This is a genomic window from Lacinutrix sp. YIN62 (assembly GCF_057219185.1).
On sequence record NZ_JBXVVH010000015.1, the window covers coordinates 1 to 57,671 of the forward strand.

Sequence of the window (57,671 nt, forward strand, 5' to 3'; positions counted from 1 at the left end):
AGGAAATAATTGACGCGTGCGACTAATGGTAGAATGCCAAGGCAAAGCTTCATCAATATCATAGCCCAGAAAATACAGTATATCTAAGCGCATACTGCAATGTTGGATCAATTTACGGTCGCTTATTAAATTCTCCAAATACCCCACCAAACACAGTTTAAAGAACACAACAGGATCAATACTTTTCTGACCACTCTCGCCATAAAAAGGCTGGGTTGATGCATATAAAAAGTCTAAATGTAATACCGCTATTAACTTGCGGTAAAAGTTGTGTTTCGGAATGCGTTCGCTCAATTGAAAATGAGAAACCAATTTTTATTGCTAGTCTTTTTTGTCTTGCACAACTAAAGTTAACAAATAACTAAGCCGCTTTTAGATTCCTTTACTATCTTTAGCAACAAACTGGTGCAACAGGCACAAGGTGTATAAAAAATAGCGGTTTAATCGCTTAAACGAAAATGAATTTTATAAATATAAGGTCATTGTTAATCTGAAAAGTTAGTGCTTAAAAATCCGCTACTTTTAAACGTTAGCAAATATTTAAAAAAACAGTCAACATGATTAAGTTAAGTAATATAGATAAATACACAGAGATCCCTATTCAAATCATTGAGCCTGAAGAAGTATTAGAAAATGACGTAGAAAGAGACTTTGGCAAATCATTGTTTCTTGATAATACGCTCATCACACGTCATGCCAATAGATTTAAGATTTGGGACTTGACTGATATAGCCGCAATCAAACTAATTTCAACAACTCAGTTAGGCTGGGGTTCAGGTCAAATTGAAAAAGAAGGGAATCTCCTCTATTTAGCCTATGGAGAAAGCTTTGGTCTTGATCAAATTTTAGTATATGACATTTCGGATATGAGTACCCCATCAAAGTAAGAACAATCGCAGTACCAGAGTTTATCAAGTTTATTATTGAATCAGGAATTGTTTACCTGATTTCAAGTGTAGAGAAAGCAGTACTTAAAGTGGATATGAATGATGAAATAAATAAGATTATTGATTTATCAAATGAAAATCAAACCATGTTCTTTGATACAGAAACAAATATTATTAAAAGCGGGAAGAACGTATTCATTGCATCTAGACATGAAGGTTTTCATGTTTATTCGGAATTAGAGAATAATAACTATGAATTTCTAAGCAAACATAAGACTGCAAATGGTTACTTACCTACTGACATACAATGGCTCATACCTGATCAACAAATACTATTGATAGGGAATGATAATGCTGTACAATATGATGTAACAAATCTCAAAAAAATTAAAAGATATAAAGCTGCAAAAATTAAAACTAAGGAAATCTATGGAGCTTATACGAAAAGGAATCAAGAACTCTTAGTGGTTGGCAACAATGGAGCAAACGATAAGTTTGTTGTGGCCGTATTGGCTCAAAACGAAGAGGGTGGAATTACATTAACTCATAAACCTAAAGTAGAATGCAAAATAAAGAAACCGTCTTGTGGAAAAGTAGTAAAGGGAGATCCTGTTGTAGGGTTCATACCTAAAAATGATTTTTTGCTAATCATTGGAAGAAACAACGGTTTTTCCCTCTTTAAAGCTACTGAATAACATTTGCTAACAATTTGTATAATGCATAGGCACCCTGTGGGATGCAGACGCACCATACAAGAAACGTTAGCTAACATTTAAGAAATGAACAAACTATCAATTTTTTTACTTCTAATTTTTATGATTGACTTCATGGGCTACTGGGAAGAGTAAATCCTATGGGAAAATGGAATAAAGAAAAACACCTTATTTTAATAAAAAAAAAGTAGCCTAATTAATAATCGAAATTTAAAAGATTACTCTTGTTTTACAGGGGGCAAAACAAAAGGCACACATTGTTTTCCTTCATCTACAGAATGACAATTTTTTCGTAAATTGCATTTCTAAAATTTCTATTAAAAAACGTGATTCTAAAAGAAAAAATATCGATTGAAAATTTTGAAGAAAAAAAATTCAAAATAACACTTATAGAATCTGAAAAAGATACTGAAGCTTCGTTTACGCATTATTTACAAAATCATAAAAACGGGGTATCACAATTTTACAAACCTGATGCAATAGAACACGTTAAAAATTTATTTGAATATAAATTTCCTGAGGAAAAAACATCACATTTAGCTGCAGAAGAAGCTTTACAATATTTGGTTTTCCAACAAGAAATTGTTCCTTTTCCTGCTTCCAAAAATCCTGATTTTAAATTCATTGATTTGTTTGCTGGAATTGGAGGCTTTAGACTTGCTCTTCAAAATCTAAATGGTAAATGTATTTTTACAAGCGAATGGGACAAATATTCAAAACAAACTTATCAAGCTAATTTTGGAGAAGTTCCATTTGGCGATATTACAAAAGAATCGACTAAGAATTATATACCTGACGGTTTTGATGTTTTATGTGCTGGTTTTCCTTGTCAAGCATTTTCTATAGCAGGAAAAAGAGGCGGATTTGAAGATACAAGAGGAACTTTATTTTTCGATGTAGCCGAAATCATAAAAAAGAAAAAACCGAAAGCAATTTTTTTAGAAAATGTAAAAGGTTTAAGAAGTCACGATAAAGGAAAAACATTAGCTACAATTTTAAATGTATTACGTGAAGATTTAGGTTATTTTGTTCCTGAACCACAAGTAATAAATGCTAAAGAATTTGGTGTTCCACAAAATAGAGAACGAATCTTTATCGTAGGGTTTAGAAAAGATTTAAATATTTCTGAATTTGAATATCCAAAACCAATAAAGAAGAAAATAACCATTGAAGATATTTTGGAAACTGAAACAGTTTCAGTAAAATACTACCTGTCTGAAACTTATGTAAATACTTTACGGAATCATAAAGCTCGACACGCAAGTAAAGGAAACGGATTTGGTTACGAAATAATTCCAAATAACGGAATTGCAAACGCAGTTGTTTGTGGAGGAATGGGAAGAGAAAGGAATTTACTTTATGATTTTAGATTAAAAGATTTTACACCTGTAACTAATATTAGAGGAAACGTAAATCGAGAGGGAATTCGAAAAATGACACCAAGAGAATGGGCAAGATTACAAGGTTTTCCAGATAATTATAAAATTGTGGTTTCAGATGCGCAAGCATATAAACAATTTGGTAATTCTGTTGCAGTTCCTGCTATACAAGCAACAGCTTCAAAAATTATAGAAAAACTTAACGCATTATGATTACAGGAAATAAAGGAGAATGGAGTGAAATTTATACTCTTTTCAAATTACTTGGAGACAAACAGTTATTTCTTGGAAATAAAGATATTGAAAAATTAGAGGGAATTGTTTATCCTATTTTACGTGTTCTAAGAACAGAAAATAATAGTAATTTTGAATATTCTATTCAAGACGAAATAATACTTATTTCTGGAGGAGAAGAAGTTCTTAAAATTGAAATCTCAGAATTTAAACAAAAAGCTCAATTCCTACTTAAAAAAATAAAGGAGAATAAAGAAAGAACATTTTCGGTTCCCGAAATTGAAGAGTTTATGCAATCTATTAACTGTCTTTCTTTAAAAGCAGGCTCAAGCACAAAAACAGACATTACCATTGTTGTTCACGATCAAAGAACAAATCAACAACCTACTTTAGGTTTTAGTATAAAATCACAATTAGGAAGCCCTTCTACTCTCCTAAATGCAGGAAAGACTACCAATTTTATTTTTAAAATAAATAAAGATATTGACAATATAGAAATTGAGGAAATTAATTCAATGATTGTCAAAAGAGGGAAAAAAGAATCTGCTGATTTGAAAGGGAGAGTGAAATCTATATATTCAAATGGTAACGAACTTGTTTTCTTTAAAGCCGAAAAGCAAATATTTTCAAACAATTTAATTCTTATCGACAGTAAATTACCGGAAATACTATCACAAATTGTATATGAGTTTTATTCGAGCGATAAATCAAAAATTGTCGATTTAGTAGAAAGAACAGCTGTTAAAAATCCTTTAGAGTTCGATACTTCAAATCAACATCAATTCTATGAATATAAAATTAAACGATTTTTAACTGATATAGCTTTAGGAATGATGCCTTCGAAAGTTTGGACTGGACAATATGAGGCTACTGGTGGGTATTTAATCGTAAAAGAAAATGGAGATGTTTTATGCTATCATATTTATGACAAAAATGAATTTGAAGATTATTTATTTAATAATACAAAATTAGAAACTGCAAGTAGTACTCGACATAAATTTGGTGAGGTTTATAAAGAAAATGACCAACTATATTTTAAGTTAAACCTACAAATAAGGTTTCTATGATTGACCAAATAAAAACACTTAAAAATTAAGAGATAAAAACATTCATAAACAATATATAGAACATATTAGATTTCCGTTTTTTAGAAATTTAGAAAGTAATACTATAATAACATTTGATTTTCCAATTACATTTCTGGTAGGAAAAAACGGAGGTGGTAAAAGCTCAACTTTACAATCTCTTTATGGTTGTCCCAAGGGCTATAGTCTGGGGGATTACTGGTTCACAACAGAGTTAGATCCTATAAAAGAATTTGAAAAAAATAGAAATTGTTTTATATATGGCTTTAAAGAAGGTAAAGATATTAATGAAGTTCTTAAACATCGCATTAACCACAAGAAATATAATAACCCTGATTATTGGGAAACAGCTAAGCCAAATTCAGGTTATGGAATGTCAACTAAAAAGAGATTTTCTCCTATTGACAAAAATGTTATATACCTCGATTTTAGATCAGAATTAAGTGCATTTGATAAATTCTTTCATTTTCTAAATTTTTCATCTAACACACACAAGACTAAACAAGATTTTTTACGTTTCTATTCTAATAAGCTTAAAAAAGCTTTTGATGATGATACTATCATTTCTTATTACGGTCCTAATAGAAATAAAGCTAAAATAACCTTAACGCCTCCTGAAACTAAAATAGTTTCCGAAATTCTGAGAAAAGAATTTGAAACTATTGAGATAATTGAACACAATCTTTTTAAAGATTGGGGTGTATCAATTAGATTAAAACAAAAAAACATTAATTATTCAGAAGCCTTTGCTGGAAGTGGTGAAACAGCCATTGTTATTTTAGTCCATAAAATATTTAACGCTCCAAAAGAAAGCTTAATATTATTAGACGAACCAGAAACATCGCTACACAGTGGTGCTCAAAAACGATTAATGTCTTTTTTATTAGAACAATGCATTAAGAAAAAACATCAAGTTGTAATTTCTACGCATTCTCCATTTCTTCTTGAAAAGATGCCTGATGAGTCTATTAAAGTTTTTTCTACATTAAGCACTAACGGAAAATTCATTATCAACAATAATAGAAGTTATAAAGAAGCATTTCACGAATTAGAAATAGAAAATACAGACAAAAAAATAATTTTGGTTGAGGATAAAACTGCTAAAATATTAATTGATAAAATACTTGAAAAATTAGGTGAAGCGATACAAGAAATTTTTGACATTAAATATCTTCCTGGTGGTGCTGATGATATTAACCAAAGAATAACGACAATTATGGAAATTTCCGATGATACATACGTATTATTTGATGGAGATCAAAAGAAAGCCGTATCGCCTATTGATTTAAGTAGTACTCCTCCAAATGAACAAGACACAAGCACTAAACTGAAAGAATTAATAAAAAAACAAACAGGTTGTGATATTAAATTCTATCTTGATGGAGGTAATCAATCAAAAAAAATAAAAGAAGAACAAAATTTAAAACTTTCTAAGAAATATTTAAATTTTTATAAAGAAAAAGTATTCTATTTACCTTTAGAAATTCCTGAAGACATAATATGGGATGAAGAATTTGCAAAACACCTTTTAGAAGTGTTACAACCAAAAAAAGACATTTCATCTATCATTAAAGGGGCAAGTAATTCTAAAGATTTGATTTTCAATTTTTGTATAGAATGTTATGGAGATAGTAGTCAATATCATTCTACACTACTAAATTTTGTCACTAATTGGTTACGCAAGGAAGATGAAAATTATATTATTATTAGAGACTTAATTAATAAACTTAAAACATAAATGGATTTATAATTAGAGATAAGTAAAAAAGTCAACGCAAGATTCAAGCACATTTAAAGTTTGTTCGTACCTCTCAAATTTAAAAGAGCTTTCGCGCCAACGCTATCAAGTTTTCGGGAAGAAAATCCAGCACCCAACAATGGTTCCCATGAAAAGCACTAGCCTAATTCTTTAGAGGTAATATTTATTTTTTAATGATATCATAATGATGATTATGGAGTGTTGAATTGTTAATAATTCCGATGGGATTATCAATACTTCAATACAATATAACTTGCTCGGCATCCTATTTGTATTCTGTTTAGGGGCTAAACTATTCCCTTTTCATAGTTTTATTCAACTTGTTTTACGTATTCACAGATAAGTTTAGAATCGCTCTTATCTGTTTTAATTTATTGCTAGTTCTAGCTCACTCACGAAAACCCTCGCAGATTTAAAAACACCGCTTCATTTACACAAAGAGGTGTTTTATTTAAACTATGAATGTCTATTTTATTTTAGAGTTCTTTTTTAAGAGTTTCAATAGTTTTAGCCATTACAACACCAGGTAATTTTACTGGAGCAGCAACTTCTGCTAAAAATGTTCCTTTAACTTCACCTGTTTTGTAAGTCGTAAAACCAATACGGTATAAACCTGCAGTTAAAGCTTTTGTAGGGCTCCCTAACTCACTCTTATATCTTAATAAAGAATTGTATTTCCTTCCACTAGGTTGCTTTGGCATTTCACTACTATCATCATTACTATCAAGGGTAGTCCAAGTTGCGTTTTTAGCAGCCTCTACTGTAATGTCTTCTTTTTTTAAAATAGAAGAACGTTCTAAAGTTATGTAAGTATCAAAATAATCGCTAGAAGATTTATTTGCTGTATAATCTGCAGAGCTTATAGCTTTTTTTACTTTTGTTTTAGCTACAGGAGAAAGCATTCTTACACCGAGTTCTGGAGCAACAGCAGGAATCCATAGGTATATATAATAGAATTTTTTACCATCTACTATTTCATCTTCATTTCCTGCAGAAGCATAACCTAAATACGATATAACATCTGTATAAGGTACTTTAATTGTTTTTGGACCAATCTTTTTCTCGACAGAACTTCCAAACTTTTTTAATTTTTGAGCTTCTGCATTAAAAAGACAACAGAAAGTGAATACTGATAATACTACTAATTTAATTTTCATGTTTTGTTATTTATTATATTAATTTATAGACATTCATTATTGTAATTCAAAAGAGACAGTTACTACATGACTTTGCAGTCTATTAGTCCCATAATTTTGTGTGTGCTGTACGCTTGTGTTTCGATCTACAACACCAACAATTTTACCAACAGTTTTATTCAATTTTTTAGCTAAAGCCTCTGCTTTATCTCTTGCATTATCTATTGCTTTTTTTGCAAGACTTACTAATTCGTTGTTTGTTAATTTCTTGGATTCTATCTCTGTATTAATAATAGAAGTTCCTGCTAATTTTAGATTTAAAATGTTTCGAACATCTTCTTTATTCGTTGTTTTTAGGTAATAATATTCCGATGCTCTGTTTTGTGAATAAGACGCAGTAAACTCATAATATGTACTTCTACGAAACCGGCTAAAATCGATCCCTAAATCGCCTAATTTATTGATGTAATTGTTTTTAACATCAGTTACAGAAGCAACTTCTACTTCTCCTTGCCCTTCATAAACAAGTATTTGTTGTAATGAGATTAAAACAGTGTAATTATTGTCCTCTACGCTTATTTCGGTTTCACCAACTACGGTAATTGTATTTCTGTGTGCTTGTGCTATTGATGAAACAGTGAATAACACTGCTATTAAAAAAATTATTTTGCTCATAATAATTTCAGTTTTCTATTTTTTTAGAAGAATAAAATAGAAGCAATAATCATCCAGGCACCAACAAAGAGCCCTACAATTCCTAATTTGCCTTGTTTTGGAGCTAATTTCTCTCTAAGCACTATTGCTTTTGCTTTAGCAGCCTCGTTTTTAGATAAAACAAATTTATTAATAAGACTAAATCCTAACATAAACCCTAGAACAGCTTCTACAATACTTCCTGCTAATAATGATGCCCACCAAATTGGGAATGTTGTAAGCCAGCCTAAATTTAAAATGGAAAAAATAATACCCCAAACACCATAAAAACAAAAGATAAGTCCAATCCAACCTTGATAAGGCTCTATTTTTTCTAACAGTTCTTTTGCGTTAGGTTTTTTTGATAATAATAAAGATGGTACTGCAATAATGCTTAATAAAATAAGTGTAATTCCGAAAGTCATAATTTTGTTTTTAATAATTAAAAATTGTTTGTTTTTTAGAATAAAAAACACCTGTTATTTTTATGCTATTAACTTGTGGTATTTCCTATTCTCTGGGACAAATTTATGCTAGATATCTCCTTTATTTAACCCTGTTTTTAGTGAAAATGAATACCCTGCAAACAGGGTGTTTAATTGTTTGTGGCTAACATTCAGTTAGTTGGTGCATTGTTTTTGTGTTGTTTTTACTGAAAATAATACCGAATATGAAACCAGATAAAGTATGGTTTTTATTAAACAGCTGAAACACTTCGTTTTAAGAGACAAGCAATAAAAAAGGGGCGCTATTATAAAATAGCGCCCCTTAAAATATAGTTATTGATAATATATGCATACTATTAAGATACATAGCCTTTTTTAATGGCGTATTTGGTAAGTCCTGCAAGGTTTCTAACATTTAGTTTCGTAATCAAGTTTTTACGGTAACTTTCAATAGTATGCTTACTCAAAAACAATTGATCCGCAATTTCTTGAGTGGTAAACTCTTCCGCTATAAACGAAATCACTTCTACTTCCCTTTTTGTTAGTTTAATTTCCTTTTCTTTATTCTTTTCAAATTTGTTTTTTAGGTAGATTTCTTTAATTTCTTTCGAGAAATATTTTTCACCTCCTAAAATAGTTTCTATCGCTTTTAAAAACTCTTTCTTTTGTGCGTTTTTTTGAAGATAACCATCCACGCTACTTTCGATAAGATCGTCAATAATTTTTGGCGAATTGTGCATACTAACCACCAACGTTTTTATATTTCTGTTCGTTTTCTTTATCCACTTATTTAAAACAATACCACATACTTTAGGCATAGTAACATCGGTAATTACAAGATCTATTTTTTCGTCTGTATTTATCGAAATATATTTTTGAACATCCCCACCATGATTTGCTGTAAATAGAATGTTGTAATTACTTTCGGTTTTTAGAATACTTAATAAGCCATCTAAAAACATTTTATGATCGTCGGCTATAATAAGGTTATGCTTCATTTGTCTTTGCTTTTAATGGAATTTCTATGTGGATGTTGGTGCCTCTGTTCGCTTTAGAGTCGATATGTAATACGCCTTTATAGTTTTCAATTCTATTCTTAACATTCGTTAAACCGATACCTAATGTAGTCTTCGATACATCGAATCCCATACCATCATCTTCATACATAAAAAACAGACATTCGTTTAAAAAATCTAATTGTATATCTATGGTATTCGCTTTAGCATACTTAAGCGTGTTGGTTGTTAACTCCTGAAAAATGGAAAACAATTCGTTTTGTAAAATCTTATTTATGCTATTGATTTTTTCTTCGTCGTAAAATGAAACATTAAATTTTATCTCACTGGCATCTTCTACGGTATGAGTGTACTCTTTGATCAAAAAAACAAAATCATTTTCTCTAATTTTTTTGGGCAACAAATTATGTGATATGTTCCTGACTTGTTCATAAGTATCGTCTAACTGACTGTAAATTAATTGCAACTGATCTGGATGATTAGAAAGCTGACTAAATTGTAATTTTATGGCTGCTAAATTACCGCCAACACTATCATGCATTTCTTGAGCAATCTTTTTGCGCTCTTGGTCTTGACCTCTAATCGATGCTTTAATTAACTTTATTTCTTGATCTTTTTTTAATGAAATTACTTGCTGCTCATTAATCTCTTTCTCTTTTTTATTAAGTAAACCTTGTGCTTGTAATTTTTGATAATAGATAATTAAAAGGCCCGCAATAGGAACTAATAAAATGAAAAAAGCCACAAGAACAATATGTTTAATGGTCTTTTCTCTATCTAGTTCTAAAGCTTTTAACGTTTCTTTTTCTTTAAGTAATGCTATTTCATTTTTACGTTTTTCAGCACCATTTTGCAATTGTAATACCTGATTTTCATTTTGTTTTGCAATAATAGCTTCTTGAAGCTTATATTTTTCTATTTCTATATCCTTGTTTTTAATATGTAAACTCTTATTTAGGTTTTCTATTTGTAATAACTTTATCGTTTTTTCTTTTTCTAGCGTTTTAAATTTAACTTCTAAGCGGTTAATCTCTTTTTCCTTTTGCGAATTCTCTATAGAATCTTTTATCTGGTAATAGTGCTTCCCGTAGCTATAAGCACTACGGTGGTCGCCTTTTCTAATCGAGAGCTTTTCTAACATAAGATAGCTATTCATCTCTATATCTAAATTACCCAAATTCATAGCTTTAGTTAAAGCATTAGAAAAAATTAAAAAGGCTTCACTATCTCGTTTATCATTGAATAATACCGTGCCTATTTTACTTAAAATAATAAGCTCTAATTTATAGTATCTATTGTCACTGCTAATTTTTTTTGCTTCGTAGAAAGCAGAAAGTGCTTTGTCTGTTTCTCCCTTACCTAAATAATTATCTCCTATAATAATAATGATATTTACTAAAGCTTGTTTTCTATAGCTATCTGTCTCGCAAATGGCTTTTGCTTTCTGTAAATAAGCATTGGACTTTTCATATTTAGAAAACGACGAATAGATAGAACCTAAATTGATGTAACTTCCTAAAATAAGTTCTTCATCTTTACAAAACTGAATACATTTATCGAAAAGCGCTAAAGCCTCTTGCGTTTTACCAAGTGTAACATAAGTACTTGCCAATCCGTGTAAATGCGTATAGTACAAGTTTGTTTCCTTATGTTTTTCACTAAGTTCAGCTCCTTTTATATGCCACTTTTTACTTTCATGATACAAACCTTTATTTCTGTTATTTAGCGCAAGCAATTGATAAGACAATATGGTTAATCGAACCCCTAAAGAATCTTTAATTTTTTTTTTACTTTTAAGTGCTTGATGGGTATAATAAATAGAAGAATCTATAGCTACATATTTATTGTGGTAGTATGCCAATAATAAATTAGTATTCGTTTGTGCTTTATTTGATTTAAAGGTGCTTAGTAAATGATGCGCTTGATCATATGCTTTTTTTTCTTCACCATTATTGAAATAATAAAAAAGTTCCGATACTTTTTTTTCTTCACTTTCAATAATAGAGGCTGCTGTTTGTGCCATACCAATAGAAGTATAACAGACAAAGAGGAAGGAAAAAAAGTATCGGAACTTTAAAAACATGCACAAATGTAGGAATAGAAAACCTTATATTCATCCCCGAAAACAGGGAATTATAAGTTTTCTTTAAAAAATTTAAATACGTAGTTCTACGTGTTTTTTGTTAGCTATTAACCTTAGTTTGCTGCCAAAAATATAAACGTCCCTTAAACGCACCTCCCTTTTTTAATTAGAGAATCTGAGTTATTTCCATTTTATCAAATTTTTATTAACCCCTTCCAAAGAAAGAAACCAATTCACATTTAAACATTCAGCTCTAAACGAGTCGTTAAAACGGTCTATGCACTCTTAAGTTTACAATAGGCTAAATAAGGTTGTATAATTATATTCGGTTTAATATTCTAAACAGTATAGTTATTTTAGTACAGGTCATGCAGATGCTTAGTTAATGTTTACTTCATAGATACTCCCTATTAAAGCCCTATTAAAGCCCTATATAGTTGCGGTTAATTGCGGTTAGTTAACCTTTTTAGCTAAAACCCCATGTTACACACATTTCACTTCACTTCTACGCCACTTCGTAAAAGAGTGTGCCATTACAAGACATAAAAAACTTTTAAGAGATTATTTTAAGTAAATAAACGCCATTATTTTTTGTTTCTCGTTTAAATAGAGTATTCTAATAGTTCAACATTTTTTTTAATGCGCAATTGTAAAAAGCTGGTATTTAGGGTGTTAGGTTGTGGGTATAATTAGTCGTTATGTGAAAAAGTCACAGCAAGTACCCAATTGTTTTATAACGCAAAAGCATTAGCATTCATGAACGCCATAGTATAGAATAGAAATATCACGAGTAATTATTTTGCGCTTGCCAACGCCAAAATAAAAAACCAATTGCAGCCTAAGAATAATTGTAGTAAAAAAATAAGTAAAATACATTTAAATTTTACTAAAGTGCTTCTATAGTCTTGATCATAAATAACCCCCAGATTTAATAATAGCTTATTACAGACTATTATTAGTACTACTCTTAATTTTTTATTTATCCACTATTCGCTCATAAATAGCTTTGCATTACCCTCTTTTCAATAAACTGGACAATTTAAAACACATATGTTTAATCAGAAACTAACAACTTAGTTTCACAACTATAAAATCCAACTTTTTGTTGCACGTTCAACATATGAAAGATAATTTTTATCAAACGATTTCTTATAGTAGATTTACAGAATCAATAGGTGAAAACGTAAAAACTATAATTTTTGTAAGATGATTTCAGTATTAACGACTGTAGTCTTATGCAAAAAATAGTTTATTTAATATTGGTTTTTTTAACACTTGTATTAGTACAATCTTGCTCAGAAAAACCTATAGCCGTTTCCGAGTTCAACGAAAATGATATTTCTAGATATGTTGGAACTTGGCGTTTTACAGTAAATAATGATCCTAATAGTTTATTTTTAGGCCAAATTCATCGCTTTAATGATAATATTTTAAATGTGCATTATCAACCCCAAGATCTAATGGTTGCTGGAGACCGTTACTTCAAGCAATTAACGCTCCCTAATCCTACAGAAGGACTATTTTCTTCTCAAACGATTCCACATGGTAATACAGGCGGATGGACAAAAAGAGAGGGAACAATTACAATAAACGCTTTCGAATATATAGAAACAAGCCGATACGTTAATTATGTGACGGGAGAAGAAAGTTTTGGGGAAAAGATAATTACAGGAACTAAGATTGAATAATTAATGTTATAAGAATCATTAGTTTTCAAATTGAAAGGAAGAAATCTTAACAATAGAATAATACATTGTAATTTATCGTTAGCAATGCTTTTTAATCGCGTCTCATATTCTTCAAATTATTGAATATATATTGTATAGAAACCAACAATGTGAAAGCATAAAAAACATCTTCAAAAGGTATTGTGAATAGTCTTAGTCCTGTATGCTCTGCATTGTTGTACCAAACGACAGGCTGTTCTAAGCAACATCCCGTTAAAACGCCATTAACGATTAAAAAAGGGAATAATATAATAAAAAAACTAGGGTAGTAACACTGTAAGGTTTTTAACTGGAATGTTATGCTATAAATCATAAGTACAATAAAGAGACCAAAATTTACAGTAGTATACCATTTACCAAAATTAAAAATAAGTAATACGCAAGCCAAAGTAATAAGCAGGCTACTTAAAGCGATTGTTGTTGTCGCTGTTAATTTAAACTTTGGAAAATAATATTTTAATACTTCATGTGTGAATAAACAGGCATACGGGATACATAAAAAAAATAACCATTCTTCCAGCGGTATTTTTAAAATTTGAAGGCCTATAAGATAATCTGAATTAAAGCCCCAAATGCCATTAATTGTAAATAAAATATCCCAAATTAAAAATGGAATAGCAACTATAACAATGCTTATTATTGCAGGTTTTAAATGTTGAATAAAATGAAATTTCTTTTCAAAAATACTAAACAATAACGGAATACTTAGACTGCTTAAATTTAGTATGAGGTACAAATAATGACTCACTTTTTATATGCTTTAAAGTATTTAAATGGCACAAATAACATTCCGAAGCATTCACCATCCGCTTTTCCTAAATGTTTATGGTGTATTTTGTGTGCTTTCCGTAAGCCTCTTAAATACCAATTGTTGGTTTTGTCAAACCATTTAAATCGGCGATGGATTAATACATCATGAATAAGGAAATAAGCAATACCATACAGTAAAATCCCTAACCCAATCGAGAATAACGCGTTTAACTGAGGGTGAACTCCAAAATAGAATAATAAAATGCTAGGAATGGCAAAAACTATAAAAAAGGCATCGTTTTTTTCAAAAATATGAGGATATCCAGGCTGATGATGATCTTCGTGTAAATACCAACCAAAGCCATGCATAATGTATTTATGAGTGAGCCAAGTTATGCCTTCCATTGTTAAAAAGGTAATTGCTATAATTAAAATGTATAATAAAATCATATCGGAGCGTTTTATAGAGGCTTCTAAAAGTCCTTTTTTATTGTTATACTTTGTTTAGTATCCTCTCTTTTTTCATCTTAGTATATGCATTCCTTGTATTCGCTAATTTAAAATGGTTTATGTCCTTATTAAAGACTACTACCGTATTCCATAAAAGGGCATTTATTACAAAAGATTGAGTTTATATTTGACATAACTCCTTGCTAATAAATTTATTTTTGTTGGGTTCGATATTCTAATCCTGCGGTCCATAATTTTAGAGGACGGCGTTGCTTTTAATTTTTTTAGCAATTTTTTATAATATCTATAAGCAATAAATACACCAAATTTAGCTTCTACAGGGAGTTTTAAAATACCATTTTTATAAGCAAAATCAAAATCATCTTCAATTTCTTTAATAATTAAGCTTTTTGTCAACTCATCTAATTGTCCAAAATTCACATTTGGAAAATAAGAGCGATTCAATTCTTGATAATCTTCTTTTAAATCGCGTAAGAAGTTTACTTTTTGAAAAGCTGAGCCTAATCGCATAGCAGGTGCTTTTAAATCTTGAAACCGGTTTTCATTACCATTTACAAAAACCTTTAAACACATTAAGCCAACCATATCTGCCGAGCCATAAATGTATTTTTTATAGTCTTCTTTGCTCTTATATTCGGTTTTATATAAATCAGTTTTCATACTTTCTAAAAAGGCACTAACCATATGGTCTTCAATATTAAACCTGTTAATTGTGAGTATAAAAGAATTTAATATTGGGTTTAAACTAATGCCTCTTTTTTTAGCTATAAAATACTGTTGTTCAAAGTCTAAGAGTAGGGTTTCTTTATCAAAAGCATGAAAACTATCGACTATTTCATCAGCAAATCTAACAAACCCATAAATATTATAAATAGCCCACCTAATTTTTGGCGAAAGCATTTTGGTTGCTAAAGAAAAAGAAGTACTGTACTTTTGTGTTACAAGCTTACTACTTGTAAATGAGATCTCGTCAAATAATTGCTTTTTTTTCATTGTAGTCATTGTAGGGATTTAAAGATTAAATCTGAAGCTATTTTTCCTGAAATAATGGATGGCGGAACACCTGGGCCAGGAACAGTAAGCTGACCTGTAAAAAATAAGTTTTTTACTTTTTTACTTTTAATTTTAGGGCGAAGAAAAGCCGTTTGAGTTAATATGTTTGCGAGGCCATATGCATTGCCTTTATACGAATTGTATTGTTCTATAAAATCATTTACACAAAAACTTTCTTTAAATAAAATATGAGATTTAACAGATTGATTCGTGAGTTTCTCTAACCTGCGAATAATAATATTAAAATAGTGATCTCTAATTTTTGGGGTATCTTCTATTCCTGGTGCAAGCGGAATTAAAAAAGTAGCAGCTTCTTTGTTTTCTGGAGCAAAACTATTATCTGTTATCGATGGAAAACTAGCATAAAACAAAGGGGATTCAGGCCAACTTGGTCTGTCATAAATTGTTTTTGCATGGCTGTCAAAATCAGTGTCAAAAAACAATGTATGATGGTTTACATTACTTAATTTTTTGTCAAAACCAACATAAAATAGTAAAGCAGAAGGAGCAAATGTTTTTTTATCCCAGTAGGATGCTGAATATTGACGGTATTTCTTGGGTAAAAGGCTCTCTGTATGATAGTAATCAGCACCACTAAGTACTATGTCCGCCTTTATATGCTTGCCATTTACAACCATACCTGTGGCAACCCCTTTAGTATTTACAGTGATTTCTTCAACAGTAGCATGTGTTTTAAAGGAGACGCCTAATTCAGTAGCCAAAGTAACCATAGCTTCTATAACTTTATACATGCCGCCTTTGGGGTGCCATGTTCCTAAACCAAAATCGGCATAATTCATAAAATTATAAAAAGCAGGAATATTACTCGGTTTTGCACCTAAAAATAATACAGGAAATTCTAATATTTGTATTAGTTTTTTGCTCTTAATATGCTTTCTAACTTGCTTTCTAATGGTAGAGAAGAACTGCGATAACCTCAGAACTGTTTGTGGCGTTATTAACTCTAAAGGAGTTAATCCCGGCTTATAAACCATATTTTTTACAGCCAAGTTGTAATTGTATTTGGCTGTTTCTAAGAAGGCTTTTAAATGTTTTGAACTCCCTGTTTCTTCTTGCTCAAAAAGGGTGTAAATGGCTTCAAGATTATCAGGAACGGTTATGGAATCTCCATCTTCAAAATAGATTTTATAGGCAGGATTCAATTTTTCTAAAGGATAATAATCTGAAGGTTTTTTATTAAAGTCTGCAAAAAAACGCTCAAAAACATCTGGCATCCAGTACCAAGTTGGACCAATATCGAAAGTGAAATTGTTTTTTATAAGCTGTCTTGCTCTACCTCCAATAGTTGTATTTTTTTCTAAAACAAAAACACTATAGTTTGCTTTTGCTAAATAGCAAGCGGCGGACAATGCTGAAAATCCAGAACCGATTATATAAATAGTTTTACTCATCTGTTTAGTAAATGTACAAAAAGATTAAACAAAAAAGATTAAGCAAAAAAAAAAAAATAATGATGTAAAAGACTCTGTGTTAGTGGGGTAGGTGCTGTGTTCGTGTTTGTTGTCGTGCTTTGTATTGTAGTTGTTTTTTACCAACAACAAAGAACCAATGTTTAGTATTTTTAATATTTATTTGAATTTTTGAGCAATTAAGTTAGAAATGAAATCCTAGCAATCTGTGATTTAATCACAGAGATATTTTACTTTAAAGTATTTAAAAAGGTTGTTGTTTCTATTTCATATGGTTGCGAATTGTACTCGAAAATACGCGCGCTTAAAGGGCCTTTTAATTGAATAGAATTGTCTTTTACTTCTAACCAACTACCTTCTCTTATCCCAACTACAGGTTGCGTATTAAACTTATGAAACTCTTCGATTCTCGTAGCTCTGGTTTCTCCCATGTGTTTACTATTAGTATTGGGATCTAAATAATGAGGATTAATGTTAAAAGGAACAATTCCTAATGTTTTAAAACTTGGTGGATATACAATGGGCATATCGTTGGTAGTGTGCATTGTTAATCCACATATATTACTTCCAGCACTAGTTCCTAAATATGGCGTTCCTTGGTCTATAACAGATTTTAAAGCATTAAAACAATTGTTTTTGTAGAGTTGGTTAACTAAAACAAATGTATTCCCTCCACCAACATAAATGCCTTTGGCTGCTTTAATAGCTTCAATAGGATCCTTAAATTCGTGAATACCGATAATCTTTTTATTAATACTAGCAAAAACGGCTTTTATTTTTGAAGTATAATCATCATGCGATAACCCACCAGGACGGGCATAGGGTATGAATAACACTTCGTTTGTATCTTTAAACAACTCTACTAAAGCCTTTGTAATATATTCTAAGGGTTTTTCTCCATAGACTGTTGAAGTACTTGCGATAATTAAATGTCTCATTTATAGGTTGTTTTGTTGTTTTAATAGTGTGATTGTTTTTACAATCTATTTATTGTAAATTTATGTAAACATCTGTTTTAACAAAAGTTTAAATTAATTTAAATAACAATTACGAACTGAAAACCGAACTTTACATTGTAAAAACTAATTAAAATGAAACTATACTTATCAATTTGCATTGTGTTATTTTCTGTATCTACAATTTTTTCTCAAGATATTAATAGAATAGAAGTTAAAGGAGAGATTGTTGTTAGCGCAGGAGATTTAGAAAACATAACGATCTATAATACATCTGCTAATAAAGGAACTATAACAAGTAAAGACGGTAAATTTAAAATAAAAGTGGCGCTAAATGATAAGGTTGAGATTTCGGCGTTACAATTTATTCCGCTTACATTAAAAATAACGCAAGATGTTATAGATAAGCAAATCTTGAAAATCTACTTAGTAGAACGTATTAATAGTTTAAATGAAGTTATTATTTTACCACATAATTTAACAGGCTCTTTAGTTACAGATATAGATGATGTTAAGACTATGAGTCCACTCTTATTTAGTTTTGGAAGTTTTAATGACTTTGATATGTCAGACGATCACCATAGTGAAGTAAAAAATATAGCATTACATCAATCTCCAGAATATTTAGCAGATTTTGTAAAAATATTAGGAATGGTAGCGCCTTCTCTCTTTAAAAATAAAAGTGAAAAAGAAAAACGAGCAGCCATAAAAGCTGTTATGGATGAAGAAATGCCTGCGTTACAATTATCTATTCTTTATACAGAAGATTATTTTGTAAGCAATTATAACATACCAAAGGAAAGCGTTACCGACTTTATTTTTTTCGTAGAAAACGAAGGGTTTGATGTGGCATTATTAATGGAAGGGAATGAAATAAAATTGATCGAATATCTTCAAGAGAAAAGTAAAGCATTTTTAAAAGAAAAAGGCATTAAAAAATGAAAAACATAGTAAGTATATTCTGTTTATTTTTTGTGTTCAGTTTTGGCTATTCTCAAACTATCGAATTATTTGGAACAGTTAAGGCAAGTGGTAATTTAGAAGGGATACATGTGTTAAATAATTCTAGAAAAGAATTTGCTGAAACAAATAGTTTAGGGGAATTTAGGATAAAAGGGCAGTTAAACGACACTTTAATTATAACCTCTATATCTTATAAAGCAGTTTCATTATACATTTCTGAAAACCATATCATTAATAAAAGCTAATAGTTGAGTTAGAAGTATTATTAAACGAACTAAATGAAGTTGTTGTGGGGGAAAATATTATCAGGAAATCTCTCTTTAGATGTTTCAAGTTCAGACGCAAAACCAAGTATTAACTTTTATGACGTCGGTATTCCTGGGTACAAAGGAAAAAGAAAAACAAAAAATGAAAGATTGCTATTTGAAGCTTCGAGCAGTTTAATGTCTCTGTCAGGTTTAATTAATACCATTTCAGGAAGAAGAAAACGATTGAAACATTTTATAAAGTTAAAAAAGAATGAAGAGTTGATGTATCGATTAAAAGAACGATTATCGGAAGATTTTTTTAATAGTAATCCATTGAGTGAAGATTTGAAAATGGATTTTTTCTTTTTCTGCTCAGAAGATAAGGGTTTTATGAGCCGATGTAGTGTTAGTGATATAGAAGCATTAGTATATATCGAAGAGAAATATAAGGTGTATCAATCGAATAAAGAAAATAAAGACTAATCGAGGCAATTAGAATCAAATGATTAGTTTTGAAAATGAAACAATAGATTAAAAAATCCAATGAAAAAGCGCCTATTAATTTTAATTTTACCATTATTGGCATTTACAGCAGTGCATAAATATTATGTTAGTGTAACGCAGATAGACTTTGTAAAAGAAAAGCAAGCGATACAAATTACATCTAGAATATTTATTGATGATTTCGAGCGATTGCTTCAAGAACGCTATGATGATGCAATCATACTAAATGCAGGGAAAGATGAGACACAGATTGATATTTATATTGAAAAATATATTAAATCTAAATTAGTAATCAATATAAATAATACTCCTGTACATTTCGTTTTTTTAGGAAAGGAATATGAAGACGATATTGTACACTGCTATTTAGAGATTGAAAATATAAAAGAAGTTAAGACTTTTGAAGTTGTTAACGAAGTTCTTTTTGATCTGTTCGAAGATCAAAAGAATATTGTAAGAACATTTATAAATTCAAAACATAAAACATTTATACTAACTCCTGAAAACGATAAAGGTTTGTTAAACTTCTAATAAAAGAGAAGCAATAAATCTTAAAAATTGTTAATTTGACAAATTATATTTTATTTAAAAACAAGAACTTTTTAACGATGATTAAACTTAAGTATTATTTTCTTTCTGTTATGTTCGTTTCTCTTGGAGCAATAGCGCAACAAGAGCAAGAAAAAAAAGCAGAACAGAAGCAAGGGCACACAAATAACAATAAATTTAAGCAATTGTATGATGAGTTTGCGACATCAAATATGTATCGCTCTGCATCAGGTGCACCAGGACCAGCATATTACCAGCAGCAAGCCGACTATAAGATGGATTTAGAACTTGATGATGTTAATGCTAAGCTTTCAGGGAACGAGACCATTACCTATACCAATAATTCACCAGATGATTTAAATTATTTATGGGTACAATTGGATCAAAATGTAAGAGCAAGAGACTCTAAAAGTCCTTTAATCCAAAATGGAGGGATTTCTGCAGCTCAAAAAGTTTCTTCATTTACAAATAAGTATATGACAGAAGGTTTCGATGGCGGTTTTAACATTGAAGAAGTAAAGGACGCCAACGGGAAACCATTGTCGCATATGATTAACAGAACGATGATGCGTGTAGACCTTCCAAAAGCTTTAAAAACGGGAGAGAAATTTTCTTTTTCAATTAAATGGTGGTATAATATTAACGATCACGTAATAAGTGGAGGTCGTTCAGGGTATGAGTACTTTCCAGATTCAGATAATAGAAATTATGTGATTGCTCAATTTTATCCAAGAATGGCGGTTTATAGTGATGTAGAAGGATGGCAAAATTCTCAGTTTTGGGGGCGTGACGAATTTGCTTTGCCTTTTGGAAATTTTGAAGTAAATATTACAGTGCCTGCAGATCACATTTTAGATGGGACTGGAAAATTAATGAATAGAAGTGAAGTGTTTTCTAAAGATATGATGAAGCGCTATAACAAGGCTAAAAAATCGTTTAATAAACCTGTTGTAATCGTTACACAAAAAGAAGCAGAAGCTAAAGAAAAAAGAAAAGCTACAGATAAAAAGACATGGAAGCTTTATGCTGAAAATGTTCGTGATTTTGGTTTTGCAACATCTAGAAAATACATCTGGGATATGATGGCTGTTAAAATAGGGGATAAAGAGGTTATGGCTGTATCTATGTACCCTAAAGAAGGAAATCCGTTATGGGAAGATTGGTCAACAAAAGCTGTCGCAAGTACATTAAAATCGTATTCACGTATGACATTTGATTACCCATACCATAAAGCGATTTCTGTACATGCGAAACAACAAGGTATGGAATACCCTATGATTTGCTGGAACTATGGACGTCCAGATAAAGATGGGAATTATAGTGATAGAACAAAGTTTGGAATGATGAGTGTGATTATTCACGAAGTAGGACATAACTTTTTTCCTATGATTGTGAATAGTGACGAACGCCAGTGGACATGGATGGATGAAGGTTTAAATACATTTGTACAGTATGTCGCTGAGCAAGATTTTGGGAAAGAATACCCTAAAGCATTATCTAAAGGGCAAACAGCTTATCCATCACGTCGTGGACCTGCTGCTAAAATTGTAAACTATATGGGAGGAGATCAAGATTACATCGCTCCAATTATGACAAAAGGATTAAACACCTATCAATTTGGTAATAATGCTTACGGAAAACCAGGAACCGCATTGAATATACTTCGTGAAACGGTAATGGGACCAGAATTATTCGATTACGCTTTTAGAGAATATGCACAACGTTGGATGTTTAAACACCCAACCCCAGAAGATTTTTTCCGTACTATGGAAGATGCTTCAGCATTTGATTTAGATTGGTTTTGGAGAGGATGGTTTTATACAACGGATTATGTAGACATTGGAATAAAAGATGTGAAAAAATTCTACGTGTCTAATGAGCCTACTAAAGAAGTTGTAGAAAGCGCAAAAGCCAGAGGTTTGGAATTAAGTGATTTACCGCCATTGGTATATATGGTAGAAGAAGGAAGTGATGACTATAAGGATGAGATGAAAAATGGGACGCTTTTGGAGAATTCAACATCACTTAAAGAGTACATAATGGATAATTTTACAGCATCAGAGCGCGCTAAAATGGAAGCACCTAAGTATTTCTATAATGTGACCTTTGAGAAGCCAGGTGGTTTGGTAATGCCAATTATAGTGGAATATACTTATGCAGATGGAACATCTAAAACGGAAACCTATCCAGCTCAAATATGGAGACTTAATGATAATCAAGTGAGTAAGGATATAGCTTCTCAAAAAGAGATCGTTAGTATTAAAGTCGATCCTAAATTGGAAACAGCAGATGTTGATACTTCTAACAATTCTTGGCCAAAAGAAGTGAAACAAAGTGACTTTGATAAGTTTAAAAATAAAGTAAAGAACTAAATTCGTATTTTATTTATAATAGGTAAAGCCCATTCGTTTGAATGGGCTTTTTTTTGTTAATAAGCTATTTTTCAAGGAGTTGTGTGTTGTGTTGTTTTTTGTGAAATTGATGTGATTTAAAATTGATATTACTTTAAGTTAAAATTATTAAAATGGTAATTTTTTAATTAAAAAAATACTGTATTTGAAATATTTCTTACTTAAAATTGAATTTACTACATTAGTGTTCGTTAAAAATTAATAAAACTAAAATAATATGGAATCAATGATGATTTATATGCCTATTGCAATGGCTATTTTGGGTTTAATCTTTATGTGGATTAAACGAATTTGGGTAATGAAACAAGATGCTGGAGATGGCAAAATGAAAGAAATTTCAGATCACATCTATGAAGGCGCATTAGCCTTTTTAAGTGCAGAATATAGGTTGCTGGCCATTTTTGTTATTATTGTAAGTATATTATTGGGTATAGTATCTGTAATTGTATCAACAACACATTGGTTAATTGTTATAGCCTTTGTTTTTGGAGCTGTATTTTCTGCTTTTGCAGGAAACATAGGTATGAAAATAGCAACAAAGACCAATGTAAGGACAACACAGGCAGCGCGTACAAGTTTGCCAAATGCACTTAAAATTTCTTTTGGAGGTGGTACGGTTATGGGCTTAGGAGTTGCGGGACTTGCTGTTCTAGGGTTAACTACTTTTTTTATTTTCTTTTTTAACTTTTTTATGAATGGTGTCTGGACATCAACTCATGATATGACAATCGTATTAGAAACTTTAGCTGGTTTTTCACTGGGAGCAGAATCTATTGCCTTATTTGCTCGTGTTGGAGGAGGTATTTACACAAAGGCAGCAGATGTTGGAGCGGATTTAGTAGGTAAAGTCGAAGCTGGTATCCCCGAAGACGATCCAAGGAACCCAGCAACCATAGCAGATAATGTAGGAGATAATGTAGGGGATGTAGCAGGTATGGGGGCCGATTTGTTTGGGTCTTATGTTGCAACAGTATTAGCAGCAATGGTTTTGGGGAATTATGTAATTAAAGATATGGGAGGTCATATTAATGATGCCTTTGGAGGGATAGGGCCTATTTTATTACCAATGGCAATTGCAGGTGTTGGAATTATAATATCTATCATAGGAACAATGCTTGTTAAAATTAAAAATAATGATGCTAAAGAATCTCAGGTTATGGGGGCTTTAAATGTAGGGAACTGGACTGCTATTATTTTAGTTGCTTTAGCTTGTTTAGGACTCGTAAAATGGATGTTACCAGAAACAATGCAAATGGCGTTTTTTGAAGAGGGATTGCAAGATATTTCTTCTATGCGTGTGTTTTATGCAACTCTAGTTGGTTTGGTTGTTGGAGCTGTAATTTCTTCAGTAACGGAATATTATACAGGATTGGGTAAGCGACCGATTTTAAAAATAGTACAGCAGTCTAGTACAGGAGCAGGAACAAATATTATAGCAGGTTTGGCAACAGGAATGATTTCAACATTTCCTTCGGTTTTGTTATTTGCAGGCGCTATTTGGGCTTCTTATGCTTTTGCAGGTTTTTATGGCGTTGCTTTGGCGGCTTCTGCTATGATGGCAACAACGGCGATGCAACTTGCAATAGATGCTTTTGGACCAATATCAGATAATGCTGGTGGCATTGCAGAAATGAGTGAGCAAGAACCAATAGTAAGGGAACGAACAGATATATTAGATTCCGTAGGGAATACCACTGCAGCAACAGGTAAAGGTTTTGCTATAGCGTCTGCAGCATTAACCTCTTTAGCTTTATTTGCTGCTTATGTAACTTTAGCAGGGATCAGCGATGGGATTAATATTTTTAAAGCACCAGTATTGGCTATGTTGTTTGTTGGGGGAATGATTCCTGTTGTGTTTTCTGCATTAGCAATGAATGCCGTAGGAAAAGCGGCTATGGAAATGGTAGAAGAAGTAAGACGTCAATTTAGAGATATTCCAGGAATTATGGAAGGTACAGGGACTCCAGAATATGATAAATGCGTAGCAATTTCTACGAAAGCTTCTTTAAAGGAGATGGTATTACCAGGATTATTAGCCATTGGATTTCCATTAATAATTGCTTTTGTACCCTTATTATTTGGGATGAATAAACTTACCATAGCTGAAATGTTAGGCGGTTATATGGCAGGTGTTACTGTAAGTGGAGTATTATGGGCTATTTTTCAAAATAATGCTGGTGGCGCTTGGGATAATGCAAAGAAGTCTTTTGAAGCTGGAGTTGAAATAAATGGCGAGATGACTTATAAAGGATCCGATGCTCATAAAGCGGCAGTAACAGGAGACACGGTTGGAGACCCATTTAAAGATACTTCTGGACCTTCAATGAATATTTTAATTAAGCTAACTTGTTTAATAGGCTTAGTAATAGCTCCTATTTTGGGAGCTCATACAGAAGACGGTGTCGTTATATTAGATTCTGCAAAAGAAATAACCAAAGCGGTTTCAAGTGAAATTAATAATAAAAATGAAGTTGTTGAAAATAAGGGGACTATTGAAATTTCTGTAGCTAGAGAGAAGTGATTATTGTAAAAGGGGTTAATCTTAAGTAGATTAAAACAATAATATAAGGAAGATGTAAAAAACCACGTTGTTAAACAAAACGTGGTTTTTTTGTAATATGAATTCAATTATTTTTGATTAGAATACTTTTTTTAGGGAGTGAACTTTTCCCAATTTTTCCAAACGACTTCAAGTCCTTGTTGTTTTAACATTTTGGTAAAGGCTTCTGTGTTACGTTCGTCCGATATTTCAAATTGCTCTAAAGATTGCTTTTCTACTGTATATCCTCCTGGATTGGTTTTGGATTCTGCACTTATAGAGGTAACCCCTAGATTTACAATGTTGTTTCTAAATATTTCATTTTCACGAGTAGACATTGATAAGTCAAGGTCTTCATCTAATAGTCTAAATGCACAGATGAGTTGTACTAAATCGGCATCAGTCATTGCTACTTTTGGTGTTAATCCTCCAGAATGCGGGCGTAACCGTGGAAATGAAATAGAATATTGGGTTTTCCAATAGGTCTTTTGTAAATATTTTAAATGCAAAGCTGTAAAGAAGCTGTCGGCACGCCAATCTTCCAATCCTAATAAAGTTCCTAAGCCTATTTTATGGATTCCTGCTTTTCCAAGCCTGTCAGGAGTTTCTAAGCGATAATTGAAATTAGATTTTTTCCCTTTAGGGTGGTGTTTTTTATAGGCTTCAGGATGGTACGTTTCTTGATAAACCAAAACAGCATAGAGTCCGCTTTGTTTTAAAAGGGCGTATTCCGCTTGCTCTAAAGGTTGTACTTCTATCGATATGTTTGAAAAATGAGTGCTTATTAGTTGTATGGCCTTATTTATATAATGAACACCTACGGTTTTGTTAGCTTCTCCTGTAACTAGTAAAATATGATCATATCCTTTGGATTTAATATATGTAACTTCTTTAAGAATTTCTTCATTTGTAAGTGTTCGACGCGGGATTTTATTGGTTAAGCTAAATCCGCAATAGGTACATATGTTTTGACATTCATTACTTAAATACATCGGGGCATACATTTGTATGGTATTTCCAAAACGTTTCTCTGTAAGCTGTTTGCTTAGTTGTGCCATTTGCTCCAAGTAGGGTTTTGCAGCAGGAGATAGTAGCGCCTTGAAATCCTCTAAGTTTCGGTTGGGATTCTTTAAAGCTCTTACTACGTCATGCTCGGTTTTGTTAAAAATACTTTTTAAGGTATCGTTCCAATCATAAGTGTTAAATAAGTCTTTAAAGCTGTTCATATTATTATATATTCAAAAAATGGGTTAAAGGACTACTGGCTTCTGCGTGAGTCTTTACTGGGGCTAATTTTGCATTATAGGCCATTCTGCCTGCTTCAACGGCCATTTTAAATGCTCTTGCCATAGCTATAGGGTGTTGTGATACGGCTATGGCTGTATTTACTAATACCGCATCGGCACCTAGTTCCATAGCATAAGCGGCATGTGAAGGTGCACCGATGCCCGCATCTACAATTACAGGGACATTGCTTTGATTGATAATGATCTCTAAAAAATCTTGTGTTTTTAATCCTTTATTACTTCCTATTGGAGAGCCCAATGGCATTACACATTGTGCCCCAACTTCTTCTAGGCGTTTGCAAAGTACTGGATCTGCGTGAATGTATGGCATAACTACAAAGCCTAGTTTTACTAGTTCTTCAGTAGCTTTCAATGTTTCTATGGGGTCTGGTAATAAGTATTTTGGATCTGGATGTATTTCTAGTTTTATCCAGTTGGTTTCTAGGGCCTCTCGAGACAATTGAGCAGCGAAAATAGCTTCTTTGGCATCTCTTACTCCCGAAGTGTTTGGAAGTAGGTTTATTCTAGGGTGCTCTAAATGTGCTAAGATGTCATCATCTTCATCTTGAAGGTCTAGGCGTTTAAGAGCGACAGTGACGAGTTCGCTTTCTGAGGCAGACAATGCATCTTTCATTAATAATGAAGAGCTAAATTTGCCTGTTCCTGTAAACAACCTTGAGAGAAATTCCTTGTCTGCTATTTTTAAAATATCGTACATGTTTTTATTTTTTTTAATCCAATGGAAAGATTAATATGTTTGGGTCTTATTTAAAATTATACGGTTGTTCGTGGTGTATTGGCTCTTTTAGTAGGTTATTAAAATTAGTTATGTTATTAAAATTTTGAGTAATTCCTTTTGAAACGGCAATACCATAGAGTCCTGTGTTTATTAACGCTGAGATATCTTCTAAAGTTATGCCGCCAATGGCAATAATGGGAATGTTAGTTTGTAATTCTTTTATGATTTTAGAATAACCGTTGATTCCTAAAAAAGGACTTAAATTCTTTTTTGTTTCTGTAAAACGGAGTGGCCCTAAGCCTATATAGTCTGCTCTTTTGTCTAGTAATGCGATGCAGTCTTCTAGTGTATTTGCTGTGCCTCCTATAATAAAATGCTCGCCTAAGTATTTACGAACTTCAATAAGGCAAGTGTCGGTTTTACCTAAGTGAACACCGTCTGCTTTTACTTGTTTTGCTATCTTATAATAATCATTTATAATAAGCTTTGTTTGAAACTGTGTTGTAATTCTCCTAGCTTTTTGAGCGGTTTTTAATATGAATTCATTAGTTGTGTTTTTTAACCGTAATTGAATCCACTCTGCTCCAGCAGAGCAGGCGCTCTGAATATTTTCTAGATGTGCTTCAGGAGTTTCTCCTTGTGTAATATAGTGTAATTTACTGATCACTTGTATTGTAATTATGGTTGCCTAATAAGGACGTATTAGACGTTAAAAATTGTTCAGTATATCGCTTGGCATTCCTGCAAGCATCTTCTAAAGTCAAGCTTCGGGATAGATTTGATGCTAATGCAGCCGATAATATGCAACCACTCCCATGTTTCTCATAAACGTTATCAATTCCTGGTTCTAGATTAATTTGTACAATACCGCTATGGTATAGCTCATCCCATCCTTTTTTATCTTTTCTATGTCCGCCTTTTAGATAAAGGTTTGTTTTCGCTGAAATAAAAGCAATGGTTTGTACGATACTCTTATTGGGGATTAAATTTTTTATTTCATCGTAATTAGGAGTGATAATATCACAATGTTCTAAAACGCTTACTAAGAGGTCTAAATTAGATGAGGTGTGAAAATGGAACCCCGAACTGGCCTTAAGTATGGGGTCTAATACTATTTTAATGCTAGGGTTTAACCTACGGAGTGTCTGGATTACTGTTTCTAGGGTGTTCCAAGATTGTATAATCCCTATTTTTACTACGGAAATAGTAAAGCGTTCAAATAAGGTTTCTATTTGAGATATGATCACAGTTTCATTAATCCAAATACAGTCTTTAAGCGTTATATCGTTTTGTATAGTAATAGCAGTGCATACCGATAACCCATATAGATTATGAGCGTCGAATGTTTTGATATCAGAAGTGATTCCTGCTCCACTAGAGGGATCAAATCCCGCAATGGTTAGTATGTGCGGTTTTTGTATCATTTACTCTTGAGTATAATCTTCATAACAACGTTTTATGTTTATAAAACTATCTACTGGGTTTTTTGCGTTCCAAACCCCTCCAAGAATTCCAATCCCTTTAAACCCTAAAGCGATGGTCGCTTCTATAGTATCAGTATTAATACCGCCCATACCTATAATTGTTTTTTTTATAGGATTTACATCAAAGCCTCTACCTTCGTAACCTGCTTTTGATATTGATGAAAATACGGGGCTTAATAAATGATAATCAAATTCAAAATCATTATTGATTAGTTCTTCTGGCTCATGAAAAGAACTACTAATTGTTTTTTCTGTCATGTTTAATTTTAAAAAATACTGGTTGCCGTTTTCTAAGCTATCGCGCCTTTTTTGTTCTTGAAAATGAATACCTTTTAGGTCGTAATCATTTATCAATTCGTGATGGTAGTGCACGATAATTCTGTTGTGGTATTTTTTGTCAATTTGATTTAAGTACTTTGCATGTGCTTCATAATCTTTTGAAGGTTTTCTAAGATGGTAATAAAGCAACCCTTCTTGAAATAACTGTTGTATTATTTCAATTTCATTTAAAAGATCTTCTTCTGGAGAAATAAGTATAATCATTTTGTTCTGTTTTTTATTAAAGTGTTAGAAGGTGATAAAACGTTTATTATAAATATACTTCACTTCCTTTGTCTTTAAACTCTTTAGCTTTTGCTGCCATTCCTTTGGTAAAAACTTCGTCGTCTTTTATTTCATTCGTTGCGGCAAAATCACGAACTTCTTGGGAAATTTTCATAGAACAGAATTTGGGGCCGCACATAGAGCAGAAGTGTGCTATTTTTGCACCTTCAGCAGGGAGAGTTTCATCATGGTATTCTCTTGCTAATTCGGGATCTAATCCAAGATTAAATTGATCTTCCCAACGGAATTCAAAACGAGCTTTACTTAAGGCGTCATCTCTGTGTTGTGCTCCTGGGTGTCCTTTTGCGAGATCGGCTGCGTGAGCAGCTAATTTATAAGTGACTACGCCTGTGCGTACATCGTCTTTATTAGGGAGGCCTAGATGTTCTTTGGGGGTAACATAGCATAACATTGCGCAACCAAACCATCCAATCATAGCAGCTCCTATGCCAGAGGTAATGTGGTCGTATCCTGGCGCAATGTCTGTTGTTAATGGACCTAAGGTATAGAAGGGAGCTTCGTTACAGGCTTCTAATTGTTTGTCCATATTCGCTTTTATTAAATGCATAGGGACATGTCCAGGGCCTTCAATAAAAGTTTGGATATCGTGTTTCCAAGCTGTTTTTGTTAATTCTCCTAAGGTTTCTAATTCTGCAAATTGAGCCTCGTCATTAGCATCGGCAATACAGCCAGGTCGTAGGCCGTCTCCTAAGGAAAAGGCAACGTCGTAAGTTTTCATAATTTCACAAATGTCTTCGAAATGGGTGTATATGAAGCTCTCCTTGTGATGAGCTAAACACCATTTGGCCATAATAGAACCGCCTCTGGATACAATTCCAGTAATACGTTTCGCTGTCATTGGAATATAACGTAAGCGTACACCAGCATGAATGGTAAAGTAATCGACTCCTTGTTCGGCTTGTTCTATTAAGGTATCACGAAAAATTTCCCAAGTTAAGTTCTCTGCGACTCCTTTTACTTTTTCTAAAGCTTGATAAATAGGAACTGTTCCAATAGGTACTGGGGAATTACGTATTATCCATTCGCGTGTTTCATGAATGTTTTCTCCAGTAGAGAGGTCCATAATGTTATCGGCTCCCCAACGGCATGCCCATACAGCTTTCTCTACTTCTTCTTCTATACTTGAGGTGGTTGCCGAATTACCTATGTTAGCGTTTATTTTAACTAAAAAATTACGCCCTAAAATCATGGGTTCACTTTCAGGGTGATTAATGTTTGAAGGGATTACCGCACGACCTCTCGCTATTTCTTCACGAACAAATTCTGCTGTAATTTTAGAGGGGATGCTGGCTCCAAAATCTTGCCCACTATGATGTTGAGACAAGCGGGTTATTTCATCAATGCGTTGGTTTTCACGAATAGCAACATATTCCATTTCGGGAGTAATAATACCTTTTTTTGCATAATGCATTTGAGATACATTTTTTCCTTTTTTTGCTCGTAATGGTTTTTTTAAGTGAGAAAATCGTAGGTGATCTAAGTTTTTATTATTTAAACGTTCATTACAATATTGAGATGAAAAAGTATCAAGTTGCTCTACATCATTTCGGTTTGTAATCCATGGTTCTCTAATACGCTCTATTCCTTTATGGATATTTATATCTTTATCTGGGTCGGTGTAAGGGCCAGAGGTGTCATATATTGTTACAGGTGCATTTGGGATGCGCTTTTTTGTTATCGAATCTATAGTGTCGCTTAATGCAACTTCACGCATAGCGACATTTATTTGCGGGTGAATTTTACCTGCGACATATATTTTTTTAGAACTAGGGAAAGGGTGTCTTGTGACTCCATTTTGTTTAGGAGCAGTGTCTTTTTTTTTCATAATGTTAAAAGAGATGTTGTTATGGTGATTGATTGTGTCGGATGTTCAAGACGAAAATTATCCGCCTTGTGTCGCTTTGATAATTAGCAGGTTGTCCTTGTTTGTTAATACAGTGGAAGACCAATTGTTTTTTAAAACAATACTTTTATTAATAGCAACGGCAATTCCTTTTTGCGTAATGTTTAGGTGTTTTAGAACATCTTGTAATGATATCTCTTGTGGGAAGTTGTATTTTTTTTCATTTACTGTTATTGTAATCATATCTATTTGTATTAAAGGAGACTAAATAGTATGATACTAGTAAAAATATGAAATATAGAAAAGCATAACAATTCCGTGTAATGGAATGATTACTGTAACTTTTCCCTCCGTTGGTATTAACCAAATCAGGTTCTAAGGTTATTTCTCAAACTATTTCTAGCTACTCCTAAAGTCTACATTGTAAATGTAATACTTTAATAGCGAAAAAACAGAAAAATAAAATAGTGATGTAAAAAATAATGGGATTTAAAATAATCCATTAATTTCGGCGTCAATCTTATTAATGATGCTTCCGAGGTCTTCCGGATTGGCAACAAAGTCAAGATTGTCTACGTCTATAATTAATAAATTACCTTTATCATAGCCTGTAATCCAAGCTTCATAACGTTCGTTCAAGCGACTTAAATAATCAATACTTATAGAGTTTTCATAATCCCGTCCGCGTTTATGTATTTGCCCTACAAGATTAGAAATAGAGCTACGGAGGTAAATTAATAAGTCTGGTCCTTCAACAAAACTTTCCATTAATTCAAAAAGGGATTTGTAGTTTTCAAAATCACGATTAGTCATTAAGCCCATTGCATGTAAGTTCGGTGCAAAAATATGAGCATCTTCATAAATCGTACGATCTTGGATAATATCCCTTCCGCTTTCGCGTATTAGCGAAACTTGACGAAAACGGCTATTTAAAAAGTAAACTTGTAAATTAAAGCTCCAGCGTTCCATTTCATTATAGAAATCGTCTAAGTAAGGGTTGTCTACTACATCCTCAAGTTGAGCTTCCCATTTAAAATGTTTTGCTAACAGTTTTGTAAGCGTAGTTTTTCCTGCTCCTATGTTTCCTGCAATGGCAACGTGCATATTTATTCCTTTTTAAGTTGGTATTGGTGGAGATATTTGTCGGTGTAAATATACAGGATTTGGTTGATTACGAAAAACTGATTTATTAATAAATTAGGAATCAAAATGGGTTTAAAGAGATTGGTGTCTTTTTCTAGATAGAATAAGCTGTTTTCTTTCTTTAATATAATATTGTCATTGCTTTCTTTTAAAGCAGAAAAACCTTTGTTTTCTATTTTGAATACTAGGCTGCCAAAGTAGTTGTATGCGTATAGATAGTTTTTGGTAAGTAACCAGCAAGTGTTATAATTACTTGTAATATCTAATACGTCTCCTTTAATAGGTAAGGTTGCTACGCGTGTTTTATTTATTTTGTAGTCAAATAACTCTAATATTTGAGTGTCTTGATTATAAACCCATATCGTGTTGTCGCTTCCTGTAGTGGTATGCGTTACATTTTTATAAGGAGTAAGCTTATTAAAATCTATGTTATAAATTTCGGCTAATCTATTATCTAATATCACCACAGTATTAAAGTTTTTGTAAAATACACTAGTTTTTAGAGGATTAAAAATAGTTACATCTGTAATATGGCCTAGTAAGATGTTGCTGTATTTTAGTGTTTTATTATCTGTTTCAGCAATAAGGGTGTTGTTTTTTATATAAAATAAGGTTTCAAAAGCATTTAAACCAATAAATGTATTTGGATTAAAGTGAGTTTTACTAAGGTATTCTGTTGTTATTTTTTCTTGACCAAGTATAAAAAGTGGTGAAAATAAAAAGATGAAGTATAAGTTTTTCATTGTAAGACCAAAGTACAAAAAACATTTTTTAATACACTAATTTATATCCAAAGCCACGAATATTAATAATTGTATCTTTTTTTAATAGCTCACTAATAAAAAGATCCATGCTTCTTGCATTGTGAAAATCATTATTATTCCATAATTTGAGTTGGAGTAAAGGCCGATCTTTAATTTGATTTTTTATAAGATGAAAGAGTAAGTGTATTTCGTGAAGTGTGAGTTGAATACTATTAACAAGAACCTTATTTAAATTAGGATTACCACTAACTACAGTTGCTGTTTTCTTTATTTAGCTTAAATAATTGATTTAAATCCTAAAGAAGATTGAGCTTCTAGAACCTAAAAAGAGGGAAATAATACAGAAAAGATAGAAGGAGATGAAAATGCGATATAATAAGCCTTAAGAGGTGGGGAAGTACAGAAATTACTATTGAAGGGAAATCACAATTACTTTTGTTTTTAAGAAAACATTAACATGTTGAAATTAAACTTTATAGAGGATGCAGAGTCATAATAGTTATTAATAATTGTATTTTTGGTGGTAATGCGCTAATAATTAACTTAATACTTGAAATGATGAGGTTAACCATAACGAAATATTTAATAGCTATTGTATCTGTTTTAAGCCCAATTTTAGGATGTGCCCAAGATGGCTTTCAAGGTGTGGCTACTTATCAATCTAAAACTTCAGTAGATCTAGAGCAATGGGGAGGAGGACAAATGAGTCCTGAGCGAAAGAAAATGATAATGGATAGAATGAAAAGTATGCTTGAAAAAACATATACCCTAACGTTTAATAAAGAAGAATCTCTTTACAAAGAAGAAGAGAAGTTAGAGGCGCCTGGAGCTCGAGGCGGATTTAGAGGGATGATGGGGAGTTTTATTGCTGGAGCACAGTACAAAAATGTTAAAGAAGATCAGTTTTTGCAGGATCAAGAGTTTTTTGGAAAACAATTTTTGATAAAAGAAAACCTTCAGAAGTTGGAATGGAAGATGACTGGAGAAACAAAGCAGATTGGACAGTATTTATGTATGAAGGCCGTTGCTATAAAAAAAGGCGATGAGATGGATTTTATGAATATGCGTAGAAAACGTAAAAATGAAACAAATAAAACCAATGGAAATGATGCTAAAAACGGTAAAGAAGTAGAAGCTGCCGAAAAAGGAGGAGATACTTTAGTAACAGCATCTTCCAATAATAAAACTACAGATTTATTATCTGATATCGAAGTGCCTAAAGAAATAGCGGTTACTGCGTGGTATACTATGCAAGTGCCAGTAAGTCAAGGGCCAGGCGAGTATTGGGGGCTTCCAGGGTTAATATTAGAGGTAAATGCTGGTAAAACCACTGTTTTGTGTTCTAAGATTGTTATGAATCCAAAGGAGAAAACAGAAATAAAAAAACCAACAAAAGGAAAAGAAGTAACCAAACAAGAGTATAACGATATTGTCAAGAAAAAGATGGCGGAAATGCGTGAAATGTATGGCGGTAGGAATCGTGGCGGTAACCGAGGAAGAGGTGGCAGAGGGCGCTAAGTTATTACAAATTGCCCATATTAAATAAACCAATTAAATAGAATGAAAAAAACAATCATATTGTTGCTATTACTGGTGACCAGCATAACATATGCTCAAATTAAACTTGAAGGTATTGTTAAAGATAGTATAGGAAATCCTTTAGAATTAGCTAATGTAGTGGCTATAAATCAGGAAACAAGTATTTTAGATTCATACGGAATAACTAATGATCAAGGGCGATATAAATTGTCTTTACAGGAAAATACGAAGTATAAACTTCAGATAAGTTATATTGGAATGAAAACTAAGGAGGCTCTTTTAGAGGCCAAAGAAGTAGATCTGTTTAAAGAATTTACTCTGCAAAACGACGCTGCTTTAGATGAAATAGAACTGGTCTATGAAATGCCTGTAACAATAAAAGGAGATACTATAATTTATAATGCAGATTCTTTTAAAAGTGGGACAGAACGTAAGCTAGGCGATGTATTGGAAAAATTACCAGGAGTAGAAATTAATGATGATGGGCAAATTGAAGTAGAAGGTAAGGTGGTTTCTAAGGTTATGGTAGAAGGTAAAGACTTTTTTGATGGGGATTCTAAATTAGCTACCGAGAATATTCCTGCTGATGCTGTAGATAAGGTTCAGGTTTTGAAAAATCATGCCGAAGTAGGGCAATTAAGTGGCGTGCAAAATAATCAAGATAATATAGCGATAAATATTAAACTGAAAGAAGGGAAAAAGAATTTTTGGTTTGGAACAATAACGGCTGGCGGGGGAGTCTCAGATGATATGACATTGTATCTTGGACAGCCCAAATTGTTTTATTATAGTCCAGAGTATAGTGTAAATTTAATAGGAGATTTAAATAATATAGGCGAGATTGCTTTTACTCGTCGTGATTATTTTAATTTTTCAGGAGGGTTTAGAAATCCGAGTAGTCAAAGTGGAACAAATATAGACTTAGGAAGTAATGGTTTAGGTTTTTTATCACTTCAAAATAACAACGCTAAAGATATTAATACCAAATTTGGAGCGGCCAATTTTAGCTATTCACCAGAAAAGACCTTAGACCTTTCAGGTTTTGCTATTTTTTCTAATAGTCGTATAGAATTACAAGAAAATAGTACTACAACATTTAATGCTGTACCGGATAACCCTGATATTCCTGGAGACGATGCCTTGCCCGAATCTAGCGAAAATACCATGAGTAATACCCGACAAAGTAGCGATTTAGGAATGCTTAAATTAAGTGCTAAATACAAGCCTGACTCAAACAATCAATTGGAGTATGATGTAATGGGAAGATTGTCTAAGGAGTCTCAAGATCAAAATGTATTCTCCTCAAGGATAGGAGCGGTAAATGAGTTTGAAAAAACGAAACCTTATAGTATTTATCAGAATGTAAATTATTATTATACAGCAAATGAAAATAATATTTTTGCCTTTGAAGCTCAACATAAGTTGCAAGATGAAGATCCGTTTTATAATGCATATTTAGAAGATAAAGCAAATTATGAAGCTACAGCAGATGCTTTAGGCTTAGATAACCTTCAAGTAGGCTATGATGTTACTCAAGAGAAACGCGTTCAATCCAATCAATTAGACGCTAAGCTAGATTACTGGAACGTACTTAATACAAAAAGTAACATCAATTTTACTTTGGGAACGATATATAGTCAACAACAATTTGATACCGAATTATTTCAAATTCTGGACAATGGTTTAAGGTTTCAGCCAGTACCACTTATTAATGACGGAATGGATGTTAATGATATAAAATATACTTTTAATGATATATATTTAGGAGCACATTATAGATTCAAAACTGGAAAGTTTACGTTTACACCAGGAGTATCTGCACATGCATATAGTTCTAAAAACACCCAAATAGATACAGAATATAAAGATGATTTTTTTCGCGTATTACCAGATTTTAATATGCGCATTCAGTTAAAAAAAAGTGAACAGCTAATATTAAATTATCGTATGCAAACACAATTTACAGATGTTACGCAGTTAGCCAAAGGATTAGTTCTTAATAAATATAATGCCTTGTATATCGGGAATCCAGAATTGGAGAGTGCAATTGCTCATAATGTGAATCTATCTTATTTTAGCTTTAATTTGTTTAATTATACCAATGTATTTGCGAATCTTTCATATATCAAAAATATAGACCGAATAAGAACATCTTCTGTAGGAAATGTAATCAGAACATCTACACCTTTCAATTCAGATTTTGCTGATGAAAGCTTAAATGCAACGGGACGATTCCAAAGAACATTCGGAAAGTTAAAAGCAACAGTAAGAGGCCGCTTTAATTACTCTAAAATTAATATTATAAACGGCGGTAGTGTACAGCAAAATGAAAACTACACTCAAACATATAATTTGGGATTAAGTACAAACTTTAGAGACGCTCCAAATTTTGATTTAGGATATCGTTATACACTTCAAGATAACGATCAAGGAGCTGTACGTTCTAAATTTTTTACCCACGCGCCATTTATTGAATTTGATGCTTTGATATTTAAGACCGTAACCTTTAAAACAGATTATACCTTCAATGATTTTAGAGATGAAGAGCGCTCAATAAATACGTATGAGTTTTGGAATGCATCATTATCTTATAGAAAAAATGCAGAGAGTAAACTTGAATATGAATTGAAGACAACTAATTTATTGGATGCAAAATCACAAAATAATACGAGTAACGGAAATATTTCTGTGACTACAACCGAATATTTTATCCAACCACGATTCTTAACAATAAGAGTTATTTATAGTTTATAATATTGAGGAGACTCCTATTTTTATTAAAAAGCACGCGATATGTGCAAAATAATATAGCACATTATTTTTTTAGAGTTTTTTTGTTCTTTTAAATGATTCATTATCAGTTAAGTTTATTTTTATTTAAAAAAGATGCTCTTTTTATTTTGCACATTTATAAAACTTAGATATATTTGCACTCGGTTTTGGGGAGATACTCAAGCGGCCAACGAGGGCAGACTGTAAATCTGCTGACTATGTCTTCGCAGGTTCGAATCCTGCTCTCCCCACTAAAATATAAAAGATCTATACGAAAGTATAGATCTTTTTTTGTTATACACCGTTTTTCCTATATAGGTCAACTACAATTTTTGCTTAGTCCACAACTTTTAAGCATGATCCATGATCCCCCATGATTACCTTTTAGATTATATTTCTTTACTTGTTTTCAACATTTTATTCTAGTGAACAGGATAATGTTGTGCTTAAGATGTTGTTCGTTAGTGTTTTGAATTTTTTAGTCGAAGTGACGTCTTTTTTTTTTCTTATTGCGTCATTAATTTGGATATAAGGTTTAATAATTTTGTGTTAATTAAGACTAAATAAAAATAATGATTCTAAATGAACTCCCTCAGTTAAAAGAATTGTCGTTAAATAATCACCTTTTTAATAACGAATCTTTAAAGTTATACGAAGAGTATACCTTAAAAACCTTAGGATACATCCAAAAATTTTTAGCCAGTAGAGCATTTTATAAGGGCGATGATATTCAACAAATAGAACAGGATAAACTAAGCGCTAAACTTAGTAATATTACAGAAGCAAATTCAATAGATAATGCGCTTGAAGAGTTAAATGAACTGTATGTAAAGAATGCTATAGCATTTCACAATCCTAATTATGTAGCACATTTAAATTGTCCAATAACACTACCATCTATTGTCGCAGAAATGCTGGCGACAAGTATTAATACGGCTGTAGAAACTTGGGATCAAAGTACTTCGGCAACATTTATAGAACAAGAAGTTATAAAGTGGATTAATAAAGAGTTTAAGCTCGGTGAAAAATCGGATGGCGTATTTACAAGTGGCGGGACGCAATCTAATTTTATAGCTTTATTAATGGCGCGAGACCATTATGCATTTGAAAAATATGGTGTCAATATTAAACAGAATGGCTGGTCAGATGAAGTAAATAAATTTAAAATATTTTGTTCAGAAAAATCTCACTTTAGCATAAAAAAGAACGCCGCTTTATTAGGTCTGGGCTATGATTCGGTTATCCCTGTTAAAGTCGATCATGAAATGAAAATGGATCCAGCGGCATTAGTATTAGCTATAGAAAAAACCAAACAAGAAGGGAATAAGCCAATTGCTGTAGTTGCTACATTAGGAACTACAGATTATGGTAGTTTCGATCCTGTAAAAACGATAGGAGCGATCGCAAAAAAACACGACATGTGGTTACATGTAGATGGTGCTTATGGCGGTTGTTTTGTGTTAACAGATACTCATAAACACTATTTTGAAGGTGTAGAAATGGCAGATTCCATTACAATAGATTTTCATAAAACATTATTTCAACCGGTGTGTTGTAGTGCTTTTTTGATACAGAATAAAAAACATTTTCAATACGTATCTTATTACGCCGATTATTTAAACCCGATTGAAGATAAAGATGCTCAACGCCCTAATTTAATTGAAAAATCGATACAAACGACTCGGCGTTTCGATGCTTTAAAAGTGTGGTTAACGCTAAAAACACTAGGAGTGAAAACGATAGCTTCTTATTTAGAAGAAGTACATTATTTAACAAAGCAAGTGTATGCAAAAATGCGTGCCAATCCTAGTTTTGAACTTGTGCATGTTCCAGAGTTAAGTACCCTAGTATTTCGATATAAAAACTCAGAAGCAGATTACGAACCAACTCATGATAAAGTAAACTTACATATAAAAAACACATTGTATAAATCGGGAAAAGCTTCAGTAGCAAGTACTAAGCTTAACGGTAATATATACTTGAAGTTTACATTACTTAACCCTAAAAACACAATAAATAATATGTTAAATATTATTGAGATGATAGAAGATACAGGGAAGAAATATCAACCTAAAACAGAAGCATTATGAAGCAGAATATAGTAGCAGATTTTATCGCCATTGGTGTTGGGCCATTTAATTTAGGCTTAGCATGTTTAACAGAACCTATAGACGGTTTGAATGGTATTTTCTTAGATAAAAAGGAGTGTTTTAATTGGCATCCAGGCATGTTGTTGGAGGATACAACCTTACAAGTGCCTTTTATGGCCGATTTAGTTACATTAGCAGATCCAACGAGTCCATTTAGTTTTTTAAATTATATAAAAGAACAAGGCCGTATCTATTCTTTTTACATAAGAGAAAACTTTTTGTTGTTGCGTAATGAATACAATCATTATTGCCAATGGGCAATTCAAAAGTTGCAAAATGTGTATTTCAATACAGAGGTAACGCATATCCATTATCAAGAAGAACAAAAAATATATGTCGTTACCAGTGTTTGCACCAAAACAAAAGCAATAAAAATTTATAAAGCAAAAAAAATTGTACTAGGAACAGGGACACCTCCTTATATTCCTGAATCGTGTAAAACTTTGAAAGGAAAGGCGATTCACTCCTCTCAATATTTGGATCACAAGCAAGAACTTCAAACACATAATAAAATTACAGTTTTAGGTAGCGGACAAAGTGCTGCCGAAATTTTTTATGATTTATTGCAAGATGTAGATGTGTTAGACTATGAATTACATTGGATCACCAGATCTCCTCGGTTTTTCCCTTTAGAGTATTCAAAATTAACCTTAGAAATGACTTCTCCTGAATATGTAGATTATTTCTATAATTTACCTGTAGAGAAACGAGATGATCTGATAAAAAATCAAAAACACCTTTATAAAGGAATCAATCAAGATTTAATAGCTGCAATTTATGATACATTGTATGCGAAAAAAATCACTTCTAAGCATAATATTAAGGTTGCTCTTCGTGCAAATACGGAATTAGTAAGTACAAAATTAAAAGCAGAAACTGTTCAGGTTGAATTACACCAAGTAGAGCAAGATAAGTGTTTTCTACACGAAACAGAACGCCTAATACTCGCAACAGGCTACTCTTACCAATTGCCCAATTTTGTAGCGGGAATTTCAAATAGAATTAAATGGGACGATAAAAACCGTTTTGATGTCGCTAGGAATTATAGTATAGATAAAAATGAAAACGAAATTTTTGTACAAAATGCAGAATTGCATTCGCATGGGTTTGTAACACCAGATTTAGGGATGGCAGCTTATAGAAATTCCTATATAATTAAAGTCTTAACCGGAGTCGAACATTACCCTATTGAAACCCAAATAGCATTTCAAGAATTTGGCGTTTCTAAAGCAGAAGCAGGTATTATGAATGTGTTAAAATAACCAAGAATGAAGCTTAAAAATTTTTTGATTTTAATGACACTGATAGCTGTGGTTAGTGATTACTTACTTCACCCTTTCTATCCGCAATTCTTTGAATTGCGTTTTGGGATTACAAATCCAGAATTAGTTGGATATTATTTTGCAGCGATCTGTTTTATGGTTATGATTGCGTTTCCTTTTTGGGCATATGTTTCAAAAAAAATATCAGAACTAAACATTTTAGTATATACACAGTTTATTGCAGGGGTTTTAGCATTCTATTGTTATTATACCGAGTCATACACGACGTTCTGGATCGTTTCTTTAATTATGGTTTTGTTTAAAGGAAGTTATTTATTAGTGTATCCTTACATTTTAAAAATCATAACCAAAGAAGAGCATCCAAGTACCATAGGCTTATTATCTGTAGTCGTACATTTAGGCGGTGTCTTGGGGGCTGTTATTGGAGGAGTAACTGTAGATTACATACATCCAAGTACTATTTTTTTAATCATGGCTCTAGGAGATTTCATTCAAATGGGAATGAGTGGGTATTTATTGCAAAGTAAAAAGTATAACACTAAATTAATCATCCCAGAAGTTGTAAAAACAGATGAGAAATTAATCCCCAAGGGGTTTATTTTAAAATTAGGATTAATAACATTGATCTTATATTTCAGTGATTTTCTAATCAGACCATTCTTTTCATTGTATTGGGAAAGTTTTTCAGTTTATAAAACCAAATTAGTGTCAGGAAGTATTTATGCCATCCCTGGTTTTGTTGCTTTAGTGACTCTTTGGATAAATAATAGGCGTAAAGAAAATCAAGGACATAAAGGGATTGTAAATGCTTTATGTATAGGCGGAATAGGTTTGTTTTTACAAGGCATTCCTTCTGATGCATTTGTAATTATAGGACGAATAATTTACGGCTGGGCTATTTTTCAAGGTGTAGTGAAATTTGATGTTTTGTTGTTTGAATTAAGCTCCCCAGAACGCTATGGGATAGATTATAGTAAAGTGCATTTCTTTCAAAATTTAGGGGTTTTAATAGCGTCTTTAAGTGCTGGTTTGTTAGTCGATAATTATGGTTTGCAAATTCCTTTTATAGTGGCGTTGTCTGGATTTGTTACCACTTTAGTATTGTACTTTTTTGTTTTTAAATCCATAAGAGTTTCCCCTAAACAATTAGCAAAAACATAAGTATGGAGATCGAAAATAAAATCATTTTCAAACAAAATTATAAGGCCTTTGGTAATATAACAATGCGTCCATTTGATGTTGAAACGGATAGTGTGTTTTTACAGTCATGGGTTGTAAAAGATTATGCCGTTTTTTGGGATATGCAGCAGGCTTCGTTGCAAGAGGTAAAAGAAGAGTATACTAGGCTATCTCAACCTAATCATTATGATGTTTTTGTAGGAGAGTATAATAACGAACCAGCCTTTGTGTTAGAACGTTATACTCCTAAATATGATGTGATTAGTGATTTTTATAAGGCAGAAAATACCGATTGTGGCGTCCATATTATTGTGGCACCGCCAAAGCCCCCTAAAATAGCCAATTTTACATGGTTTATGTTTCGAGCAATTATGGATTTTGTCTTCTCAGATTCACGAGTGCACAGGATTTTAGTAGAACCAGATATTAGAAATAAAAAAATGTTTGCATTGTGTGCAAGGTTAGGTTTTCAGTTAGATAAAATAATAGAACTTCCTCACAAAATAGCACAGTTAGCATTTTTAACCAAAGAGAACTACGAACAAGAAATAAAATCATTTTTACCTTCAAAAAGAAGTAACATGAATACAGTAAATAATGTGGTGTCCCCACAACAGTCCACGAAGCATATACAACCAAAAAAATGGCAGCAAGCCAATCGATTGTTGGTGAAAAAAGCTTTGTGTGAGTTTTCACATGAATTATTAATTCAACCAGTAATAGTTGAACGTTTAAGTAATGGTTACCATTACTATAAATTAGATACAGATACAGATGAGATTTACTATGAATTTAAAGCGAAACCATTAGCCTTAAACCATTATTTAATAGAAGAAAACTCTATTAAGAAATTAGTGAGAGGGGCTGAAGAAGCGTTGGATGCTGTTTTTTTTATAAAAGAGATTAGGAAATCTTTAGGGATAACAAAAGAAAAGATGCCTCTGTATTTAGAGGAAATTATTAGTACTTTATATGGAAGTGCATTTAAAATATCTAAAGGAAACCCTACGGCAAAGGAACTTGCTATAGCTGATTTTCAGACAATAGAGCAATCCATGACCGAAGGCCACCCAGGATTTGTCGCTAATAATGGTAGAATTGGATTTGATAGTACAGACTACCGTTCGTATGCGCCCGAATCTGGAAATACATTTTCTTTATTGTGGTTGGCCGGACACAAAATGAAAGCAGTGTATGCCGCCATAGAATCCTTACCTTATGAAACATTAATTCAGCAAGAATTAGCTCCAGAAACTATTGCCAAATTCAAAACTATTATTCAAGATAAAGGCTATAATGCTACGGACTATTTATTGATCCCAATTCATCCATGGCAATGGTTTAATAAGTTGGCGAATATTTTTGCTCCAGAAGTAGCTAAAGGAGATTTAATTTGTCTAGGGTATGGGCCAGACCAATATTTAGCACAACAATCTATTAGAACACTGTTTAATACATCACACCCCAAAAAATTCTATACTAAATCCGCTTTATCTATCTTAAATATGGGGTTTATGCGTGGATTACCATTATATTATCTTGGAACAGCTCCAAAAATGGCAATTTGGTTAGAGAACCTGTTGTATAATGACAGCTATATTCAAGAAAACGGATTTAGAATGCTAAGTGAAATTGCTACTATAAGTTATGTGAATCCTTATTTTGAAGAATTTGGACCACACAACGATTATAATAAAATGTTAGCTTCACTATGGCGAGAGAGTCCGTATTCAGTAGTTAAAGACAATCAAAAACCGATAACTATGGCAGCTCTACTTCATATAGATCATTATGGTAAAGCACTGTTGCCAGAGATTATAAAAGATTCTGGGATTACAATTGACGATTGGATACGTAAGTATTTACAAGCTTATTTAAGTCCGATGTTACACTGTTTTTATTATTATGATTTGGTGTTTATGCCTCATGGAGAAAATATTATTATGGTGTTAGAAGACAACATTCCTGTATATACTTTACTAAAAGATATTACAGAAGAAGCTTGTATTTTAAGTCCAGAGGTTGTATTACCAGAGCATTTAAAACGAATGTATGCTCCGGTTCCTGAAGATGTAAAACTATTATCCATTTTTACAGATATATTCGATGGTTTTTTTCGTTTTTTAGCATCAATTTTAGAAGAGCATGCCGCTTATAGAGAAACTCAATTTTGGGAACTAGTTGCCGAAAATATACAAGAATATCAAGCGCGTTTTCCTCAGTTATTAAGTAAATTTGAACGCTATGATTTGTTTGCAAGTAATTTTAAATTGTCATGTTTAAATAGGCTACAATTAAACAATCATAAGCAAATGATTGATTTAGATGATCCTGTAGCATTACTTCAATTTGCAGGCGAACTTGAGAATCCAATTGCGCAATTTAAAATACAAGAAGCGTAGTCATGATTTCATCAAACGAAGTAGTTTTTACTAAAAAATGCGAAGGCCTAGGTGAGATAAGTCTTCACTCTTTAAATCTAGAATTAGATACACCGATATTATATGAATGGGTAACAAAACCATATGCTCAATATTGGGGAATGTTAGAACAGACACTAGAGGAGGTTGAAAAAGCCTATCAAGACATTGAGGACAATCCGAATCATCAAGCGTATATAGGTCTTTTAAATGGGAAGCCCATTTTTTTAATGGAACGCTATAAAGCTTCAGAAGATATGATTTCGGACTATTATGAAGTGTTAAATGGCGATTATGGAATGCATATTTTGGTCGCTCCTGTAGAAAAAAGAATCCCTCAATTAACATCGCATATATTTACTGCGGTTATGGATTATTTTTTTAGTCTAGATATTGTGAAACGAGTAGTTGTGGAGCCAGATGCAAATAATGAAAAAATTCATGTCTTAAATAAAAAAGCAGGATTTATTTATGAAAAAGAAATAGAATTGCCTCATAAAAGAGCTTCATTGGCTTTTTGTACAAGAGAATCATACCAAAAAATAGTATTAACGAGGTGATCTTATAAATAAGTGTTAACACTCTAAAAAAGAATAAAGCAGATAGTAATTCTAAATAACTTCTTTTTACGTCACTGTATTCATAATCCTAATTAAAGATTCCAACTTAATTACGATCACCAAGTATACATATAGTATTGCAATGTGAATGGTGTTTCTATTCGTTAATTAAAGATGCTTGGAATAACAAATAAATTAAAAATGACCAATAAAAATATAGCCCACTTACAACCGCATATATGGGATGTTGTAAATAGAAATTTAATAAAAAAAGCGATCAGTGAATTTTCTCATGAGCTTATTTTAATGCCTGACTTTTTAACGCAAGAAAACGATTGGAGGCGTTATATGATAACGGCCGATAATAAAAATGTTATATATGAATTTAGGGCAAAAAAATTTGCACTAGATCATTGGCATATTGATACAAAGAGTATTACTAAAATGGATAGCGAAAACAATATCGTTAAATTAGATGCAATTCATTTTATTACAGAGTTTAAAGACGTTTTAGGGATACAGGATGAGTTTTTAGCAACTTATTTAGAGGAAATTACAAGTACATTATCTGGAGCCGCCTATAAATTATGGGGTGAAAAGGCTTTGGCTGATACTTTAAGCCTACAAAGTTTCCAAGAAATTGAAGGCGGTATGACCGAAGGACATCCTTGTTTTGTTGCCAATAACGGAAGAATAGGTTTTAATTTAGAAGATTATCATTTATATACTCCAGAAGCAAAACAGCCATTTAAAATCGTGTGGATTGCAGTGCATAAAAAGCATGCAACCTATACCAGTATTAAAACCTACGATTATAAAAACCTGCTTAAGGCTGAACTAGGGGAAGCGAAGGTAAATGCATTTTACAAAAAGCTTAAAGAGGCTAATTCTAATGCTGAAGATTATCTTTTTATGCCCGTGCATCCATGGCAATGGAAAAATAAAATCAGTCATGTTTTTGCAGCAGATATCGCACAAAAAAATATTATTTTAATGGGAGAAAGTGATGATCGATATTCAGCACAACAATCTATAAGAACATTATTTAATGTTACGAACTCTGAAAAATTATATACAAAAACAGCGTTGTCTATTTTGAATATGGGGTTTATGAGAGGGCTTTCTCCTTATTATATGCAAAGTACACCTCCCATAACAACTTGGATTACAAAATTATTATCTAAAGATGAATATCTAAAAGCTAACGGATTTACTATGCTAGCCGAGGTGGCCACAATAGGATACCAAAATCATTACTACGATGTGCTTGGAAAAACAAATCCACATAATAAAATGCTTTCGGCATTGTGGAGAGAAAGTCCATTTACAAAAATTACAAACGATCAGCGCGTATTAACTATGGCTGCGTTATTACATGTAGATTCTCAGGGAAATTCCTTACTCGCCTCTTTAATAACAAAATCGCCTTATAGTACAACGCCTTGGATACAGCGGTATTTAAAAGCATATTTAGCTCCTCTGTTACATTGTTTTTACAAATATGAATTGGTGTTTATGCCACATGGTGAAAATTTAATCGTAGTTCTTGAAGCGGATACGCCAGTATCTGTTTTAATGAAAGATATAACAGAAGAAGTTATTGTTTTTAACGATGCAATGAATTTGCCAGAACCTATAGATAGGTTGTTTGTAGCGACTTCTGACAAGATGAAAGTGTTATCAATTTTCACAGATGTTTTCGATTGCTTTTTCAGGTTTATGTCACAACAATTAGCGATACATATGAATTTTGAAGAAGATAATTTCTGGCAATTAGTAGCCAATTGTATTTATGAATACCAAGAAGAATATCCAGAGTTTTCAGATAAATATAAACGTTACGATTTATTTGTAACCGAGTTTGATCGTTGTTGTTTAAACCGGTTACAATTGAGTAATACTAAGCAAATGTTGGATCTATCAAACCTCATTGAAAGTTTAAAACTAGTAGGGACTTTAGAGAATCCGCTGGCGAAATTTAAGAAAGATAAAGTACCTAAATTAGCTGTAGAAGTAGTTTAAAGCTTAAAAAATAACGTCAATAAAGATTATAAAAGAAGATTACTAATTGTGGTGTTGATTAGCTTTTTAAAAAAATGTTAATACAGTTGTTGTAAAGACCATTTGTTAAGCTATATATCTTAAAATAACCAAAAGAAAATAATAACGGAGAACGCGACTCGGAAACGCTGTCTTTAAAAATGAAATAATGAATCAAACAACGAAAAAACGAATATTAGAATTAGATTTAACAAAGGGAATAGGCGTATTCCTTATACCAATGGCACATACCTTATTAATTTATGGTACGACGCATACCCAAGAAGCGAATTGGTTAGGAAGCATTGTTCATTTTTTTGGAAAGTGGGCAGGCATTTTTATTCTTGCCATGGGTTTTTCGTACGTGCTTTCTAAAAACAACACAATTATAAGTTCTATAAAACGAGGTTTTTTATTGCTGGCAGCGGGTTATTTTATGAATTTTTTAAAGTTTATCGTTCCGTTATTTTTGGGACTCTTACCCGAAAGTTTTATACACGCCTATGGGTGGACAGGAACACCAAGTTTTGATAATATGGTGTATATGGTCCTTACAGGAGATATTCTTCAATTTGCAGGTGTTTGTCTCTTATTTATGGGGTTTATACACAAACTCGTTTTGTTGTTTAATAAATGGCTTCTTATCGGTATTATGGCTATAATCCTGGTGTTAGTGGAATTCGTTAGGGGATACCGTATAGGAATGCCTGGTGTAGATTATGTCTTCGATTTACTTTTAGGAGATCAGTGGAATGTATATTTCCCCGTTTTTCCTTGGTTTGGCTTTATATTGGTAGGCATGTTTTTTGGATATTGGTTTAAAGAAGCAAACGTAAGTAGTGCTTTTATATTTAAAAAAATGTTATCTGTAGGTTTTGTTGCGACCCTCATTGGTGGTGCTTTGTGTTACTATGATTACAACTTTCATATGCGCGACTATTTTCATTTAGGTATTGGGGGGTTTATCTATTTATTGGGTTTTAACTTGATGGCTTTTTGGTTGGCTTACTTTTTAGTGCAACAATTTAAAGGGAGTAAGGCTTTAGATTTTTTCTATTATTGTAGTCAAAAAATCACATCAATATATATTATTCAATGGATTGTTATTTGTTGGGGTATGGGAGTCTTTGGTTATCATAATCAAACAGTAAGTGGAGTTATTCCTTTAATGTTTTTGTATACATTATTAACGTTTGGAGTGCAAAAAATACTAGACCTTATTATTTTGCGTATAAAAAGAAAAAAGGTCATTGTAGCACCTTAATTATGTAAATGCTAAATTAAATACTAGGGATTTTATTATTTGAGCTAGTATGCTTTTATTGTGTTTACTTTATATCAGTTCGTTTTATTCGTATATTTATTTCGAAATGTTTTTGGGCTTGTTTTTTCAATTTTTTTAAATGCAGCAGAAAAATGAGTAGGATTTTTATAGCCAACAAGCTCTGCTATTTCGTAAATTGGCTTAGAGGTACTAGACAATAATCTTTTTGATTCGTTCATTCTTTCTTGAAGCGAAAACTCAAAAATAGTCATAGCAAAAGTGTTTTTGAATTCTTTTTTTAATAAAAATTCGTTCAAATATACTTTTTTTGATAGTTCATTAATAGAAAATTGAATATTTAAATTGTTTACAATTAGGTCTTTAGCTAAATAAACTTTTTTTAATTTTGTAGAATTATTACTCCCTTTTTTTCCATTTGTAAACTGAAGCATTAAGAGCTCTAGAACTTTAGATTCTAGAAATAATCGTTTAAAAAAACCGGTTTGATTATCTTTTATGATTTCCTCAACGATATTTTGTGTTTTATAATTTAAATGATTTATAAAGTTGTTTTGCAAATGATTAATAGAATAATGTTCGTGTAAAGAAAAAGGTAATTCCAGTTGATGTTTTTTAATAAAGGCATTAGACATTTTGATAATAATTTCTTTAACTAATTTGTTTTTTGAGTATAGTATGCTACCATTAGCAATATTTATATATGAGATGTAACTTTCCATGTTTTCCTGAATAATTTCCATTGGAGGATCTGGCATCGATATTTTTTTTTCTCCATTTAACATTATAGAGCATACTAAAGCTTCCATTTTATAACGCCCTTTAAAGAGTATATCTTTATTAAAACGTAATTCTCGCTTCCTTACCATTAGGCCATTAAAGTCCCAACTGGTTACTTTTCCAGAACCAAATTCTGGCTTTAGGATATAGTCTTTAGTGACTAATGCACACTGTTCATTACTTCTTTTAAGAAGCAAAACATCATCTAAAATATAGTCATTAAGCATACTAACGCTTATCTCGATAGTGTTCATATCTCGTTGTTTTTTATCCCAAATACGTCATTAAAACATTGCTTTTTGTCAATAGTTTTACCACCGATAAAACGTTGTAATTTATTATTTAAAATTATTCTAAATAATTTTGTGTTATATGGGAAACATTATACATTTGCCGCGAAAATAATATTTAATAAGTCTAAATAAAAATAAATGAAACGCTTTATATTTTTCTATTTACTATGTCTATCTAGTGTATTGAGTTATGCTCAGGTTAGTGGTAAAGTTGTTGATAATAACAATGCGCCAATACCAGGAGTCGCTGTATCTGTTAAAAATTCTGAGATTGGTGTAATAACAGATATGGATGGGAAGTTTACAATAGATGCTTTTAAAGAGGCACAAGAATTAATTATAAGTTCATTAGGTTACAAAACACGTATTGTTGCAGTGCATGGATCACAAAATGACATACTTATTGTTTTATATGAAGGGAATGAACTTCTAGAAGAAATTACAATTACAAGTGAAAAAAATAAATTTTCTAGAAAGAAAACAGCTTATGTTTCCAAATTACCTTTAAAAAACATAGAGAACTCTCAAGTGTATGCTACTTTAACCAATGCGCTATTAATATCTCAAAATGTGAATAATTTTGAAGATGCTTTAAAAAATGCTGCAGGAGTAGATAAACTTTGGCAATCTACAGGAAGAGCTGGAGATGGTGCAGGGTATTATTCTATTAGAGGATTTGCTACACAACCACAGCTAGTCAATGGGATGCCTGGAATAACGAATGGGTTTATTAACCCGTTTAATGTTGAAAGAATAGAGGTTATTAAAGGACCATCTGCAACTTTGTTTGGAAGCACGGTAACCTCCTATGGGGGTTTAATAAATGTTGTTACCAAAAAACCTTATAAAGGAACAGGTGGAACTATTTCAGCTGGAGGTGGATCATATGGATTTAAAAAAATAGCAGCAGATGTTAACACGACAGGGATAAATGAAAAACTTTCATTACGATTAAATGCAGGATACCAGTCTGAAGATAGTTTTCAAGATGCTGGCTTTAGGGAATCTATATTTATTGCGCCTGCTATGTCTTACCAAGTTAATGATAAATTAACATTAAACTTTAATTATGAGTTTTCTGCGAATGAACAGACAAATCCAGTGTTTTTGTTTTTAAATAGGTTAGAACCCTTAGCTTTTAATAACTTAGAGGAGTTAAATTATAATCCTAACCACTCCTTTACAGAGGATGGGATTTCTATAAAGAATCCAACACAAAACTATAGAGGAGAAATTGCTTATAAAATCACAGATAATTGGTCTTCACAATCGATTATTTCAGGGGGAATAGCTGAGTCTAAAGGACTTTATACGTTTTTGAATAATATTTTTGCTAACCCTATAGATGCAGCAGAACCCAATCCTTTCTTTGCTTTAGTTGGACAAAAAAGTGATGCAAAAACAAATTCTTTAGATATTCAACAAAATTTTGTAGGCGATTTTAAAACAGGAAACATTCGTAACCGGTTATTAGTTGGGGTAGATTATTTAAAAACACAAATGATTGATAAGAGTTCCGAATTTAGATCCCTAAACTTAATGACCGCACAAGGAGAATTATTACAAGGATTGCCTACAAATAGCACAAATTTAGAGTTGGCTTTAACGGATGCAGGTTATGCTAATGTAAATGTTAATCAAAATATATTAAGTGTATATGCCTCAGATGTTATAAATATTTCACCAAAGTTATCTGTTATGGCCGGATTACGTTATGATCGCTTTGATTACCAGGGTGATAAAAATACAGATTTAGATGATTTAACAGAATATACAGAGTCTGCTTTTTCTCCTAAATTAGGTGTCGTTTATCAGCCTGTTTTAAATAAAGTCTCTGTATTTGCAAACTATCAAAATGGATTTAATTACGTAAACCCAGAACTTACTTCGGTAGATCCATCAAACCCAGCATTGGGATTACAATTATTATCGTTTGATTTAGAAAATGCAGATCAACTTGAAGGGGGCGTGAAAACAAATATGCTTAACAATAAATTGGAGCTTACATTAAGTTACTATAACATCACAGTTGATAATAAAGTTATAGGCTTCGGGCCTGCAAAACAGCAGGATGGAAAAGTAAAGAGTCAAGGGGTCGAACTTGATTTTAATGCCTACCCGATTAACGGATTAAACCTTCGTGGGGGAGTTGCTTATAACGATTCAGAAATTTTAGAAGCCCCTTCAAACCCTCTGTTGGTTGGAGAACGATTTGGTGAGGCTGGATCTGAATTTACGTATAATTTTTGGGTAGATTATAGATTTCAAGAAGGAGCGATTAAAAATCTAGGAATCACCGCAGGATTTAATGGCGCTAGTGAATATAATACAATGGAAGGATATCCAAATGTAGGTGAGTTTCTTTTACCAGGATACACGCTAATTAATACAGGTGTTTATTATGACCATTCAAAATTTAGAGTAAGTTTTAATATTAATAACTTAACCGATAAGGAATATTATAAAGGATGGAGTACTATAACGCCTCAACAACCTAGGGCTTATTATGGTTCAGTGGTATATAAATTCTAACAGCGATATATGCGTTAATTTATTATTTAAATTAATGTGTTATATCAAGGAAACCCTAAGTTGATATGATTTAGGGTTTTACTACTATAAAAAAATAAAGTATGATAAGTATGTTAATAGGAATTGTGTTATTAGGCCTTTTTTTCTTGTATAGCACTTCTAAAAAAGTAATTCTATCTCAGGAATCAGCTCTAGATCAATTTATTAATAAACCCCATAAATACAAGGGCTTCGTAGGAAGTATAATGTTACTAAGTAGCCTGTTTTTTCTCGTTTACTTTTATAATATTACATCTGGTGTTTTATTTTGGATAGTATTGCTTATGACTTCCTTGAGTCTGTTAATTTGTATATATCCATTAAAAGTGATAAAAACGAGGCTCTTATTCTTAATATTTGTCGTCTTAATTTTAATGGAATCATTTTTGTAGCATGCCAGCAAATAAAAAGTATTTAACAGTATCTCCTTGGCATAAAGCAGCCAAAATAGTATCAGGAATTATTGGAGGTTATTTTATAGCTTCTTTACTTCATGTTATTATAGCTCATCTCGCTTCAAACTCTACAGGGGTTTTAATCACAGCTATTTTTAGTTTATTTATTGTTTGGGGAGCCTTATTAATTGTTCCTTTCTTATTTAAGAATGGGTTTAGAGTTTTAACCATTTATATGTTAGTAATACTCTGCTTAATTTTTATCTATGTATTTGTGAATAAACAATACCCTTTTATAGTATGAGTAAGAGAAATTATAATGTTTTTTTTAATGCACATACTGTTAGTGGTATTGTTATTAGTGTTGCGTTATATATCATTTTTTTTGCAGGAGCTTTCGCTTTATTTAAGCAAGAGATAGGCATTTGGGAGAAAGGCGAAGATATTGGATATGTTAATCGCAAGGATGTCGATTATGATAAGATTTTTAGCGATTTAGATAAAGATTATGATTTAACGGGACGAGATGTTAGACTTAATTTAAGTGAGAGAGAAGATGAGGTTTATGTGTATTTATTGCCTAGTAAGGATTCTACAGCTTTAGAGAAGAGTAAAATTGCTCAATATTTCTCAGTTAATATTCATACAGGAGAACGAAAGCAATATAATGAATACTATGGTATAGGAGAGTTTTTATACAGGCTTCATTTTTTTCATCAAATACCAATTGTAGGAATATATCTAGCTGGTTTTGTAGGGGTGTTTTTGTTATTTGCAATAGTAACAGGAGTAATAGTGCATTGGAAAAAAATAATACCTAACTTCTATGCTTTTAATCCTAGGAAAACTTTAAAACGAGTCTGGGCTGATGCGCATACAGCATTAGGGATAATAGGCTTGCCTTTTCAATTTATTTTCGCAATAACGGGAGCTTATTTTTGTTTAACAATAATGGTTTTATTGCCCGCAAACCTTTTATATAATAACGATCAGACAAAATTAATTGAGGATATTCGTCCTGAAAGAAAAACTTACCAATGGATCGAAAGAACGACTGATGTGTTACCAGGTTTTAATGATTTTATTAAGACGTCTAATGCTAATTGGAAGGAGTTTCATTATACTACAGCTTTTATAAGGAATTATAAGGGAGTTAATATGAAATATGTGCTTCAAGGCGAGTTTGAAGATCATAAGCGGTTTGTAGGAATTGCTAGAGTTATATTTGATTTTCAAAGCGGAAAAGTTAATGTTGTAAAGCACCCTGATAAATTAAACTACATAGAGGATGTTCAAGGAGTTTTAACACGATTGCATTTTGGGGATTTTGGAGGGCTATTAGTTAAGTTAGCATACTTCATTTTAGCATTAATAACATGTTTTGTGATACTTTCAGGAGTTTTAATATGGGTAGAATCCAGAAACAAAAAAAGTATGACTATCCAACAACGATTATATACTGCTAAGGTTGGTCATATTTACATGGCCATTTGTTTATCAATGTTACCAGTAACAGCAATCGCTTTTCTTTTTGTGAAAATCTTTGGAGATTATTTTTTGAATAAACAATCTGCGATCTATTATTTTTATTTTACACTTTGGCTTGTTGCAATACTATACATGCGATTTAAAAGGGATAATTATAAGATGAATAAAATTAGCTTGTTAATAGGGGGGATCACAGGCTTTTTTATTCCTATAGCAAATGGAATTATTTCAAACCAATGGATGTGGAATGCGTTTATAAATAAGCAATATGATATTTTATTGGTAGATGCACTTTGGTTATGCATTTCAATCACAAGCCTGTTTGTGTATTCGAAAATTTCAATTAAAGTGAAAGAACAAAGTACTTTTAAAAAAAATCCGATTGACTACAATAATTTAGAACACAGCATAACAGAAAGGATAAATTCAGAAACACATTTAAACATAATAAAAGATAAAAATTACATACCTATGAGAACAAAAATAACAATGCTATGGATGACCTTAGTTGTTGGATATATTATTCACCATTTATATGGGATTGCAAATATCTATTTTAATGAAACCTTAATTATTGATGGGGCTAACGGAGAAATTCCTGGTTGGGCACATCAATGGCGAATATTATTGGAAGGGATGGCCTTTTTATTTGCTATTTTAACTATTCAACTCTCTCAAAAATGGTTTAGATTAGTCTCTCTTATTTGGGCTATTTTATTAGGTTTATTCAATGTATATCACCTAATAACTGCGATAATTTACGAGATAACAAATGTTTCAGAAATATTAATTTTGTTATTAATGGTTGTCTCTAATGTGTTTTTAGTTCGAGTGTTATTAGATTGGAGGTCTAATAAGGAGCTACCGAAAATAGACTAAGAATAAATGATGTTAGACATTACTCTGTAATATTAATATAAGAAGGGTATTTAAGAGCAAATGAATAGAGTAGTCAGAAATGACTACTTTTTTTATATATCAAAAGGAAACCATAATACCTATTAACGTATTCGTATTATAACTTGATATCTTTTGTTTAAGTTGACGAGAAAGGAAAAGACGCTACTCTTCACCATTTATAATAAAAAACCAGCGCAAGAAACTGCGCTGGTTTAATATAAAATGTATTAAAATAATTGTTTTATTCTAAAAGATAGGTTATAAACCAAAAGCTTCTTTTACTTTATCTACATAATCTAATTTTTCCCAAGTAAAAAGCTCTACATCCATTGTTTTAGGAGCTCCGTTGGGTTGAGTAAAGGTTTTAGTTACTGTTTCTGTTTGTCTGCCCATATGGCCGTAAGCAGCCGTTTCACTATACATTGGATTGCGTAATTTTAAACGAGACTCAATAGCAGCTGGACGCATATCAAATAGTTTGGAAACTTTTTCTGCAATCTCTCCATCTGTCATATTAAACGGACAAGTACCATAGGTTTCTACAAAAATCCCCATAGGCTCTACAACGCCAATAGCGTAGGATACTTGTACTAGAATTTCATTACAAACGCCAGCGGCAACGAGGTTTTTAGCAATATGACGGGTTGCGTAAGCAGCACTTCGATCTACTTTACTAGGGTCTTTTCCTGAGAATGCACCACCACCATGTGCTCCTTTTCCGCCATAGGTATCTACAATAATTTTACGGCCAGTTAAACCCGTATCTCCATGAGGACCGCCTATAACAAATTTACCTGTAGGATTTATGTGGTATTTAATATCACTATTGAACAAGAGTTTTAGGTGTTCTGGCAATTTAGCAATTACTCGTGGAATTAAAATATCAACAATATCCGTTCTTATTTTAGCAAGCATAATATCATCCGTGTCGAAATCATCATGTTGGGTCGAGACAACAATAGCATCAATACGTTGCGGAATATTATCATCGCTATACTCAATCGTTACTTGGCTTTTCGAGTCTGGTCTTAAATAAGTAATGTCCTTATTCTCTTTACGTAGTTCTGCAAGTTCAATTAAGATTTTATGAGATAAATCTAAGGCCAAAGGCATATAGTTTTCGGTCTCTTTTGTTGCGTATCCAAACATCATTCCTTGATCTCCAGCACCCTGCTCTTCCTTGTTATCCCTGTCTACACCACGGTTAATGTCATCGGACTGTTCATGAATGGCGCTAAATACGCCACAAGAATTCCCGTCAAACATATATTCGCTTTTTGTGTAACCAATCTTGTTTATAGTGTCTCTAGCGATTTTTTGAACATCTAAATAAGTTTTGGATTTCACTTCTCCTGCCAATACAACTTGTCCTGTAGTTACTAAGGTTTCACATGCGACTTTAGAGTTCTCATCAAAAGCCAAAAAATTATCTATTAAAGCATCACTAATTTGATCTGCTACTTTATCTGGGTGTCCTTCAGAAACACTTTCTGAGGTAAATAAATATGCCATTCTATAAAATTATTTAGTCAGAGGATTTGACGGAAACGTCGAAGGAAGTTTACACTGCCTTTAGCATTTATTTTCAAACTCTTAATTTAAATTTGTTTATGATAAAATTAAATTGGTTTGAAGAGGTTGCAATCAGTCAAATCCTTCCTCTTTTTTTATTCGAGGACAAAAATACATATAAAATTAAAATTATAGAATAGAGATTATGCTAAATTTTATTTAAGATTTCTAATATAGGTCAATGCGTTTTAAAAACAAAAAAGCCAATGCTAGAGCAATGGCTTTTGTAATAATATTAAGAAGTAGAGATTAGCTTTTCTTCAAATCCTCTACTTTCGCTTTTGTAGCATCTACAGCTTCTTCAGTTGCTGCTTTCGCTTCAGTCGCTGTTTCTTCTACTGCTTTCTCAGTAGCTTCTACCGCTTCTTCTATAGCTTCTTCACCACCTTCTATAGCTTCGTTTGCTTCTTCTGCAGCTTCTTCAGCAGTATCGTGTGCTGCGTGTTCTGTAGTGTTAGCAGCTTCTTCGATAGCTTCTTTAGCAGTAGTCTCTTCAGTTTCTACAGCGTCTTTTGGAGTGTTTTCTTTAGTATCTCTACAAGAAGTAAGGGATACACTTAATGCCAATAATAAGGCAGTGCTTACAAATAATTTTTTCATTGGTTTGATTTTTAAATACGGCGTGAAATTAATATTTTGAAAATTAAAATCCGCGTTTTTTTTTAACGAATTTTAACATTTCATCGATAATATACCGATATTATAGTCTAAATACGCAAATAATCAAGTACTTGGATGACGGCGCCCTCATTTTCTTTTATGTAATTTCTGTTTTGCAGGCCGTAAGAAAGACGCTTGTTTGTGTCTGTAGTGAAGTCATTAAGAATCTCATTTAATTGTTTTTGATTTGATATGGAAACCAGTCCTTTACGATCAATCATAGCTTGTGCTTCAGGGAATTTTTTATGATTAGCTCCTATTATAATAGGGATTCCAAAGATGGCTGCTTCTAATGTGTTATGTAGCCCTGTTTTTCCCATAGCTCCTCCAATATATGCGATATCGGCATAATTATATACTTTGCTAAGTAAACCGATGGTGTCTAATATGAGTACTTGATAAAGGCTTAAATCAATGTTTTTCTTTTCGGAAAATAAAATGCATTGTTTAGAAATACTCGTTTTTAAATCTTGAATTTGATTCGGCTTTATGTTATGAGGTGCAATAATGAATTTAGTATTGTTTTTGGCTTTATCATTAATGTATTTGACAATGAGTTTTTCGTCTTCTGGCCAAGAGCTACCTATAACAATGCATAGGGCATCCTGTTTAAAGGCCGCTATAAAGTCTAACGTGTTATTTTGCTGTAGTTGTTGGGTTACTCTATCAAAACGTGTGTCTCCAGAAACACTTACAGTATTATAGCCAATATTTTCTAATAATTTTTTTGAACTATTATTTTGTGTGAAAATATGTTGAAATGCAAATAAGGCATTCTTAGAATTTTTTCCATACCATTTAAAAAAGGGTTGACTATTTCTAAAGTTTGCAGAAATTAAGATCGCTTTTAAAGCTCTATTTTTTAATTCATT

Annotated in this window: 48 protein-coding genes, 1 tRNA gene and 1 riboswitch (1 of these 50 running past the window's edge); of the genes, 25 read left to right on the plus strand and 24 right to left on the minus strand. The window is 32.1% G+C overall.

The window, feature by feature from the left end; translation table 11 throughout:
* The coding region (locus AC2D8I_RS10900; RefSeq protein ID WP_484706043.1) for a transposase at positions 1-312 on the minus strand (312 nt) is incomplete at its 3' end.
* Positions 313-557: 245 nt separating this feature from the next.
* Between AC2D8I_RS10900 and AC2D8I_RS10905 the strand changes: the two genes are divergently transcribed.
* From AC2D8I_RS10905 to AC2D8I_RS10925, 5 genes are all read left to right on the plus strand, one after another.
* Positions 558-887, plus strand: coding sequence for a hypothetical protein (locus AC2D8I_RS10905; RefSeq protein ID WP_484706044.1), 330 nt, complete (start codon positions 558-560; stop codon positions 885-887).
* A 95-nt stretch (positions 888-982) separates the two neighbouring features.
* On the plus strand, positions 983-1,582 hold the full coding sequence (locus AC2D8I_RS10910) for a hypothetical protein (protein ID WP_484706045.1): 600 nt from the start codon (positions 983-985) through the stop codon (positions 1,580-1,582).
* 344 nt (positions 1,583-1,926) lie between these two features.
* Positions 1,927-3,192, plus strand: coding sequence for a DNA cytosine methyltransferase (locus AC2D8I_RS10915; RefSeq protein WP_484706046.1), 1,266 nt, complete (start codon positions 1,927-1,929; stop codon positions 3,190-3,192).
* Complete coding sequence (locus AC2D8I_RS10920; protein WP_484706047.1) at positions 3,189-4,280, plus strand: HpaII family restriction endonuclease; 1,092 nt, start codon at positions 3,189-3,191, stop codon at positions 4,278-4,280. Before AC2D8I_RS10915 ends, AC2D8I_RS10920 begins: the two co-directional genes overlap by 4 nt.
* Before the next feature lie 133 nt (positions 4,281-4,413).
* Entirely contained in the window at positions 4,414-6,036 is a 1,623-nt protein-coding gene (locus AC2D8I_RS10925) for an AAA family ATPase (RefSeq protein WP_484706136.1), read from the plus strand.
* Between the two features lie 497 nt (positions 6,037-6,533).
* On the opposite strand, the gene AC2D8I_RS10930 is transcribed toward AC2D8I_RS10925, so the two are convergent.
* The 5 genes from AC2D8I_RS10930 to AC2D8I_RS10950 all read right to left on the minus strand — a co-directional run bounded on the left by AC2D8I_RS10930 (position 6,534) and on the right by AC2D8I_RS10950 (position 11,371).
* Positions 6,534-7,214 (minus strand): Lipl32 family lipoprotein, encoded by a 681-nt coding sequence (locus AC2D8I_RS10930; RefSeq protein ID WP_484706048.1) that lies wholly within the window; start codon positions 7,212-7,214, stop codon positions 6,534-6,536.
* Between the two features lie 36 nt (positions 7,215-7,250).
* Positions 7,251-7,868 carry an SIMPL domain-containing protein gene (locus AC2D8I_RS10935; protein WP_484706049.1) on the minus strand — a complete coding sequence of 206 codons (618 nt, stop codon included), beginning with the start codon at positions 7,866-7,868 and terminating at the stop codon, positions 7,251-7,253.
* Positions 7,869-7,891: 23 nt separating this feature from the next.
* A complete protein-coding gene (locus AC2D8I_RS10940) occupies positions 7,892-8,311 on the minus strand; it encodes a hypothetical protein (RefSeq protein WP_484706050.1) in 420 nt (139 codons plus the stop codon).
* A 377-nt stretch (positions 8,312-8,688) separates the two neighbouring features.
* Positions 8,689-9,330 carry a response regulator gene (locus AC2D8I_RS10945; protein ID WP_484706051.1) on the minus strand — a complete coding sequence of 214 codons (642 nt, stop codon included), beginning with the start codon at positions 9,328-9,330 and terminating at the stop codon, positions 8,689-8,691.
* Entirely contained in the window at positions 9,320-11,371 is a 2,052-nt protein-coding gene (locus AC2D8I_RS10950) for a tetratricopeptide repeat-containing sensor histidine kinase (protein WP_484706052.1), read from the minus strand. Before AC2D8I_RS10950 ends, AC2D8I_RS10945 begins: the two co-directional genes overlap by 11 nt.
* Before the next feature lie 1,295 nt (positions 11,372-12,666).
* Between AC2D8I_RS10950 and AC2D8I_RS10955 the strand changes: the two genes are divergently transcribed.
* Positions 12,667-13,119, plus strand: a complete 453-nt coding sequence (locus tag AC2D8I_RS10955) for a hypothetical protein (RefSeq protein WP_484706053.1) — start codon at positions 12,667-12,669, stop codon at positions 13,117-13,119.
* Between the two features lie 91 nt (positions 13,120-13,210).
* Here AC2D8I_RS10955 and AC2D8I_RS10960 read toward each other — a convergent pair whose 3' ends face one another.
* The 5 genes from AC2D8I_RS10960 to pepE all read right to left on the minus strand — a co-directional run bounded on the left by AC2D8I_RS10960 (position 13,211) and on the right by pepE (position 17,800).
* Positions 13,211-13,906, minus strand: a complete 696-nt coding sequence (locus AC2D8I_RS10960) for a lycopene cyclase domain-containing protein (RefSeq protein ID WP_484706054.1) — start codon at positions 13,904-13,906, stop codon at positions 13,211-13,213.
* Entirely contained in the window at positions 13,903-14,358 is a 456-nt protein-coding gene (locus tag AC2D8I_RS10965; protein ID WP_484706055.1) for a sterol desaturase family protein, read from the minus strand. Before AC2D8I_RS10965 ends, AC2D8I_RS10960 begins: the two co-directional genes overlap by 4 nt.
* A 165-nt stretch (positions 14,359-14,523) precedes the next feature.
* Complete coding sequence (locus AC2D8I_RS10970) at positions 14,524-15,381, minus strand: phytoene/squalene synthase family protein (protein WP_484706056.1); 858 nt, start codon at positions 15,379-15,381, stop codon at positions 14,524-14,526.
* The gene (locus tag AC2D8I_RS10975; RefSeq protein ID WP_484706057.1) at positions 15,378-16,844 is read right to left on the minus strand and encodes a phytoene desaturase family protein; all 1,467 of its coding nucleotides are present in this window, start codon (positions 16,842-16,844) and stop codon (positions 15,378-15,380) included. Before AC2D8I_RS10975 ends, AC2D8I_RS10970 begins: the two co-directional genes overlap by 4 nt.
* Before the next feature lie 248 nt (positions 16,845-17,092).
* Positions 17,093-17,800 carry a dipeptidase PepE gene (pepE, locus tag AC2D8I_RS10980; RefSeq protein ID WP_484706058.1) on the minus strand — a complete coding sequence of 236 codons (708 nt, stop codon included), beginning with the start codon at positions 17,798-17,800 and terminating at the stop codon, positions 17,093-17,095.
* A 153-nt stretch (positions 17,801-17,953) separates the two neighbouring features.
* On the opposite strand from pepE, the gene AC2D8I_RS10985 reads away from it, so the two are divergent.
* The 6 genes from AC2D8I_RS10985 to AC2D8I_RS11010 all read left to right on the plus strand — a co-directional run bounded on the left by AC2D8I_RS10985 (position 17,954) and on the right by AC2D8I_RS11010 (position 25,014).
* The gene (locus tag AC2D8I_RS10985) at positions 17,954-18,760 is read left to right on the plus strand and encodes a hypothetical protein (RefSeq protein ID WP_484706059.1); all 807 of its coding nucleotides are present in this window, start codon (positions 17,954-17,956) and stop codon (positions 18,758-18,760) included.
* Positions 18,757-19,026: a hypothetical protein gene (locus AC2D8I_RS10990; RefSeq protein WP_484706060.1), complete on the plus strand. Its 270-nt coding sequence runs from the start codon at positions 18,757-18,759 to the stop codon at positions 19,024-19,026. Before AC2D8I_RS10985 ends, AC2D8I_RS10990 begins: the two co-directional genes overlap by 4 nt.
* Positions 19,027-19,059: 33 nt before the next feature.
* Positions 19,060-19,512 carry a hypothetical protein gene (locus AC2D8I_RS10995; RefSeq protein ID WP_484706061.1) on the plus strand — a complete coding sequence of 151 codons (453 nt, stop codon included), beginning with the start codon at positions 19,060-19,062 and terminating at the stop codon, positions 19,510-19,512.
* 60 nt (positions 19,513-19,572) lie between these two features.
* Positions 19,573-20,064, plus strand: a complete 492-nt coding sequence (locus AC2D8I_RS11000) for a DUF6702 family protein (protein ID WP_484706062.1) — start codon at positions 19,573-19,575, stop codon at positions 20,062-20,064.
* A 77-nt stretch (positions 20,065-20,141) separates the two neighbouring features.
* On the plus strand, positions 20,142-22,454 hold the full coding sequence (locus tag AC2D8I_RS11005) for a M1 family metallopeptidase (RefSeq protein ID WP_484706063.1): 2,313 nt from the start codon (positions 20,142-20,144) through the stop codon (positions 22,452-22,454).
* A 256-nt stretch (positions 22,455-22,710) separates the two neighbouring features.
* Positions 22,711-25,014, plus strand: a complete 2,304-nt coding sequence (locus AC2D8I_RS11010) for a sodium-translocating pyrophosphatase (protein ID WP_484706064.1) — start codon at positions 22,711-22,713, stop codon at positions 25,012-25,014.
* A gap of 131 nt (positions 25,015-25,145) precedes the next feature.
* On the opposite strand, the gene thiH is transcribed toward AC2D8I_RS11010, so the two are convergent.
* The 9 genes from thiH to AC2D8I_RS11055 form a co-directional block, all read right to left on the minus strand.
* Positions 25,146-26,258, minus strand: coding sequence for a 2-iminoacetate synthase ThiH (gene thiH / locus AC2D8I_RS11015; protein ID WP_484706065.1), 1,113 nt, complete (start codon positions 26,256-26,258; stop codon positions 25,146-25,148).
* A 4-nt stretch (positions 26,259-26,262) separates the two neighbouring features.
* Positions 26,263-27,036: a thiazole synthase gene (locus AC2D8I_RS11020; RefSeq protein WP_484706066.1), complete on the minus strand. Its 774-nt coding sequence runs from the start codon at positions 27,034-27,036 to the stop codon at positions 26,263-26,265.
* Between the two features lie 46 nt (positions 27,037-27,082).
* Complete coding sequence (thiE, locus tag AC2D8I_RS11025) at positions 27,083-27,724, minus strand: thiamine phosphate synthase (protein WP_484706067.1); 642 nt, start codon at positions 27,722-27,724, stop codon at positions 27,083-27,085.
* Entirely contained in the window at positions 27,714-28,481 is a 768-nt protein-coding gene (locus AC2D8I_RS11030) for a hydroxymethylpyrimidine/phosphomethylpyrimidine kinase (protein ID WP_484706068.1), read from the minus strand. The genes thiE and AC2D8I_RS11030 overlap by 11 nt, the downstream gene beginning before the upstream one ends.
* Positions 28,482-29,084 (minus strand): thiamine phosphate synthase, encoded by a 603-nt coding sequence (locus AC2D8I_RS11035; protein ID WP_484706069.1) that lies wholly within the window; start codon positions 29,082-29,084, stop codon positions 28,482-28,484.
* A gap of 46 nt (positions 29,085-29,130) precedes the next feature.
* Positions 29,131-30,990, minus strand: a complete 1,860-nt coding sequence (gene thiC, locus AC2D8I_RS11040; RefSeq protein WP_484706070.1) for a phosphomethylpyrimidine synthase ThiC — start codon at positions 30,988-30,990, stop codon at positions 29,131-29,133.
* A gap of 57 nt (positions 30,991-31,047) precedes the next feature.
* Positions 31,048-31,251, minus strand: a complete 204-nt coding sequence (thiS, locus tag AC2D8I_RS11045; RefSeq protein ID WP_484706071.1) for a sulfur carrier protein ThiS — start codon at positions 31,249-31,251, stop codon at positions 31,048-31,050.
* A gap of 85 nt (positions 31,252-31,336) precedes the next feature.
* Positions 31,337-31,429: riboswitch (TPP riboswitch) on the minus strand.
* 68 nt (positions 31,430-31,497) lie between these two features.
* A complete protein-coding gene (locus AC2D8I_RS11050; protein ID WP_484706072.1) occupies positions 31,498-32,112 on the minus strand; it encodes a deoxynucleoside kinase in 615 nt (204 codons plus the stop codon).
* Positions 32,113-32,114: 2 nt separating this feature from the next.
* Positions 32,115-32,894 carry a hypothetical protein gene (locus AC2D8I_RS11055; protein WP_484706073.1) on the minus strand — a complete coding sequence of 260 codons (780 nt, stop codon included), beginning with the start codon at positions 32,892-32,894 and terminating at the stop codon, positions 32,115-32,117.
* Positions 32,895-33,473: 579 nt separating this feature from the next.
* Between AC2D8I_RS11055 and AC2D8I_RS11060 the strand changes: the two genes are divergently transcribed.
* The 10 genes from AC2D8I_RS11060 to AC2D8I_RS11105 all read left to right on the plus strand — a co-directional run bounded on the left by AC2D8I_RS11060 (position 33,474) and on the right by AC2D8I_RS11105 (position 48,122).
* Positions 33,474-34,433 (plus strand): GLPGLI family protein, encoded by a 960-nt coding sequence (locus AC2D8I_RS11060; protein ID WP_484706137.1) that lies wholly within the window; start codon positions 33,474-33,476, stop codon positions 34,431-34,433.
* Positions 34,434-34,475: 42 nt separating this feature from the next.
* Positions 34,476-37,208, plus strand: a complete 2,733-nt coding sequence (locus tag AC2D8I_RS11065; protein ID WP_484706074.1) for a TonB-dependent receptor — start codon at positions 34,476-34,478, stop codon at positions 37,206-37,208.
* A 187-nt stretch (positions 37,209-37,395) separates the two neighbouring features.
* A tRNA-Tyr gene (locus tag AC2D8I_RS11070) sits at positions 37,396-37,477 on the plus strand.
* Positions 37,478-37,798: 321 nt separating this feature from the next.
* On the plus strand, positions 37,799-39,316 hold the full coding sequence (locus AC2D8I_RS11075) for a pyridoxal phosphate-dependent decarboxylase family protein (protein ID WP_484706075.1): 1,518 nt from the start codon (positions 37,799-37,801) through the stop codon (positions 39,314-39,316).
* Entirely contained in the window at positions 39,313-40,638 is a 1,326-nt protein-coding gene (locus AC2D8I_RS11080; protein WP_484706076.1) for a lysine N(6)-hydroxylase/L-ornithine N(5)-oxygenase family protein, read from the plus strand. Before AC2D8I_RS11075 ends, AC2D8I_RS11080 begins: the two co-directional genes overlap by 4 nt.
* A 6-nt stretch (positions 40,639-40,644) precedes the next feature.
* Entirely contained in the window at positions 40,645-41,820 is a 1,176-nt protein-coding gene (locus AC2D8I_RS11085; protein WP_484706077.1) for an MFS transporter, read from the plus strand.
* A gap of 2 nt (positions 41,821-41,822) precedes the next feature.
* Positions 41,823-44,240: a GNAT family N-acetyltransferase gene (locus AC2D8I_RS11090; protein WP_484706078.1), complete on the plus strand. Its 2,418-nt coding sequence runs from the start codon at positions 41,823-41,825 to the stop codon at positions 44,238-44,240.
* A 2-nt stretch (positions 44,241-44,242) separates the two neighbouring features.
* Positions 44,243-44,818, plus strand: a complete 576-nt coding sequence (locus tag AC2D8I_RS11095) for a GNAT family N-acetyltransferase (protein ID WP_484706079.1) — start codon at positions 44,243-44,245, stop codon at positions 44,816-44,818.
* A gap of 201 nt (positions 44,819-45,019) precedes the next feature.
* A complete protein-coding gene (locus tag AC2D8I_RS11100) occupies positions 45,020-46,840 on the plus strand; it encodes an IucA/IucC family protein (RefSeq protein ID WP_484706080.1) in 1,821 nt (606 codons plus the stop codon).
* 187 nt (positions 46,841-47,027) lie between these two features.
* The gene (locus tag AC2D8I_RS11105) at positions 47,028-48,122 is read left to right on the plus strand and encodes a heparan-alpha-glucosaminide N-acetyltransferase domain-containing protein (protein ID WP_484706081.1); all 1,095 of its coding nucleotides are present in this window, start codon (positions 47,028-47,030) and stop codon (positions 48,120-48,122) included.
* Between the two features lie 74 nt (positions 48,123-48,196).
* On the opposite strand, the gene AC2D8I_RS11110 is transcribed toward AC2D8I_RS11105, so the two are convergent.
* A complete protein-coding gene (locus AC2D8I_RS11110; RefSeq protein ID WP_484706082.1) occupies positions 48,197-49,174 on the minus strand; it encodes a helix-turn-helix domain-containing protein in 978 nt (325 codons plus the stop codon).
* A 177-nt stretch (positions 49,175-49,351) separates the two neighbouring features.
* Between AC2D8I_RS11110 and AC2D8I_RS11115 the strand changes: the two genes are divergently transcribed.
* From AC2D8I_RS11115 to AC2D8I_RS11125, 3 genes are all read left to right on the plus strand, one after another.
* Positions 49,352-51,745, plus strand: a complete 2,394-nt coding sequence (locus AC2D8I_RS11115; RefSeq protein WP_484706083.1) for a TonB-dependent siderophore receptor — start codon at positions 49,352-49,354, stop codon at positions 51,743-51,745.
* Between the two features lie 432 nt (positions 51,746-52,177).
* The gene (locus tag AC2D8I_RS11120) at positions 52,178-52,483 is read left to right on the plus strand and encodes a hypothetical protein (RefSeq protein WP_484706084.1); all 306 of its coding nucleotides are present in this window, start codon (positions 52,178-52,180) and stop codon (positions 52,481-52,483) included.
* Positions 52,480-54,546: a PepSY-associated TM helix domain-containing protein gene (locus AC2D8I_RS11125; RefSeq protein ID WP_484706085.1), complete on the plus strand. Its 2,067-nt coding sequence runs from the start codon at positions 52,480-52,482 to the stop codon at positions 54,544-54,546. The genes AC2D8I_RS11120 and AC2D8I_RS11125 overlap by 4 nt, the downstream gene beginning before the upstream one ends.
* A gap of 279 nt (positions 54,547-54,825) precedes the next feature.
* Here the strand turns inward: AC2D8I_RS11125 and metK are convergent, their stop codons facing one another.
* The 3 genes from metK to AC2D8I_RS11140 form a co-directional block, all read right to left on the minus strand.
* Positions 54,826-56,079: a methionine adenosyltransferase gene (gene metK / locus AC2D8I_RS11130; RefSeq protein WP_484706086.1), complete on the minus strand. Its 1,254-nt coding sequence runs from the start codon at positions 56,077-56,079 to the stop codon at positions 54,826-54,828.
* A 309-nt stretch (positions 56,080-56,388) separates the two neighbouring features.
* Positions 56,389-56,739 carry a hypothetical protein gene (locus AC2D8I_RS11135; RefSeq protein ID WP_484706087.1) on the minus strand — a complete coding sequence of 117 codons (351 nt, stop codon included), beginning with the start codon at positions 56,737-56,739 and terminating at the stop codon, positions 56,389-56,391.
* Between the two features lie 107 nt (positions 56,740-56,846).
* Positions 56,847-57,671: the 3' portion of a 3-deoxy-D-manno-octulosonic acid transferase gene (locus AC2D8I_RS11140; protein ID WP_484706088.1), read on the minus strand. It continues 456 nt past the right edge of the window; 825 of the gene's 1,281 nt are visible here — the last part of the coding sequence; the start codon falls outside the window, past its right edge — the gene reads right to left on this strand; the stop codon is at positions 56,847-56,849.

Coding starts and splice junctions, on each gene's coding strand:
- AC2D8I_RS10905 (WP_484706044.1), top strand. CDS start 558: ATGATTAAGTTAAGTAATATAGATAAATACACAGAGATCCCTATTCAA.
- AC2D8I_RS10910 (WP_484706045.1), top strand. CDS start 983: ATGAATGATGAAATAAATAAGATTATTGATTTATCAAATGAAAATCAA.
- AC2D8I_RS10920 (WP_484706047.1), top strand. CDS start 3,189: ATGATTACAGGAAATAAAGGAGAATGGAGTGAAATTTATACTCTTTTC.
- AC2D8I_RS10930 (WP_484706048.1), bottom strand. CDS start 7,214: ATGAAAATTAAATTAGTAGTATTATCAGTATTCACTTTCTGTTGTCTT.
- AC2D8I_RS10935 (WP_484706049.1), bottom strand. CDS start 7,868: ATGAGCAAAATAATTTTTTTAATAGCAGTGTTATTCACTGTTTCATCA.
- AC2D8I_RS10940 (WP_484706050.1), bottom strand. CDS start 8,311: ATGACTTTCGGAATTACACTTATTTTATTAAGCATTATTGCAGTACCA.
- AC2D8I_RS10945 (WP_484706051.1), bottom strand. CDS start 9,330: ATGAAGCATAACCTTATTATAGCCGACGATCATAAAATGTTTTTAGAT.
- AC2D8I_RS10950 (WP_484706052.1), bottom strand. CDS start 11,371: ATGGCACAAACAGCAGCCTCTATTATTGAAAGTGAAGAAAAAAAAGTA.
- AC2D8I_RS10955 (WP_484706053.1), top strand. CDS start 12,667: ATGCAAAAAATAGTTTATTTAATATTGGTTTTTTTAACACTTGTATTA.
- AC2D8I_RS10965 (WP_484706055.1), bottom strand. CDS start 14,358: ATGATTTTATTATACATTTTAATTATAGCAATTACCTTTTTAACAATG.
- AC2D8I_RS10970 (WP_484706056.1), bottom strand. CDS start 15,381: ATGACTACAATGAAAAAAAAGCAATTATTTGACGAGATCTCATTTACA.
- AC2D8I_RS10975 (WP_484706057.1), bottom strand. CDS start 16,844: ATGAGTAAAACTATTTATATAATCGGTTCTGGATTTTCAGCATTGTCC.
- pepE (WP_484706058.1), bottom strand. CDS start 17,800: ATGAGACATTTAATTATCGCAAGTACTTCAACAGTCTATGGAGAAAAA.
- AC2D8I_RS10985 (WP_484706059.1), top strand. CDS start 17,954: ATGAAACTATACTTATCAATTTGCATTGTGTTATTTTCTGTATCTACA.
- AC2D8I_RS10990 (WP_484706060.1), top strand. CDS start 18,757: ATGAAAAACATAGTAAGTATATTCTGTTTATTTTTTGTGTTCAGTTTT.
- AC2D8I_RS10995 (WP_484706061.1), top strand. CDS start 19,060: ATGAAGTTGTTGTGGGGGAAAATATTATCAGGAAATCTCTCTTTAGAT.
- AC2D8I_RS11000 (WP_484706062.1), top strand. CDS start 19,573: ATGAAAAAGCGCCTATTAATTTTAATTTTACCATTATTGGCATTTACA.
- AC2D8I_RS11005 (WP_484706063.1), top strand. CDS start 20,142: ATGATTAAACTTAAGTATTATTTTCTTTCTGTTATGTTCGTTTCTCTT.
- AC2D8I_RS11010 (WP_484706064.1), top strand. CDS start 22,711: ATGGAATCAATGATGATTTATATGCCTATTGCAATGGCTATTTTGGGT.
- thiH (WP_484706065.1), bottom strand. CDS start 26,258: ATGAACAGCTTTAAAGACTTATTTAACACTTATGATTGGAACGATACC.
- AC2D8I_RS11020 (WP_484706066.1), bottom strand. CDS start 27,036: ATGTACGATATTTTAAAAATAGCAGACAAGGAATTTCTCTCAAGGTTG.
- AC2D8I_RS11030 (WP_484706068.1), bottom strand. CDS start 28,481: ATGATACAAAAACCGCACATACTAACCATTGCGGGATTTGATCCCTCT.
- AC2D8I_RS11035 (WP_484706069.1), bottom strand. CDS start 29,084: ATGATTATACTTATTTCTCCAGAAGAAGATCTTTTAAATGAAATTGAA.
- thiC (WP_484706070.1), bottom strand. CDS start 30,990: ATGAAAAAAAAAGACACTGCTCCTAAACAAAATGGAGTCACAAGACAC.
- thiS (WP_484706071.1), bottom strand. CDS start 31,251: ATGATTACAATAACAGTAAATGAAAAAAAATACAACTTCCCACAAGAG.
- AC2D8I_RS11050 (WP_484706072.1), bottom strand. CDS start 32,112: ATGCACGTTGCCATTGCAGGAAACATAGGAGCAGGAAAAACTACGCTT.
- AC2D8I_RS11055 (WP_484706073.1), bottom strand. CDS start 32,894: ATGAAAAACTTATACTTCATCTTTTTATTTTCACCACTTTTTATACTT.
- AC2D8I_RS11060 (WP_484706137.1), top strand. CDS start 33,474: ATGAGGTTAACCATAACGAAATATTTAATAGCTATTGTATCTGTTTTA.
- AC2D8I_RS11065 (WP_484706074.1), top strand. CDS start 34,476: ATGAAAAAAACAATCATATTGTTGCTATTACTGGTGACCAGCATAACA.
- AC2D8I_RS11075 (WP_484706075.1), top strand. CDS start 37,799: ATGATTCTAAATGAACTCCCTCAGTTAAAAGAATTGTCGTTAAATAAT.
- AC2D8I_RS11080 (WP_484706076.1), top strand. CDS start 39,313: ATGAAGCAGAATATAGTAGCAGATTTTATCGCCATTGGTGTTGGGCCA.
- AC2D8I_RS11085 (WP_484706077.1), top strand. CDS start 40,645: ATGAAGCTTAAAAATTTTTTGATTTTAATGACACTGATAGCTGTGGTT.
- AC2D8I_RS11090 (WP_484706078.1), top strand. CDS start 41,823: ATGGAGATCGAAAATAAAATCATTTTCAAACAAAATTATAAGGCCTTT.
- AC2D8I_RS11095 (WP_484706079.1), top strand. CDS start 44,243: ATGATTTCATCAAACGAAGTAGTTTTTACTAAAAAATGCGAAGGCCTA.
- AC2D8I_RS11100 (WP_484706080.1), top strand. CDS start 45,020: ATGACCAATAAAAATATAGCCCACTTACAACCGCATATATGGGATGTT.
- AC2D8I_RS11105 (WP_484706081.1), top strand. CDS start 47,028: ATGAATCAAACAACGAAAAAACGAATATTAGAATTAGATTTAACAAAG.
- AC2D8I_RS11110 (WP_484706082.1), bottom strand. CDS start 49,174: ATGAACACTATCGAGATAAGCGTTAGTATGCTTAATGACTATATTTTA.
- AC2D8I_RS11115 (WP_484706083.1), top strand. CDS start 49,352: ATGAAACGCTTTATATTTTTCTATTTACTATGTCTATCTAGTGTATTG.
- AC2D8I_RS11120 (WP_484706084.1), top strand. CDS start 52,178: ATGCCAGCAAATAAAAAGTATTTAACAGTATCTCCTTGGCATAAAGCA.
- AC2D8I_RS11125 (WP_484706085.1), top strand. CDS start 52,480: ATGAGTAAGAGAAATTATAATGTTTTTTTTAATGCACATACTGTTAGT.
- metK (WP_484706086.1), bottom strand. CDS start 56,079: ATGGCATATTTATTTACCTCAGAAAGTGTTTCTGAAGGACACCCAGAT.
- AC2D8I_RS11135 (WP_484706087.1), bottom strand. CDS start 56,739: ATGAAAAAATTATTTGTAAGCACTGCCTTATTATTGGCATTAAGTGTA.